This window comes from Agromyces sp. NPDC055661, assembly GCF_053618135.1.
Genome location: NZ_JBSHHC010000001.1, coordinates 1,177,882 through 1,235,552, shown reverse-complemented (window position 1 = coordinate 1,235,552; position 57,671 = coordinate 1,177,882). Strand labels below are relative to the sequence as shown.

General features: G+C 70.7%; 43 protein-coding genes and 3 tRNA genes (2 of these 46 only partly in view). 30 read left to right on the top strand and 16 right to left on the bottom strand.

Going from position 1 to position 57,671, the window contains the following annotated elements; all coding sequences use genetic code 11:
• Positions 1–1,753 carry the 5' portion of an alpha-galactosidase gene (locus tag ACWGO8_RS05620; protein ID WP_452042123.1) on the bottom strand. 383 nt of this gene lie to the left of the window's left edge, so 1,753 of the gene's 2,136 nt are visible here — the first part of the coding sequence; it begins with the start codon at positions 1,751–1,753; its stop codon lies off the left edge, out of view.
• Between the two features lie 133 nt (positions 1,754–1,886).
• Here ACWGO8_RS05620 and ACWGO8_RS05615 point away from each other — a divergent pair, with 133 nt between their 5' ends.
• Positions 1,887–3,041, top strand: a complete 1,155-nt coding sequence (locus tag ACWGO8_RS05615) for an ROK family protein (protein WP_452042122.1) — start codon at positions 1,887–1,889, stop codon at positions 3,039–3,041.
• A gap of 21 nt (positions 3,042–3,062) precedes the next feature.
• On the opposite strand, the gene ACWGO8_RS05610 is transcribed toward ACWGO8_RS05615, so the two are convergent.
• Positions 3,063–4,082, bottom strand: coding sequence for a LacI family DNA-binding transcriptional regulator (locus ACWGO8_RS05610; protein WP_452042121.1), 1,020 nt, complete (start codon positions 4,080–4,082; stop codon positions 3,063–3,065).
• Between the two features lie 266 nt (positions 4,083–4,348).
• Between ACWGO8_RS05610 and ACWGO8_RS05605 the strand changes: the two genes are divergently transcribed.
• The 3 genes from ACWGO8_RS05605 (at position 4,349) to ACWGO8_RS05595 (ending at position 5,458) form a co-directional block, all read left to right on the top strand.
• Positions 4,349–4,513 (top strand): hypothetical protein, encoded by a 165-nt coding sequence (locus ACWGO8_RS05605; protein WP_376955744.1) that lies wholly within the window; start codon positions 4,349–4,351, stop codon positions 4,511–4,513.
• Positions 4,514–4,520: 7 nt separating this feature from the next.
• Positions 4,521–5,234: a PH domain-containing protein gene (locus ACWGO8_RS05600; RefSeq protein WP_452042120.1), complete on the top strand. Its 714-nt coding sequence runs from the start codon at positions 4,521–4,523 to the stop codon at positions 5,232–5,234.
• A gap of 142 nt (positions 5,235–5,376) precedes the next feature.
• Positions 5,377–5,458, top strand: a tRNA-Tyr gene (locus tag ACWGO8_RS05595).
• A 101-nt stretch (positions 5,459–5,559) separates the two neighbouring features.
• On the opposite strand, the gene ACWGO8_RS05590 is transcribed toward ACWGO8_RS05595, so the two are convergent.
• Positions 5,560–7,023, bottom strand: coding sequence for a hypothetical protein (locus ACWGO8_RS05590; RefSeq protein WP_452042119.1), 1,464 nt, complete (start codon positions 7,021–7,023; stop codon positions 5,560–5,562).
• 192 nt (positions 7,024–7,215) lie between these two features.
• Between ACWGO8_RS05590 and ACWGO8_RS05585 the strand changes: the two genes are divergently transcribed.
• Both ACWGO8_RS05585 and ACWGO8_RS05580 read left to right on the top strand, forming a co-directional pair.
• Positions 7,216–8,046 carry an inositol monophosphatase family protein gene (locus ACWGO8_RS05585; protein WP_452042118.1) on the top strand — a complete coding sequence of 277 codons (831 nt, stop codon included), beginning with the start codon at positions 7,216–7,218 and terminating at the stop codon, positions 8,044–8,046.
• A gap of 309 nt (positions 8,047–8,355) precedes the next feature.
• Positions 8,356–10,659 (top strand): peptidoglycan DD-metalloendopeptidase family protein, encoded by a 2,304-nt coding sequence (locus ACWGO8_RS05580; RefSeq protein WP_452042117.1) that lies wholly within the window; start codon positions 8,356–8,358, stop codon positions 10,657–10,659.
• A gap of 6 nt (positions 10,660–10,665) precedes the next feature.
• Here ACWGO8_RS05580 and ACWGO8_RS05575 read toward each other — a convergent pair whose 3' ends face one another.
• A complete protein-coding gene (locus ACWGO8_RS05575) occupies positions 10,666–10,986 on the bottom strand; it encodes a hypothetical protein (RefSeq protein ID WP_452042116.1) in 321 nt (106 codons plus the stop codon).
• Positions 10,987–11,115: 129 nt separating this feature from the next.
• Here ACWGO8_RS05575 and ACWGO8_RS05570 point away from each other — a divergent pair, with 129 nt between their 5' ends.
• Complete coding sequence (locus ACWGO8_RS05570; protein WP_452042115.1) at positions 11,116–11,808, top strand: endonuclease domain-containing protein; 693 nt, start codon at positions 11,116–11,118, stop codon at positions 11,806–11,808.
• A gap of 145 nt (positions 11,809–11,953) precedes the next feature.
• On the opposite strand, the gene ACWGO8_RS05565 is transcribed toward ACWGO8_RS05570, so the two are convergent.
• Positions 11,954–13,654: a glycoside hydrolase family 13 protein gene (locus tag ACWGO8_RS05565; protein ID WP_452042114.1), complete on the bottom strand. Its 1,701-nt coding sequence runs from the start codon at positions 13,652–13,654 to the stop codon at positions 11,954–11,956.
• 280 nt (positions 13,655–13,934) lie between these two features.
• Between ACWGO8_RS05565 and ACWGO8_RS05560 the strand changes: the two genes are divergently transcribed.
• The 5 genes from ACWGO8_RS05560 (at position 13,935) to ACWGO8_RS05540 (ending at position 18,173) form a co-directional block, all read left to right on the top strand.
• The gene (locus tag ACWGO8_RS05560; protein ID WP_452042113.1) at positions 13,935–15,170 is read left to right on the top strand and encodes a sugar ABC transporter substrate-binding protein; all 1,236 of its coding nucleotides are present in this window, start codon (positions 13,935–13,937) and stop codon (positions 15,168–15,170) included.
• A 79-nt stretch (positions 15,171–15,249) separates the two neighbouring features.
• Entirely contained in the window at positions 15,250–16,869 is a 1,620-nt protein-coding gene (locus ACWGO8_RS05555; RefSeq protein WP_452042112.1) for an ABC transporter permease subunit, read from the top strand.
• On the top strand, positions 16,869–17,873 hold the full coding sequence (locus ACWGO8_RS05550) for a sugar ABC transporter permease (RefSeq protein ID WP_452042111.1): 1,005 nt from the start codon (positions 16,869–16,871) through the stop codon (positions 17,871–17,873). The genes ACWGO8_RS05555 and ACWGO8_RS05550 overlap by 1 nt, the downstream gene beginning before the upstream one ends.
• 121 nt (positions 17,874–17,994) lie before the next feature.
• Positions 17,995–18,066 (top strand) — tRNA-Thr (locus tag ACWGO8_RS05545).
• Positions 18,067–18,099: 33 nt separating this feature from the next.
• Positions 18,100–18,173: transfer RNA gene (locus ACWGO8_RS05540), tRNA-Met, on the top strand.
• A 93-nt stretch (positions 18,174–18,266) separates the two neighbouring features.
• Here ACWGO8_RS05540 and ACWGO8_RS05535 read toward each other — a convergent pair.
• The 7 genes from ACWGO8_RS05535 to ACWGO8_RS05505 form a co-directional block, all read right to left on the bottom strand.
• Positions 18,267–19,406 carry an epoxide hydrolase family protein gene (locus ACWGO8_RS05535; protein WP_452042110.1) on the bottom strand — a complete coding sequence of 380 codons (1,140 nt, stop codon included), beginning with the start codon at positions 19,404–19,406 and terminating at the stop codon, positions 18,267–18,269.
• 57 nt (positions 19,407–19,463) lie between these two features.
• Complete coding sequence (locus ACWGO8_RS05530) at positions 19,464–24,179, bottom strand: NAD-glutamate dehydrogenase (RefSeq protein ID WP_452042109.1); 4,716 nt, start codon at positions 24,177–24,179, stop codon at positions 19,464–19,466.
• Positions 24,176–25,081 carry a universal stress protein gene (locus ACWGO8_RS05525; protein ID WP_452042108.1) on the bottom strand — a complete coding sequence of 302 codons (906 nt, stop codon included), beginning with the start codon at positions 25,079–25,081 and terminating at the stop codon, positions 24,176–24,178. Before ACWGO8_RS05525 ends, ACWGO8_RS05530 begins: the two co-directional genes overlap by 4 nt.
• Positions 25,078–26,568, bottom strand: a complete 1,491-nt coding sequence (locus ACWGO8_RS05520; RefSeq protein ID WP_452042107.1) for an APC family permease — start codon at positions 26,566–26,568, stop codon at positions 25,078–25,080. The genes ACWGO8_RS05525 and ACWGO8_RS05520 overlap by 4 nt, the downstream gene beginning before the upstream one ends.
• A gap of 110 nt (positions 26,569–26,678) precedes the next feature.
• Entirely contained in the window at positions 26,679–27,872 is a 1,194-nt protein-coding gene (locus ACWGO8_RS05515; RefSeq protein ID WP_452042106.1) for a serine hydrolase domain-containing protein, read from the bottom strand.
• Between the two features lie 52 nt (positions 27,873–27,924).
• Positions 27,925–28,338: a nitroreductase/quinone reductase family protein gene (locus tag ACWGO8_RS05510; protein WP_452042105.1), complete on the bottom strand. Its 414-nt coding sequence runs from the start codon at positions 28,336–28,338 to the stop codon at positions 27,925–27,927.
• Between the two features lie 113 nt (positions 28,339–28,451).
• A complete protein-coding gene (locus tag ACWGO8_RS05505; RefSeq protein ID WP_452042104.1) occupies positions 28,452–30,248 on the bottom strand; it encodes an acyl-CoA dehydrogenase in 1,797 nt (598 codons plus the stop codon).
• Between the two features lie 196 nt (positions 30,249–30,444).
• On the opposite strand from ACWGO8_RS05505, the gene ACWGO8_RS05500 reads away from it, so the two are divergent.
• The 5 genes from ACWGO8_RS05500 to ACWGO8_RS05480 all read left to right on the top strand — a co-directional run bounded on the left by ACWGO8_RS05500 (position 30,445) and on the right by ACWGO8_RS05480 (position 34,217).
• Entirely contained in the window at positions 30,445–31,086 is a 642-nt protein-coding gene (locus ACWGO8_RS05500; protein WP_452042103.1) for a DUF1345 domain-containing protein, read from the top strand.
• A gap of 2 nt (positions 31,087–31,088) precedes the next feature.
• Positions 31,089–32,303, top strand: coding sequence for a glycosyltransferase 87 family protein (locus ACWGO8_RS05495; protein WP_452042102.1), 1,215 nt, complete (start codon positions 31,089–31,091; stop codon positions 32,301–32,303).
• A 105-nt stretch (positions 32,304–32,408) separates the two neighbouring features.
• Positions 32,409–33,305, top strand: a complete 897-nt coding sequence (locus ACWGO8_RS05490; RefSeq protein ID WP_452042101.1) for an ion transporter — start codon at positions 32,409–32,411, stop codon at positions 33,303–33,305.
• A 166-nt stretch (positions 33,306–33,471) separates the two neighbouring features.
• A complete protein-coding gene (locus ACWGO8_RS05485; protein ID WP_452042100.1) occupies positions 33,472–33,972 on the top strand; it encodes a DUF2975 domain-containing protein in 501 nt (166 codons plus the stop codon).
• Positions 33,972–34,217: a helix-turn-helix domain-containing protein gene (locus ACWGO8_RS05480; protein ID WP_452042099.1), complete on the top strand. Its 246-nt coding sequence runs from the start codon at positions 33,972–33,974 to the stop codon at positions 34,215–34,217. Before ACWGO8_RS05485 ends, ACWGO8_RS05480 begins: the two co-directional genes overlap by 1 nt.
• 231 nt (positions 34,218–34,448) lie before the next feature.
• On the opposite strand, the gene ACWGO8_RS05475 is transcribed toward ACWGO8_RS05480, so the two are convergent.
• Together ACWGO8_RS05475 and ACWGO8_RS05470 are read right to left on the bottom strand one after the other, a co-directional pair.
• Complete coding sequence (locus ACWGO8_RS05475) at positions 34,449–34,610, bottom strand: hypothetical protein (RefSeq protein ID WP_452042098.1); 162 nt, start codon at positions 34,608–34,610, stop codon at positions 34,449–34,451.
• Positions 34,607–35,758, bottom strand: coding sequence for a diacylglycerol/lipid kinase family protein (locus ACWGO8_RS05470; protein ID WP_452042097.1), 1,152 nt, complete (start codon positions 35,756–35,758; stop codon positions 34,607–34,609). The genes ACWGO8_RS05475 and ACWGO8_RS05470 overlap by 4 nt, the downstream gene beginning before the upstream one ends.
• A gap of 264 nt (positions 35,759–36,022) precedes the next feature.
• Here ACWGO8_RS05470 and ACWGO8_RS05465 point away from each other — a divergent pair, with 264 nt between their 5' ends.
• From ACWGO8_RS05465 to ACWGO8_RS05455, 3 genes are all read left to right on the top strand, one after another.
• Positions 36,023–39,325 (top strand): rhamnogalacturonan lyase family protein, encoded by a 3,303-nt coding sequence (locus tag ACWGO8_RS05465; protein WP_452042096.1) that lies wholly within the window; start codon positions 36,023–36,025, stop codon positions 39,323–39,325.
• 193 nt (positions 39,326–39,518) lie between these two features.
• Entirely contained in the window at positions 39,519–41,876 is a 2,358-nt protein-coding gene (locus tag ACWGO8_RS05460; protein WP_452042095.1) for a cellulase family glycosylhydrolase, read from the top strand.
• Between the two features lie 35 nt (positions 41,877–41,911).
• Positions 41,912–42,913: an aldo/keto reductase gene (locus ACWGO8_RS05455; protein ID WP_452042094.1), complete on the top strand. Its 1,002-nt coding sequence runs from the start codon at positions 41,912–41,914 to the stop codon at positions 42,911–42,913.
• Between the two features lie 106 nt (positions 42,914–43,019).
• Here ACWGO8_RS05455 and ACWGO8_RS05450 read toward each other — a convergent pair whose 3' ends face one another.
• A complete protein-coding gene (locus tag ACWGO8_RS05450) occupies positions 43,020–43,304 on the bottom strand; it encodes an iron-sulfur cluster assembly accessory protein (RefSeq protein WP_376955774.1) in 285 nt (94 codons plus the stop codon).
• 192 nt (positions 43,305–43,496) lie between these two features.
• On the opposite strand from ACWGO8_RS05450, the gene ACWGO8_RS05445 reads away from it, so the two are divergent.
• From ACWGO8_RS05445 to ACWGO8_RS05435, 3 genes are all read left to right on the top strand, one after another.
• Positions 43,497–45,383: a DEAD/DEAH box helicase gene (locus tag ACWGO8_RS05445; protein ID WP_452042093.1), complete on the top strand. Its 1,887-nt coding sequence runs from the start codon at positions 43,497–43,499 to the stop codon at positions 45,381–45,383.
• 279 nt (positions 45,384–45,662) lie between these two features.
• Complete coding sequence (locus ACWGO8_RS05440) at positions 45,663–46,229, top strand: hypothetical protein (RefSeq protein WP_452042092.1); 567 nt, start codon at positions 45,663–45,665, stop codon at positions 46,227–46,229.
• Between the two features lie 135 nt (positions 46,230–46,364).
• Positions 46,365–47,309, top strand: a complete 945-nt coding sequence (locus ACWGO8_RS05435; RefSeq protein ID WP_452042091.1) for a phosphodiesterase — start codon at positions 46,365–46,367, stop codon at positions 47,307–47,309.
• Positions 47,310–47,480: 171 nt separating this feature from the next.
• Here ACWGO8_RS05435 and ACWGO8_RS05430 read toward each other — a convergent pair whose 3' ends face one another.
• On the bottom strand, positions 47,481–49,247 hold the full coding sequence (locus ACWGO8_RS05430) for a stealth family protein (protein ID WP_452042090.1): 1,767 nt from the start codon (positions 49,245–49,247) through the stop codon (positions 47,481–47,483).
• Positions 49,248–49,471: 224 nt separating this feature from the next.
• Here ACWGO8_RS05430 and ACWGO8_RS05425 point away from each other — a divergent pair, with 224 nt between their 5' ends.
• From ACWGO8_RS05425 to ACWGO8_RS05395, 7 genes are all read left to right on the top strand, one after another.
• On the top strand, positions 49,472–50,926 hold the full coding sequence (locus ACWGO8_RS05425; protein ID WP_452042089.1) for an NtaA/DmoA family FMN-dependent monooxygenase: 1,455 nt from the start codon (positions 49,472–49,474) through the stop codon (positions 50,924–50,926).
• A 68-nt stretch (positions 50,927–50,994) separates the two neighbouring features.
• On the top strand, positions 50,995–52,632 hold the full coding sequence (locus ACWGO8_RS05420; protein WP_452042088.1) for a TIGR04028 family ABC transporter substrate-binding protein: 1,638 nt from the start codon (positions 50,995–50,997) through the stop codon (positions 52,630–52,632).
• A 138-nt stretch (positions 52,633–52,770) separates the two neighbouring features.
• On the top strand, positions 52,771–53,709 hold the full coding sequence (locus tag ACWGO8_RS05415) for an ABC transporter permease (RefSeq protein WP_452042087.1): 939 nt from the start codon (positions 52,771–52,773) through the stop codon (positions 53,707–53,709).
• A 122-nt stretch (positions 53,710–53,831) separates the two neighbouring features.
• The gene (locus ACWGO8_RS05410; RefSeq protein ID WP_452042086.1) at positions 53,832–54,677 is read left to right on the top strand and encodes an ABC transporter permease; all 846 of its coding nucleotides are present in this window, start codon (positions 53,832–53,834) and stop codon (positions 54,675–54,677) included.
• On the top strand, positions 54,674–56,308 hold the full coding sequence (locus ACWGO8_RS05405; RefSeq protein WP_452042085.1) for a dipeptide ABC transporter ATP-binding protein: 1,635 nt from the start codon (positions 54,674–54,676) through the stop codon (positions 56,306–56,308). Before ACWGO8_RS05410 ends, ACWGO8_RS05405 begins: the two co-directional genes overlap by 4 nt.
• Positions 56,305–57,327: a putative FMN-dependent luciferase-like monooxygenase gene (locus tag ACWGO8_RS05400; protein ID WP_452042084.1), complete on the top strand. Its 1,023-nt coding sequence runs from the start codon at positions 56,305–56,307 to the stop codon at positions 57,325–57,327. The genes ACWGO8_RS05405 and ACWGO8_RS05400 overlap by 4 nt, the downstream gene beginning before the upstream one ends.
• 66 nt (positions 57,328–57,393) lie before the next feature.
• On the top strand, positions 57,394–57,671 hold the 5' portion of the coding sequence (locus ACWGO8_RS05395; protein WP_452042083.1) for a CMD domain protein. Its footprint extends 319 nt past the window's final position; only the first 278 of its 597 coding nucleotides appear in the window; the start codon lies at positions 57,394–57,396; its stop codon lies beyond the right edge, outside the window.

Below are 57,671 nucleotides of genomic sequence, written 5' to 3'. Positions count from 1 at the left end.
CGACCGCGGCGAGCCCGTCGTCGTCGAGGGCCGTGAGGTCCCACTCGATGCCGAGGTGGCCGAGCATCGCGACGCCGGCGCTGAGGTCGAGCGAGACGCGGCGTCCCGTGGAGTGCACGGTCGGGCTCGTGAGGTGCGCGCCCATCATCTCGGGCGGCACGACGAGGCTCGTGTAGCGCTGGATCTGCAGGCGCTCGACGGGGTCGAGGGTGTCGCTCGTCCAGACGCGGTCGGTGTGCTCGAGGATGCCGAGGTCGACGCGGGCGCCGCCCGACGCGCACGACTCGATCTCGAGCGCCGGATGCCGCCGCTTCAGCTCCGCGAGCAGGCGATAGAGCGCCTCGACGTTGTCGTGCACGCGAGCGCGGCCCGAGTCGGCCGCGCCGGCCTCGAGGAGGTCGCGGTTGTGGTCCCACTTGAGGTACGCGATGTCATGTTCGGCGAGCAGTGCGTCGAGTCGCTCGAGGAGGTGCGCCCACGCGCCCTCGTTCGCGAGGTCGAGCACGTACTGCTGGCGCGCGGGCACCGGCAGCTCGTCGCGGCCGCGCAGGATCCAGTCGGGGTGCGCGCGGGCGAGCTCGCTGTCGAGGTTCACCATCTCGGGCTCGACCCAGAGGCCGAACTCCATGCCGAGCCCGCGGACGCGCTCGATGAGCGGACCGAGGCCCGACGGCCACACGGTGTCGTCGACCTCCCAGTCGCCGAGGCCGGCGGTGTCGTCGCGGCGTCCGCGGAACCAGCCGTCGTCGAGCACGAACCGCTCCACGCCCGCGGCCGCGGCGCGCTCGGCGAGCGTGGCGAGGGTCTCGAGGTCGTGGTCGAAGTACACGGCCTCCCACGTGTTCAGGGTCACCGGCCGGGGGCGCCGCGGATGCTGCGGGCGGGCGCGCAGCTCGTCGTGGAAGCGCCGCGCGACCTCGTTGAGTCCGTCGCCCCACGATCCGATGGCCCAGGGCGTCGTGTAGGTCTCGCCCTCGCCGAGCACGATCTCGCCCGCGCCGAGCAACTCGCCCGCCGAGAGGAACGACTCCGCCGTGGGCGTGCGCTCCGCCGCGAGGCGATGGTTGCCGCTCCAGGCGACGTGCACCGCGTACACGAGACCGCGCTCGAAGCCGAAGCCATTGCGCCCGGCGGCGAGCACGAGGCTCGCGTCGGCGCCTGGGCGTCCGCGCCGGCTCTCGCGCAGGTGGGTGCCGATGGTGAACGCGTGGCGCTGCGGGGACCGCTCGCGCAGGTGGCGTCCGGTCGTGTCGAGGAGCTCGCCGAGGTCGCCCGGCACGGGGAACGTCGGGGCGAGCGCGGCGACCGAGTACGGGTCGGCCGCGCGGTTCTCGAGTGCGATGCGCTGGCGGAGGAGGCCCGACGCGGTGACCTCGAGCGTGATCGTCGCCGCGAGGCCGGCCGCGGCATCCGCTGCGCCGATCACGGCCCGGGTGGATGCCGCGTCGACCTCGATCGACTCGGTGACGAGCTTCGTCGAGAACGAGCGACCCTCGCGGTGCCCGGCGAGTCCCGGCGTGCCGAGCCAGCCCGAGGACTCCTGCGGGATGAGGGTGAGCGGTGCGGGCTGGTCGAGCCCGCCCGAGACGCGCTGGGGGAGTGCCGCCGTGCCCATCGCCGCGAGCTCCGCCTCGCCGAGGTCGCCCTGGTCGGCGCCCCAGAACACCATCGCCGGCAGCGGGGCGTGGCGGGCGTCGAGGATGACGCTGGTCCCCCCGTTGCGGAGGTGGAGGAGCTCGGAGCGGCGCTGCATGAGTTATTTCTACGACAGAAATAACATGCTGTCAATCCACCCCCGTTCGAGGGTGAAAACCGGGTAGGGCTCGGTTCAGCGGGCGATGTTCATGTCAAGATGGAACGAATCCACCGTCCTGGGAGGTCGACCGATGACGTCGCACGAGACCGAGGTGAGCGACACCGCGCGCGACCTCGCGCGTGAGGTGCTCATCCACGGACCCATCTCGCGCGCCGAACTCGGTCGCCGGCTGGGGCTGTCGCCCGCGAGCCTGACCCGACTGAGCAAGCCGTTCCTCGATCGCGGACTCCTCGTCGAGGCATCCGAGACCCTGCAGGGATCGACCGGTCGACCTGCGCGGCCGCTCGACGTGCCCGTGGACGCGGGCCGGTTCGTCGGCATGAAGGTGACCGGGGAGACCGCCTTCGGGGCCGTCACCGACCTGCGTGCGGGCGCCGTGGCGACGGCCGAGCGCGTGCTCGACGACCACGACATCGAGGGGGTCGTCGCGACGCTCGCAGGCCTCGTGGACGAGCTGCGCGACGCGGGCGGCGCCGACCTCGCCGGCATCGGCGTGAGCGTCGGCGGCAACGTCGCGGGCGGACGCGTCATCACCCGGGCGCCCTTCCTCGGCTGGCGCGACGTGCCCCTCGCCGACCTCCTCGAGTCGCGCGTCGGCGTGCCCGTCACGGTCGAGAACGACGTGACCGCGCTCACGACCGCCGAGCAGTGGTTCGGCGACGTGCGCGGCCGCGACTCGTTCGCCGTCGTGACCATCGGGGCCGGCGTCGGCTACGGGCTCGTGATGCACGACCGCGTCGTGACCACGCCCGACTCCGGCCTCGGCCTCGGCGGGCACCTGCCGCTCGACCCGAACGGCCCGCTGTGTCCGGAGGGGCACCGCGGATGCTCCAGCGCCATGCTCTCCATCCCGAGCATCACCGCGCAGCTGGGCATCGCCCTCGGGCGCGAGGTCGACTACGACGAGGTGCTCGCGCTCGCCGCGGCGGGGCATCCGCTCGCCGTCTCGATCACGGATGCCGCGGGCCGCGCCCTCGGCCGCATGATGGCGCTCATCGCGAACCTCGCCATGGTCGACGCGATCGTGCTCGCCGGCGAGGGCATGGCGCTCTGGGACGTCGTGGGCGACGTGGCGATCGCCGCGCTCGCCGCCGACCGCGACCCCGAGGCGTCGCCCGTCGAGCTCTTCGTCGACGACGCCGGGTTCGCGTCGTGGGCTCGGGGCGCGGCGGCCGTGGCGATCCAGGCGGCGCTCGGCCGGCTACGGCTCCCGGCGGTCGAGTAGCGCCGGTTCCGGCTGAGGGGGTTACTGCTCCAGGGGACGGGCCGAGGAGGAGCGCACGCGGAGCTCGTAGGGGAGGGGCGTCGCGGCGGGAGGCGCGGCATCCGCGTCGGGCTCGAGCTGCTCCATGAGGATCTCGACCGCCTTCTCGCCCTGCAGCCGGGGGAACTGCGCGACCGTCGAGAGCCCGAAGAAGTCGGACAGGTCGTGGTCGTCGATGCCCACGATCGACACGTCGCGAGGCACCACGAGCCCGAGGTCGCGGGCCGCGAGGATCGACCCGATGGCCATCTCGTCGGATGCCGCGAAGATCGCGGTCGGGCGGTCGTGCGGCACGCCCAGCAGCTGCTTCGCCGCGTGGTAACCGCCCTTGATGGTGAAGTCCGCGGGCGCGAACAGGCGCGGGTCGATGTCGATGCCGGCATCGCGGAGCGCGCCCTCGTAGCCGATGCGCCGGTTCGTGGGCAGGTGGAAGTCCAGGTCGAACTCGATGTCGCCCCCGATGTGCGCGATGCGGCGGTGGCCGAGCCCGATCAGGTGCTCGGTCGCGAGGCGCGCCACCGCGACGTCGTCGATCGTCAGCGTGCGCACGCCGGGGATCGGGCCACCGACGCCCACGAGCGGCTTGCCGAGGTCATGAAGTCGCGCGACTTCGGGCTCCGCGAGCTCGAGCGAGACGGCGATGACCGCGTCGACGCGCTGCCGCAGCAGGAAGTGCTCGAACACGCTCGCGCGCTCACGGCCGTCGCCCGACAGGTTGTAGAGCGTGAGGTCGTAGCCGTGCCGCAGCAGCGCCTGCTGGGCGCCCTCGAGCACCGAGGAGAAGAACCACCGGTTGAGGAACGGGATCACGACGCCGATGTTGCGCGTGCGGCCCGAGGCGAGGCTCGACGCATTCGACGACACCACGTAGCCGAGCCGGGCGGCCGCCTCGAGCACCTTCTGCTTCGACGACGGCGAGACGTGGCCGCGGCCGCTGAGTGCACGCGAGACGGTCGCGGTGGAGACCCCCGCGAGCTTCGCGACCTCTTCGATCCCGGCCATGGCTCCTCATTCCCGGCCACGCCGATGCCGGCGCGACGACCGATCCCGGGCCTCGGCGCGTCATCCCAGGCCTGGCCGAGTCACGAGGCATCCTATCGTCTGGCCCTGCCCGAGACCCCGTCGTGACCCCCATCGACGGGACACCGTTTGCCGCCCCGCCTGCGTGGCGCGTTGCCGGCGGCGCGCTCGTGCGGTAGAAAAGGCCGGGTCGATGCATGCACCTGGGGGCGGACCAAGCCTCCTCTGAGGCCGGAAGGAGAGCTCGCGTGAAGTGGGTCAAGCGCATACTCATCGCAGCGGTCGTCATCTTCGCGGTCTTCTACGTGGTGACGCGCCCGCAGGACGCCGCCAACGCCGTCGAGGGCGCGGTCGGCGCCGTCTGGAACGCCGGCGCGGCCATCGGCCAGTTCTTCACCTCGCTCGCCACCTGAGGCCGGCGTGCTCTTCGACCCCAAGGTCCAGAAGTACCTCATCGCCGACGAGGGCGAGGTCATCGTCGACGAGGTGCGCAAGCACTGGGCGGTGGTGATCGGCCCGATCCTCGAGATCATCCTCGCGATTCCGGTGCTGCTGCTGCTCGGCGTGTTCCCGTCGACGCTGTACTGGGTGCCGATCTTCCTCTCGCTCGCGCTGGCGCTCCACGGGGGCTGGCGCATCCTCCAGGCGCAGATGGACCGCTTCGTCATCACGAACATGCGCGTGTTCCGCGTGCACGGCATCCTGTCGCAATCGCAGGCCACGATGCCGCTCGCCCGAATCCTCGACATCTCGGTGCACCGGCCGGTCATCGGCCGCATCCTCGGCTATGGGCACTTCGTGTTCGAGTCCGCCGCCCAGGAGCAGGGGCTGCGCGAGATCCGCTTCGTCGGCCGCCCGAACGAGCGCGGCCTCACCATCCAGCGCGTCATCGCCCGCTCGGGCCTGCGCGGACCCGTCCCGCGACCCGACACCCCCGCCGCCCCGCCGCCACCTCGGAACGTGCCGCCGCCGCCGGTCCCCGCCGTGACGGTCGCGCCGGTCACGTCCTCCAGCGCGCCGACGGGCCCGATCCCCACCGTGCCCGGCGACCCCGGTGCGATGCCGTACGATCCCGACCACCCCGATTCGCCGAACGACACCGCCGAGATCCCCTGGTGGAGGGCCGCGAACTGACGCCGAATCGGCCCCGATCAGGCCTTCGTAGGCCGGAGCGGCGGTCGCGGCATCAGCTGCCCGCCCCGATTTCTCACGACGGCACTCCGCGGGTATCCTTGACAGGCCCCCGGTTGTGTGCAGAACGCGGTCGGGTGCGACTGGCGAGTTACCCAAGCGGCCAAAGGGATCTGACTGTAAATCAGCTGTCTACGACTTCGGGGGTTCGAATCCCTCACTCGCCACCCCAGAAGCCCCGGTCCGCCGGGGCTTTCGTGGTCTTCACCGCGGTGCGGCCGGCGACCGTCGTCGGGCGGACGCCACGTCGTCGGGCGGATGCCGCGGTTCACCGGCCCTGACGGATCCAGAGCTCGTATGGCCCAATCCGGTCATCCAGAACGAACTGCCGTTCGAAGTGCGCGAGCCGATCCTCGGAGAGCCACGCCCTCTCGCTGGGCAGCATGACGGCGGCATCCGCCCCCTCGACGTACGACCACCAACGCGCATGCCAGGCTTCGGACTCGACGAGGTCGCGATGCGAGAGGGACGCGGCATTCGGCAATGTCATGCCCAGGCTCAGCGGGTCGATGTCCATCGGGCAGTCGTTGTCGAGGTTGGTGGCGACCCGATCGGCAGCTACGAGCGTCGAGGTCATGCCCGCCACGCACGAGCGATCCGCTGCCCATGCCTGGAGCACGCGCGCGGACGGCGTCGTCTCGGCCGGGACGAGTTCGCCCGCCGCCATGACGGCGAGCACGACCAGGGACAGGGCGAGCACGGCTCGACGAACCACAACGTGCCGAAGTCGCCCGACGGCCGCGCCCAGGGAGAGCGCCAGCGGCGCCATCAGCCAGGCGGCGTAGTGGTAGAAGAACATGGCGCTGACGGCCAGCACCAAGGCGTGGGCGAGCGCGATGATCACCCACCATGCCTCGTCGGGCCACGTGGAGGGAGGGCGCCGAGCCCGTAGCATCTCGACCGCCGGGAGTGCGGCGAAGGCGAGCAGAAGGGCCATCCCCAGACCGGATGCCGCAGTGGGGATGAGCTCGCGGAGGGCCTCGAACGACACGTACGGCGAGAACACGTCGGCCCGCTCCACGAGCGGGACATCGTTGCCGCCGCGCCCCAGTTGCGCGCTCACCGTCAGTGACCACATCGCGACGGGATCGGTGAAGAAGAACGGCAGCGCCGCGACGCCTGCAGAGATCGCTCCAGAGACCAAGTACCGAGCGACCGCCCGCCGACCGAGCATCGCGACGACCATCCAGGCGACGAGCGCCACGTCGATAATCGCCCAATACTTGGTGACGAGGGCGAGCCCGAGGGCGATGCCCGCCACGATCGGCGCTGACCGGTGTCGCGATGCGACAGCGAGGAGGGCCACCAGCAACGCGAGGTTGAGGTACGGCTCGAGGAGGTACGTCTGCTCGGTCGCGACCGCCGCGCCCCAGACCGCGTAGAGACCGCCGCCGACCAGGATCGCGGCCACCCCGAACCGGCGGAGCAGGAGCGCGATGATGGTGGTGTTCGCGACACCGACCCCAACCGTGAACAGCCGCGCACCGGCAAGTCCCACCGCTTCGGTGGTACCCCCGCCGAGAAGGGCGAAGGGCGTGAGCGCGAGCAAGGATCCCGGGGGATGCACGAAGTCGAAGTCGACGTAGGGCAACCGGCCGTGCAGCAGCGCCACGGAACCGGCGAACATGATCCCGTCGTCGTTCTCCCGCATCCAGAGCAGGGCGTCGGGAGCAACGAACACGGCGATCCGCACGGTGAGCGCGACGAGAGCGACGGCGACGACCGCGCCCACGATGGCGCCCCGCCTCGCTGGTACGACCGCGGGGGTGCCCTCGCCCATCCGCGCCTCCCCCGCTCAGCCGGTGCGCCGTGGTCAGGATGCCACGAGCGCCACGATAGCGCGGCACGCGCGCGACCCCTTCGCGGCGCGGCGCGCGAGGTCGACGCGACGCGATGCGCCTGCCCGGGGCGTAGCGTGAGGGGCATGACCCAGCTCGACGCCCACGGGGCATCCGACGGCCTGCTCGACCTCGCCCGCGACATCGCCGTACGGGCCGCGGAGTTCGCGCTCGACGCGCGCCGGGCCGGCGTGAGCGTCGCAGCCACGAAGTCGACCCCGACCGACGTGGTCACCGCCGCCGACCGCGACACCGAGGCGCTCATCCGGTCGTTCATCCTCGACGTGCGTCCCGACGACGGCATCGTCGGCGAGGAGGACGCCGCGCACATCGGCACGAGCGGCATCGACTGGGTCGTCGACCCGATCGACGGCACGGTCAACTTCCTCTACGGCATCCCGGCGTGGGCGGTCAGCATCGCCGTGGTGGAGGGCGCGGGCGGCGGCGACGTCGGCGGCACCACGCTCGCCGGCGTCGTGATCAACCCGGTGACCGGCGAGGTGTTCGAGGCATCCGCGGGCGGAGGCGCCCGGCTGTCGGGGCGCGAGCTCGCCGTGAACACCGACGTGCCGCTCGCGTCGGCGCTCATCGGCACCGGCTTCTCCTACGCCGCCGAGCGGCGGCACGAGCAGGCCGCCGTGCTGCTCGAGCTCATCACGAAGGTGCGCGACATCCGGCGCATCGGCTCGGCTGCGCTCGACCTGTGCGCCCTCGCCGCCGGCCGCCTGGACGGCTACTACGAGCGCGGTCTCAACGCGTGGGACCACTCCGCCGGTGCGCTCGTCGCGCGTGAGGCCGGCGCGCGGATCGGCGGCCCGCACGGCGGACGCGAGAACCGCGAGCTGCTCGTCGCGGCCGCGCCGGAACTCTACGAGGAGCTCACCGCGGCGCTGCGGACGGCCGGCGTCGACGCCTGAGACGCGCCGTGACGGCGTTTTCCACAGACGCCGATTCCGTGCGTGTTCGCGATCGCGTGCGCGCGAATCCGCGAGCCCTCGCGCGCCCTGCTGCGGATGCCGCAACGAACGTGCGTCGCGACCGACGGATATCTCCGCGCCGCGTGGCGAAGACATATGAGAACGGATAGTCTTTACCAACCCGTTATCTCGACACAGGTCGTGATCGCACACCTCCCCGTTCGTACCTCCCCGATACGCCGAAGGTCCCCCCACGTGCTCGAGCCCCACCTCGTGCCCGACGGTTCTGCGCCAGGCACTCAGTCTCCGTTGCGGTCTGAGCGACCCCTGACGCGCCGCGAGCTCCGCGAGCGTGAAGCAGCGGATGCCGCGCGCGCCGCGGCTGCGGCCGGGCCGGTCGAGCCGGGGCAGGCGCCCGCGCAGTCGGGGCAGGGGTTCGGGCAGCAGGCCGCGTCGTCGGGGTATCCGCAGGCCGCCGCGCCGGTGTATCCGTCGCAGCAGGCCGCGGCGCCGGTGTATCCGTCGCAGTCTTCGGCGCCGGTGTTCCCGCAGCAGCCGGCGGAGCTGGTGTTCCCGCAGCAGGTGGCTGCGCCGGTCGTGTCGCAGCCGCAGTCCGCGGCGCCGGTGTTCACGCAGCCTGCGCAGGTTTCGCCGCAGGCGACTTCGCAGCCGCAGGCGTGGCAGCCCGCCGCGTATCCGCCGGCGACGCACGCCCCGCAGCCTCAGGCAGCGCCGGTCCTGCCGCCCCCGGCGCAGCCCACGGCACCCGCAGCGCCGGCCGCGCAGCATCCGACCGCGGCGCAGCCCGCGCCGATGGTGCAGCCTGCAGCGCAGCCCGTGGCGCCCGCAGCGCCGGCCGCGGCGCAGCCCGTGCGACCCGGCTTCGACGACCTCTTCGGAGGCCTCGGCACCGCACCTCACGAGACCATCGAGGCGCCCGTCCGGCGCCGCGTCGCCGAGACGATTCCCAACCCCGAGGCCGAGCAGGCCGACCGTCCCACCGGTCGAGGCTCGGCCTCTTCCATGTCCCGACCCGCCGATGCGCCGAGTGCGCGCGGCCGTGGCGCAGAGCGTCGGCCCGCAGGCGCAGACGCGGGCGGGTTCGACGCACTGTTCGCGGGCCTGGGCGATGACGACGAGTCCGACGAGCCCGTCAGTGGTACTCGCGGCCGTTCGCCGCGCAAGGCCGAGAAGCCCAAGAAGCCGTCGCGGGCCGAGAAGGCCGCCGCGAAGCGAGAAGCATCGGCGAAGGGCGCTGGGCCTCGTCGCGGATCGTCCGTGCCCTCGGCGCCTCGCCCCGTGGGCGACGTCGACCTCGCGTCGCTCGTCGCGGGCGGCGGCGCGTCCGTCGCGGGTGCGCTCGGCGTCGCCGCGGCCGGGGCTGCCTCGGTCGGTGCATCGGCCGCCTCGGGTTCCGCCTCGGCCGCCTCGGGTTCCACTCCGGCCGCCGCATCCGGGGTCACCCCCGGTCTCTTCGGCTCGGCGGCGACGCCCGCCCCGCACCTCGCAGCCACGACGCCGGTCCGGTCCGACGCGGCATCCGTCATCGCGCCGCCCGCCGGCGCCCCCGCCGGATTCGCGTCGGCCATCTCCGCCGCGGCGGGTGCCCGACCGGGTCCCGACCCGGCCGTGCCAGCGCGAGCACCCCTGAACCTCGACCGGCCGGCAGGCCGTGCTGACGCCGCGCCCGTCGACGCCGACATCACCGGCGTGTCCGACCTGCTCGACTTCGGCTCGTCGTCCGATGCGGCCCCGGCCGCCGCTCCGACTGCGACGCGACGTTCGGCGCAGCGTTCCGAGCCCACGCGCGAGACGCCTCGTTCCGCAGGGCCGGCGCGACGCTGGGCACCGCAGGCGGCGTCGCGCCCGGCCGCCCGGCCCGCGGCATCCGCCCCCCGCCGTCGCCGTGGAACCCGACAGCTGGCCAGCCTCGTCGCGATGAGCTTCGCGGCGCTCCTCGCGGTGGCCACGACGATCCCGTCGCTCTCGCTGCTCACGCCTGAGGACGTGCAGGCGCTCGCGCTGTCGGACACGTCGGGCTTCGGTCGCGACGGCCAGCGCGTGACGATCAACGGCGACGTCGTCGCGGCGCAGGGCGTGCAGCGCGAGGGTTACGAGCACATGTCGATGTCGGAGGTCGCGGAGGCGGCGGGCATCCGCGCCGAGGCGGACTTCGTCAACAACCCGGCGGGCACGATCCAGTGGCCCTTCGCGGTCGGCGTGCACATCGGCGACCACTTCGGCTACCGCGACTGCGCCGGCTGCTCGAGCGACCACGGCGGCCAGGACTTCAACCCCGGCCTCGGCGCCGAGATCCAGGCGATCGCCGACGGCACCGTGGCCGTCTCGACCGACTCGGGCGGCTCGCTCGGCGTCGTCATGATGATCGACCACCAGATCGACGGCGAGCTCGTCACGAGCGTGTACGCGCACATGATCGAGGGTTCGCGGCGCTTCGAGGTCGGCGACACCGTGCACGTCGCGGACGTCATCGGCCAGACGGGCAACACGGGCATGTCGACAGGTCCGCACCTGCACTTCGAGATCCGCCTCGGGGGCGTCAACGGCACAAAGGTCGACCCGCTCGACTGGCTCTACGCCAACACGAACTAGTCGCCTCTACGCGATCCAGCCGGCAGCTGCATACCCCTGCAACTGCGCGCTCACCTGCGGTCGGCGACGTTCGCGGTTCTGTTCCCTGGCGAAATGCATGAGAATCGCCATCATGCGCGCCGTCAGCGGCATATCCGCCCGATTCTCATGCAGTTCGGCACGGCTTTCCACAGAATGATCTGACCCGCGTTCGCGGACTCGCCCGATTGCCAAACTCGACACGTGGAATCGGTGATCCGGCATCTGCAGCTGAACCAAGGCGTGCTGCCGTACTCGGCGCTGGATGCCGCGGGGTGCGAGCGGCGCGACGTCGGACGTGAGCTCCATGCGGGGAGGATCGTTCGAGTGCGGAGCGGGTGGTTCGCACTCCCCGACGCGCATCGCGAGGTCGTCAGGGCCGTCCGAGTCGGCGGGACTGCGACGGCTGCGACCGTCGCGAAGATGCGAGGACTGTGGGTGGCCGACGACTCGCAACTGCACGTCCGCGTCCGCTACTCGACCGGCAGGCTGTCGGCGCCGCATGATCGTCGACAACCGCTCGACAGGGTACGTCACCGGGTCTGCGTCCACTACGGTCGACCCGGCCCGTTCGATCGTGCAGCTGACCCGTTGACCAGGTCGCTCGCCGAGATGTTCGCCTGCGGTGACGTCGGAGGTGCGATCGCGACGGTCGACTCCGCCCTCGAGACGGGCGCGTTGCATCTCGCTCATCTCGACCTCATCCGGTCGTGGATGCCGCCCTCGAAGCGCGCCCTGCTCGACCTGTCCGAGCCCGATGCACAATCGGGAATCGAGACCAAGGTTCGGCTGTTCCTGCGATCGCGGCGGATCCCGTTTCGCGTCCAGGTCGCCATTTCAGGGGTCGGACGCGTCGATCTCCTCGTTGGCGAGCGGCTCGTCATCGAGCTCGACGGGCGGGCGTTCCACACCGGATCCGCGTTCGACGAGGATCGCGCGCGCGACTTCGAGCTCGTCACCCGCGGATACGTGGTGCTTCGGCTCAGTTACCGGCAGGTCGTGCACGACTGGGATCGGACGCGGTCCGGGATCCTGGCGCTCGTCGCGCGCGGCGAGCACCGTTGGCGTGGCGCAGGACCGTTCGCGCCGATTCCGGCGTCCTTACGCCCGCTGCCCACGCGAAATGCATGAGAATCCGCCGGATGGGTTGCCTGAGGGACCTGTCCGACCGATTCTCATGCGTTTCGCGTGGGCAGCCCAGTAGCGCGAGCAGTGCGGACCGCGCCGCAAAGCGGAACCGCCAGGCAGTGGCGGCGGTGCCGCGCGCGCCGCCCGGCTACGCGCGCAGCCAGGCCGTGGTGTCGTAGGGGAGCGTGCGCCCGTCGAGCGGTCCGCTCGCGAGCAGCACCTCGCCGCCAGGCAGCTCCACGGGCACGGTGCCCGTGTTCGCGACGACCACGACGGGCCCGTTCCGGAGCGCGACGACCGACTCGGGGAACCCGGGCAGCCACTCGAGCGTGCCGGCGCCCAGGGCGTGCTCGCGCCGCAGGCGCAGCGTGTCGCGGTAGAGCGAGAGCGTCGATCCGGGGATGCCGCGCTGCGCGTCGCGCGCGAGCGACGCCCACTGCGCGGGCTGCGGCAGCCACGAGGCATCCGTCGGCCCGAAGCCGTAGGACGGCGCGGTGCCCTCCCACGGGATGGGCACGCGGCATCCGTCGCGGCCGTATCGCTCGCCGGCGGTGCGGAACCAGGTCGGGTCCTGGCGGGCGTCGTCGGGGAGGTGGATGACCTCGGGCAGGCCGAGCTCCTCGCCCTGGTAGAGGTACGACGAGCCGGGCAGCGCGAGCATGAGCGCGGTCGCGGCGCGCGCGCGGCGCAGGCCGGACTCGTACTCGGGGAGTCCCTTCGAGCGCGGGCCGAGGCCGTGGCCCTGCGGGTTTGCCTCGGTCACCGAGAGGCGCGTGGCGTGGCGCACCACGTCGTGGTTCGAGAGCACCCAGGTCGAGGGCGCGCCGACGGCGCCGAACGCGTCGAGCGACGCGTCGATCACGCGGCGGAGCGCCGCGGCATCCCACGGTGTCTCGAGGTAGGCGAAGTTGAACGCCTGGTGCATCTCGTCGGAGCGCACCCACTTGGCGACCCGGGGGAGCGGGTCGACCCAGGCCTCGGCGGCGAGGATGCGCTCGCCGGGGTACTCGTCGAGCAGCGCGCGCCAGTCGCGGTAAATCTCGTGCACGCCGTCCTGGCCCCAGTACGGCGCGCCGTCGCCCTCGTCGCTGATCTCGGGCTCGAGGGGCACGCCCGCCTCGTCGGGCGGAACCGAGCCAGGGACGCCACCGGCGCCGCCCATGCTGCCGCCCTCGGCGGGAGGCGTGTAGTCGGGGAGGCCGTCGGCCTTCACCATGCCGTGCGCCACGTCGACGCGGAACCCGTCGACGCCGCGATCGAGCCAGAACCGCAGGATGCGCCGGAACTCCTCGCGCACCTCCTCGTTCGTCCAGTCGAAGTCGGGCTGCGAGCTGTCGAACAGGTGCAGGTACCACTGGCCGGGGGTGCCGTCGGGCTCGACGACGCGGGTCCACGCGGGGCCGCCGAAGACGGACTCCCAGTTGTTCGGCGGCTCGTCGCCGGCCGGACCGCGGCCGTCGCGGAACAGGTACCGGGCGCGCTCGGCGCTGCCGGCCGGCGCCGCGAGGGCGGCCCGGAACCATGCGTGCTCATCTGACGAGTGGTTCGGCACGAGGTCGATGATCACGCGGATGCCGCGGGCGTGCGCCTCGGCGAGCATCGCGTCGAAGTCGGCGAGCGTGCCGAAGCGCGGGTCGACGTCGCAGTAGTCGGCGACGTCGTAGCCGGCGTCGCGCTGCGGCGACGTGTAGAAGGGGGAGAGCCAGATGGCGTCGATGCCGAGGTCCTGCAGGTCGCCCAGTCGGCTCGTGATGCCGGCGAGGTCGCCCATGCCGTCGCCGTTCGCGTCGGCGAAGGACCGGGGGTAGATCTGGTAGATCGCGGCGGTGCGCCACCACTCGGAAGTCATGACGAGAACTGTACGACATCTCGTTACAGCATGGAAACGCTTGCAACATCGAAGCGTCATGCGGAGATTACGAACCGGTATCAATGCTGGGCGTCCGGTTTGGTAATGAACGTCACGCAAGGTATACCTGTAATCGCTTGCACATCTGCGAGTACTCCACACGGAAGAACGGCCTTTCGGCACGGTGCGCGATTCCGCTCGGAAACGGGCGGAACGGGGATCCCAACCCCACACCAGGCGAAGGCGCCGATTCCTCACGCACACTGAGAAGGGCACACCAATGAGGGTGAACAAGAAGGGCCTCCTCGCTGCAGGCGCCGTCGCGGTCGTCGTGACGCTGGGCCTCGCGGGCTGCGCCGGCGGCGACGCCGGATCGGACGCCGAGGCGTCGTCGAGCGGCACGCTCACGGTCTGGGTCGACGCCGAGCGCGTGGACGCGCTGAAGGGCGCGGCCGAGGCGTACACCGAGAAGACCGGCGTCGAGGTCGAGCTCGTCGGCAAGGACAACGCCGACATCAAGGACGACTTCATCCAGCAGGTTCCGACCGGCAAGGGCCCCGACATCACCATGGGTGCGCACGACTGGCTGGGCGAGCTCTCGACCAACGGCGTCGTGGCTCCGATCGAGCTCGGCGACTCCGCCGCCGACTACCTCCCGGTCGCGATCGACGCGTCGACCTACGAGGGCACGACCTACATGCTCCCCTACGCGGTCGAGAACATCGCGGTGCTCCGCAACGCCGACCTCATCCCCGAGGCCGCGACGAGCTTCGACGACATGATCGCCAAGGGCCAGGCCGCCGGCCTCGCGCACCCGTTCGTGGTCGAGCAGGGCGCCGAGGGCAACCCCTACCACCTCTACCCGTTCCAGACCGCGTTCGGCGCTCCCGTCTTCGGCACGAACGACCAGGGCTACGACTCGACCGACCTCCAGCTCGGCAACGAGGGCGGCCAGCAGTTCGCCGCCTGGCTCTCGTCGCAGGGCAAGAACGGCACCGGCAACTTCAACACCGACATCGACGGTGACATCGCGAAGCAGGCCTTCCTCGACGGCACCGCGGCCTTCTGGCTCACCGGCCCGTGGAACGTGGGCGCCGCGATCGACGGCGGCATCAACGTCGCGATCGACACCGTGCCCAGCCCGACCGGTGAGGCCGCCGCGCCGTTCGCCGGCGTGAAGGGCTTCTTCATCTCCTCCGAGTCGAAGAACAAGGTCGCCGCGAACGACTTCCTCGTGAACTACCTCGGCACCGAGGACGTGCAGCTCGAGCTCTTCAAGGCGGGCAACGTCCTCCCGGCGCTCTCGGCCGCGGCCGAGACCGCGTCGAGCGACCCGATCATCGAGGGCTTCGCCGCCGTCGGCGCCGAGGCCGTCCCGATGCCGGCGATCCCGGCCATGGGCTCGGTGTGGCAGTACTGGGGCATCGCCGAGGCCGACATCATCAACGGTGCCGACCCGACCGCGACCTGGCAGAAGCTGACCAGCGACGTGCAGGCCGCGATCGACGCCAAGTAACGACGAGTCGTCTCCGGGTCGGATGCCGCAGCGGCACCCGGCCCGGAGCACTCACGTTCGACGAGGAAGCGAGCACCAGATGAGCACGACGATCGACGACGACGTCACCACGGAGACACCGCCGAAGCCCACCAAGCGCCAGCGTCAGGCGGCGAACATCGCCGACGCGGCATCCGGCGGCATCAAGATGCTGCTGCTCAAGCTCGTGCTCCTCGGCATCCTCGATGCGATCGCGGTGTACGCCGTGCTCGTGCTCGCGGGCTTCGGCCAGTGGCTCATCGCGATCGTGGTCGCCGCGGTCGCCGCGCTCGTCAACTGGATCTACTTCTCCCGACGCAAGCTCCCGGCGAAGTACCTCACGCCGGGCATCATCTTCCTGGTCCTCTTCCAGGTCTTCGTGCTCGTCTACACGGGCTACATCGCCTTCACCAACTACGGCACGGGCCACAACGGCTCGAAGGAGCAGGCGGTCTCGTCGCTCATGGCCTCGTCGCTGCAGCGCGTCGAGGACTCGCCGACCTACCCCGTGACCGTCGTCGACCAGCTCGGCACGCTCGGCCTGCTCGTGACCGACCCCGACGGCGACGCCTACGTCGGCACGAACGACCAGCCGCTCGAGCCCGTCGACGCCGAGTTCGACGGCGACAAGGCCGTCGCGGTCGACGGCTGGACGTCGCTCCAGTTCGCCGACGTGCTCGCCCGCACCGACGAGATCACCGAGCTCGCGGTGCCGTTCTCCGACGACCCGAACGACGGCGCGCTTCGCACCCCCGACGGGTCCAATGCCTACCAGTACGTCTCGACGCTGGAGTACGACGAGGCCGCCGGCACGATGACGGATGTCACGACGGGCACGGTCTACTCCGACATCGGCACGGGCGCCTTCACCTCCGCCGACGGCGACGAGCTGCTGCCCGGCTGGCAGATCACCGTCGGCTTCGACAACTTCGTGCGCGCGGTCTCGGATCCCCGCCTCGCGCAGCCGCTGGTCTACGTCACGCTCTGGACGTTCGCCTTCGCCCTCATCTCGGTCGCGTCGACGTTCTTCCTCGGCCTCTTCCTCGCGATCGTGTTCAACGACATGCGGATGCGCGGACGCAAGTACTACCGAGTGCTGATGATCCTGCCGTACGCGATCCCGTCGTTCCTGTCGGCCCTGATCTGGGCGGGCATGATGAACGAGAGCTTCGGGTTCATCAACCAGGTACTGCTCGGCGGGGCATCCGTGCCCTGGCTCACCGACCCGTGGATGGCCAAGCTCTCGGTGCTCATCGTGAACCTGTGGCTGGGCTTCCCCTACATGTTCCTCGTCTGCATGGGCGCGCTGCAGTCGATCCCCGACGAGCTGCAGGAGGCGGCGACGGTCGACGGCGCGCGGCCGTGGGCGGTGTTCCGGCTCATCAAGCTCCCGCTGCTGCTCGTGACCGTGGCGCCGCTGCTCATCGCGTCGTTCGCGTTCAACTTCAACAACTTCAACACCATCTACATGTTGACCGACGGCGGCCCGCGCGACTCGAACGCGCCGATCCCGGTCGGGTTCACCGACATCCTCATCACGATGGTCTACAAGGTGGCCTTCACCGGCCAGTCGCGTGACTACGGCCTCGCGAGCGCCTACTCGATCATCATCTTCATCATCGTCGCGGTGATCTCGATCATCGCCTTCCGTCGCACCAAGAGCCTCGAGGAGCTGAACTGATGGCCAAGGAGACCCAGCGCGGCGCATGGGCGGACAACCTCGCCGTCGAAGGCGAGATCCTGGCCGCGGGAATCGACGCCGACGCTCGCGAGCGCGCGATCAAGGATGCGCAGAAGTCGGGCGGCGGCTACGTCGCCCCGAAGCGCCCGTTCAACTTCGGCAGGTGGTTCACGGCGACCGGATGGCGCCACGTCGTCGGCGTCGTCATGCTGCTGTTCGCGCTCTTCCCGATCGTGTTCGTCATCTCGTCGTCGCTGAACCCGCACGGCACGCTCACCGGATCGAACGCGCTGTTCTCGCAGCTCGGCCTCGACAGCTACGTGCGGATCCTCTCCGACCCGCAGGTGCCGTTCCCGACGTGGTTCGCGAACACGCTGATCATCGCCGGCATCACCGCCGTCGGCACCGTGTTCCTCGGCGCGCTCGCCGCGTACTCGTTCTCGCGCATGCGCTTCACGGGCCGCCGGTTCGGACTCATCTCGATCGTGGTCGTGCAGATGTTCCCGCAGATGCTCGCCGTGGTGGCGATCTTCCTCCTCATGAGCGCGGTCAGCGACTGGTTCCCGGCGATCGGCCTGAACACGCACGTCGGCCTCATCATGGTGTACCTCGGCGGCGCGCTCGGCGTGAACACGTTCCTCATGTACGGCTTCTTCAACACCATCCCGGCGTCGATCGACGAGGCCGCGAAGATCGACGGCGCGGGCCACGCTCGCATCTTCTTCACGATCATCCTGCGCCTCGTGGCGCCGATCCTCGCGGTCGTGGCGCTGCTGTCGTTCATCTTCTCGGTGAACGAGTTCGCCGTGGCATCCGTGATGCTCATCGACACCGAGAAGCAGACGCTCGCGGTGGGCCTCACGAAGCTCGTGTCGAACCCGCGCTACGCCGACTGGAGCGCGTTCTCGGCCGGTGCGGTGCTCGCCGCGCTGCCCGTCGTCGTGCTGTTCCTCTGGTTGCAGAAGTACATCGTCGGCGGCCTCACGGCGGGCGCCGTGAAGTAGCCGAGCGGATGCCGCGGGCGGCCCTTCGCGCGATCGAAGACGGGCCCCGCGGCATCCGGCCGCCGATTCGGAGCAGGCCCCGCGAGGTGATATCCTCGTACGGTTGCCGAGTTCGGCACACGCCCCGATAGCTCAGTGGTAGAGCACTTCCATGGTAAGGAAGGGGTCGTCAGTTCAATCCTGACTCGGGGCTCTGGTTCTCCCGGCATCGCCGGCGAAACCTCCCGGCGGGGTAGCTCAGGTGGTTAGAGCACACGGCTCATAATCGTGGTGTCGCGGGTTCGAGTCCCGCCCTCGCTACAACAGCAGATTCTCGCGGATCTCTGGCCGCTGGGCCCCGACCGTCGTTCGTTCGAGTCGATCCGGTGGCGGTTGAGGCACCTTCGCCGGGCGTCAACTGCCCTTCGCAGGCGAGGCGTTTCGGTTGAAGTGGTTTCGAATGTCCCCCGCGAGGATGTCGGGTTCCTCTACTGCAGCAAAGTGCCCGCCGTGCCGTGCCACCGTCCACTGCTGGATGTTGTAGAGCCGCGCGTACCACTCGCGAGGTGGCTCGCCTTCGGGTACGAACTCGTGGGCGAACACAGATACCGCCGTTGGCACGGTCACGTAGTCAGTGCTCGTCAGCGGCGTGCTGTGCCACCGCGAATCGTAGTAGTCCCGCATCGACGAGGTGATCGAGTTCGTGGACCAGTAGAGCGTGAGCACGGTCAGCAGGAAATCGGTCCCGAAGTGCCGGTCGACGTCGCCGTCGCTGTCGCTCCAGCTGCGCCACTTCTCGATCAACCAGGCCGCCAAACCCGTGGGTGAGTCCGAGAGGCCGTACCCGAGCGTCTGCGGGCGGGTGGATTGGATGCTGCTGTACCCGCGCTCGGTGGCATCCCAGTGCTCGACGTGCTGGAGGTACGCCCGCTCGGCGTCGGTGAGCGGCGGAGCGTCCGGCCCGAGCGCCGGCCTCATCTCAGGTGTCGTGAGCAGGATCCCCGTCAGGCGTTCGGGGGCCGACAGGGCCAGATGCGTCGTGACGGCCGCGCCGAAGTCGCCCCCGATCGCGCCGAAGCGTTCGTAGCCCAGACGGTTCATCAGCTCCATCCACAGGCCCGCGGTGTGCACCGCATCGATGCCGACCTCCGCCGGACGGGACGAGAAGCCGTAACCCGGCATCGACGGAACGATCAGATCGAACTCATCGGACAATCGGTCCACGAGCGGAAGCATCTCCACGAAGCAGCTCGGCCACCCATGCGTCAGCAGCAGCGGAGGTCTTCCGCTTCGTCGGTGGACGAAATGCACACGAGCGCCCGCGATGTCGGCGGTGAATTGCGGGTACGCATTGAGGCGATGCTCCTGCCGGCGCCAATCGAATCCGTCCGCCCAGTCGTCGGTGAGCCGCCGCAAGTACGCCAGATCGGTGCCTTGGCTCCACGGTGCCCCCGGCGCGTCATCCGGCCAACGGGTGCTGCGCAGTCGGGCGCGCAGATCGCTCAGGACGTCGTCCTCGATGGCGATCGTGAACGGTTCGGGATCGACACTCATGCAGGAACCCTTCTCGAGCTCATGATGGTCGGTCGGGTGTCACGGACAACTGCACCGCTAACGGACCAGCGACCGCAACTGCCGGAGGGCGACCGACAGCACGGCGATGTCGGGGTCCGTCACGGCGCTCGCCGCGGCGAGGGCATCGACCGCGCGCTTCGCGGGGATGCCACCCCCCTCGAGCCACCGTGCGAACCGCTGCTCGAGCTCGACGTCACCCGCATGCGACTGCACCGAGGCGGTGAGCTCGACGAGCACGGCGTACAGGTCGTCGCGCAGCGAAGCGCGCGCCATCGACTGCCAGCGGCCCTCCTGCGGGAGCCCCGAGACGCTGGTCAGCAGGTCGTCGAACCGGATCTCGCCCGAGAGCTGGAAGTAGGTGCGGGCGACCTCGTCCAGGTCCCACCCGCGAGCCTGCGCGAGCTCGACGACATCGAGCAGGCGGAGGGCCTCGAGCAGGCGGGCTCCGCGGTGCGCCAGATCCTCGGGAACTCCCGCGGCGTGCAGCGCGGCCTTGCGGTTCGCGAATTGGTCCGCCTCCTCACCACGGAAGAACTCGGCGAGCCGGTCCGAGAGGATCGCGACCGGACCCTCGAACCTCCTGATCTCAGCCCCGATGTCCACCCGGTCGGACCGGCGCTGCACGAACCACCGGGCGGCCCGATCGAGCAGTCGCCGGAAGTCGAGGTACAGCACGCTCTGCGTGCTCGTGTCGACCAGGGTGTCGCTGGCCTCGACCGCGATCACGAATCCGCGCAGATCGAAGATCTCGCGCGCGGCGACGTACGCCCGGGCGATCTGCTCGGTGGTGGCTCCCGTCTCGGCGGCGGCGCGGTCGGCGAACGTGATCCCGCCACGGTTGACCATCGAGTTCGCGACCGCGTTGACGATGATCTCCCGGCGCAGCGGATGCTCGTCGAGGTACGCCGAGAAGCGCTCCCGCAGCTCGGTCGGGAAGTACTCGGCGAGGGTCCCGCCGAACCATGGATCGTCGGCGAGGTCGGTCGCGGCGAGGTCGGACTTGAGCGCGAGCTTCGCATACGCGACCATGACCGCGAACTCCGGGCGGCTCAGCCCGTCGCCCCGCTGGATGCGCTCGGCGACGTCGGTGCGGTCGGGCAGGAACTCGATCTCGCGATCCAACTCCCCACGCGCCTCCAGGGCCTCCATCAGCCGTTCGTGCACGGGCAGCATGACGGCCGCGTTCGCACGGGAGTTTCCGAGCAGCACGTTCTGCTCGTAGTTGTCGCGCAGCACCTGCGCTGCCACCTCGTCGGTCATCGACGCCAGCAGGGCGTTGCGGTCGTCGATCGTCAGGTCACCCGCGCGGATGGCCTCGCCGAGGAGGATCTTGATGTTCACCTCGCGGTCCGAGATGCCCACGCCGGCGGAGTTGTCGATGGCATCGGTGTTGATCTGCCTGCCGGCGCGCGCCGCTTCGATGCGTCCGCGCTGACTCACCCCGAGGTTGCCGCCCTCGCCGACCACGCGGGCGCGCAACTGGACGCCGTCGACCCTGATCGCGTCGTTCGCCCGGTCGCCGATCTCGGCATTCGTCTCGGTCGAGGCCTTGACGTACGTGCCGATGCCGCCGTTCCACAGCAGGTCGACCGGGGCCAGGAGCACGGCCCGCTTCAGCTCGCTCGGCGTGAGCGCCGCCACCCCGTCGTCGAGTCCGAGCGCCGCGCGCATCTGCGGCGACACCGGGATCGACTTCGCGCTGAGCGGGAACACTCCACCCCCCGTGGAGATGAGCGAGGCGTCGTAGTCCGCCCACGACGACCCCGGCAGGTGGAACAGGCGCGTGCGCTCTCCGAAGGAGGCTGCGGAGTCCGGTTCCGGGTCGACGAACACATGACGGTGGTCGAAGGCGGCGACGAGTCGGATGTGCTCCGAGAGCAGCATCCCGTTCCCGAACACGTCGCCCGACATGTCGCCGATGCCGACAACGGTGAAGTCCTCGGCCTGCGTGTCGAGGCCGAGTTCGCGGAAGTGCCGCTTCACCGACTCCCACGCTCCGCGTGCGGTGATCCCCATCGCCTTGTGGTCGTAGCCGGCCGACCCGCCCGAGGCGAACGCGTCGTCGAGCCAGAAGCCGTACTCCTGCGACACGCCGTTCGCGATGTCGGAGAACGTCGCGGTCCCCTTGTCGGCGGCCACCACGAGGTACGGGTCGTCGCCGTCGTGGCGCACGACTCGCTGCGGCGGGACGATCCCCGCGGCAGTGCGGTTGTCGGTGATGTCGAGGAGCCCGCGGATGAACAGGCGGTACGCGGACGTGCCGGCTTCGAACCAGGCGCTCCGGTCGACCGCGGGGTCGGGCAGCCGCTTGCCGACGAACCCGCCCTTCGAGCCCGTCGGCACGATCACGGCGTTCTTCACCATCTGCGCCTTGACGAGCCCGAGCACTTCGGTGCGAAAGTCCTCGCGTCGGTCGCTCCACCGTAGGCCCCCGCGGGCGACCCTCCCGAAGCGCAGATGCACACCCTCGACCTCGGGCGAGTAGACCCAGATCTCGGCCATGGGCTGCGGCTTGGGCAGGTTCGGGACGCGCTTGCTCTCGAGCTTCATCGACACCCACGACTTGGGGAGGCCTTCGACGTCGCGCTGGTAGAAGTTCGTGCGCACCGTCGCGTCGATCGTGCCGACGAAGGCGCGGAGGATGCGGTCGTGGTCGAGGCTGGGGACATCGTCCAGCGCGCGCAGCAGCTCGTCGCGGACCTGCTCGTAGCCGGTGCCGCCGTCGGCCGTGTCGGGGTCGAACCTGGCCCGGAACACGCGGACGAGGCCCGCCGCGAGCGTTGGGTTCGCGGTGAGCGCCTGGTCGGTGTACTCCATCGAGAAGGCGGAGCCGATCTGTCGCAGGTAGGCGCCGATCGCACGCAGGATGACGACGTCACGCCAGTCCACGCCCGCCCGGAGGACGAGCGAGTTGAGGCTGTCACCCTCGGCGGCGCCCGACCAGATCGCGAGGAACGCCTGCTCGAACGCCGCTGCACGGGCGTCGTCGTCCCACATCTCGGCGTCATGCAGGCTCAGGGCGAAGTCGGAGATGTGCCTCGTCGAGCCGTCCATGAGGGTCACATCCTGGGGGCGGTCGTCGAGCACCTGGACGCCGAGCGCGGTGAGCATGGGCAGCACCTCGGTGAGCGGCCGCGAGGCGGTGCTCACGACCCTGAGGAACCGCAGGCGGGGATCGTCGCCCGCGGCGTACAGGTGCACCGCGATTCCGCCGGAGTCGTCCAGCCGCTCGATGCGCCCGACATCCGCGACTGCCTCGTCAGGCGTCGTGGAGTCCTTGTACGACTCCGGGAAGGCGGCGCCGTATCGGGTGAACAGCCCGGCAGCCACCTCTTCGTCGTGCACGCGGTGCAGGGCGTCGACGAACTCGGAGTCCCATGTGCGGATGGCGGCTTCGAGGCCGGCGTTGAGCTCCGCGACATCGACCGACGGGATGTCGACGCCTCGCGGCATCCGCAGTGTGCAGTGCAGCTGGGCCAGTGGCGAATCCCCGACCTTCGCGGTGTGCTCGATGAACTCGGCGCCGTAGGCCTCGGTGAGCATGGACTCCACGCGCAGTCGGACGGGCGTGTTGTACCGATCGCGCGGCAAGTACACGAGCGCCGAAACGAAGCGGCCGAACTCGTCACTGCGGACGAACACCTGTGAACCCCGCCGCTCCTGGAGCTTGCTGACCTGCGTCGTGACGTCGAGCAGGTGTTCCGGCGAGTCCTGGAACAGCTCGTCACGCGGGTAGTCCTCGAGGATCTGCAGCAGGTTCTTCGCGGAGTGGGAACCGCGCGCGTGTCCGGACGCCTCCAGCACGGCGCTCACCTTGGCCGAGATGACAGGGAGCATCAGCACGGACGACGCGTAGGCCGTCGAGGTGAACAACCCGATGAGGCGACGCTCGCCGGTGACGTTTCCCACCTCGTCGAATGTGCGCACTCCCACATAGTCGAGGTACACCGCCCGATGCACCGTCGAGCGGGAGTTCGCCTTCGTGATGGTGAGGAGCCGAGGGGCTCGCGCGGTCGCCCGGGCTTCCGGGCGGAGATGCGCGACCCGGGTGGGCGCATCGCGGAGGATGCCGAGACCGCTGTCCGGAATGGGACGCAGCACGTCCTCGCCGTCGACCACGTCGAGCGCGTACTCGCGATAGCCGAGGAAGGTGAAGTGGTCGTCGGCGAGCCAGGTGAGGAACTCGACGGTGCTGGCGACGGCTTCCGCGGCCACCCCGATCGGAGGGGAGGTGCGCAGTTCGGCGACGATGCCGAGACAGGTGCGCCGCATGGCGCTCCAGCCGTCCACCGCTGCGCGGACGTCGGCGAGTACGGACCCGAGGCGCGCCTGCAGCGCCCCGCGCTGCTCGTCCGTGGGGATGCGGTCCGTCTCGATGTGCATCCACGACTCGCGCAAGCCGTCGTCGGTGCCGATCGCCAGGAGGCGCCCGTCGGCGTCCCGGCCGGCCGAGAGGATCGGATGCAGCAGCAGGTGGACGGTGAGGCCCGCGTCGGCGATGGCCGCGGTGACCGAGTCGACGAGGAAGGGTGAGTCGTCGGTGCAGATCTGCACGATCGTGCGGCGCGACGTCCACCCGTTCTCCATGAGTGTCGGCGTGTACACGGCCACGCGAGCCTCGCCGGGACGACGGTCGTCGGCGAGTGCCGTCAGCGCGGTGAGCGCCCCTGTGACGTCGCGTGGCTCCCGACCCTCGAAGCCGTCCGATGGGAGCGCGCGACGAAGCTCCTCGGCCAGCACCGGCGCGGTCATGCTCGGCCTTCTGTCGCGGTGCCGGGGACCGCGACCACAGGGACGGGCGCATACCGGATGATCTTGGTCGCGCTCGATCCGAGGAACACGCGAGCCACCGGATGCGTCGCTGACGAGCCGACGGCCAGGATGTCGCCATCCTCCCAGTCGAGCTTCCTGATCGCCCGCCCCCAGTCGGGACCTTGTGCGATCGCGAACTCGAGCGAGGTCTCGTCGAACCCCTGCGAGTCGAGGTAGGTCTTCGCCTCGCGCTGGGCATTCGCGGCCTGGGCCTTCCAGAGGTCGATCACCTGGGTCTCGGTGTGACTCGAGCGGGCCGTGACCGGTCGGCGCGGTGGTGCGACGACGAAGGTGGCCACGCGAAGGTGCGCCGAAGCCCGGTGGCAGATCTCGGCGACGCGCGCCAGCAGGGACCAGCTCGCGTCATCGTCGCGGAATCCCACGGTCACCCGTGTCACGGGGTGATCGGTGCGATAGCCGCGAGGAGCGATCGCCACGGGGACGGGTGACGAATGCACCAGACGGTCGGTCTTGGAGCTGAGTCGGATGCGGCCCGGCTCGGCATCGCCGCTGGAACCGACGACGAGCATCCAGGCGTCGGATCGGGCTGCCTCGTCCAGGAGGGCGTGAGGCACCGAACGGTCGCTCACCCAGGCGGCGGATCCTTCGATGGTCGGGTGTTCGGCCAGATCGTGGCGCGCCTCGGCGGCGCTGAGCTCGCCCTCACCTGCGGCCCACGCCTCGAACTCGCGGTCGGTCCCACCCGCCGCCGGTGTTCCCCATCCCTGTGGAACCACGGAGACCGCGCGCACGTCGCCCGGAACTGAGCGGGCGAGCTGGCACGCGAGCTCGATCGCGCTGCGATCGTTGTTGTGCGGGCCGTACCCGACGACGTAGGTCACCGCTCCTCCAGCTCGGGATGGATCGGCTCCGAGATCTCCTCTTCGGAGGTGTAGTCGTTCAGCACGGCGTGGCGCCGGCCGTACGCGAGGTAGAAGACGAACACCACGGCGAGCCACGTGAGGCAGATGACCCAGGTGATCGGGCGGAGACTCACGAGCACGTAGATGCACACGGCCACCGTGAGGATGGGCACCACCGGGTACAGCGGCACCTTGAAGGGGCGCTCGAGCTCAGGATGCCGGCGCCGCAGCACGATGAGCGAGATCGCGACGGCGCTGAACGCGACCAGGGTGCCGAACGAGACGCTGTCCCAGAGGTAGTCGGAGGGCACGAATCCTGCCACGAGCGCCACCAGGATCGACACGACGACCGTGTTGTAGACCGGCGTGCCGTGCTTGGGGCTGACAGCGAGGAACTTCCTGGAGACCATGCCGTCGCGAGAGATCGAGAACAGGATGCGCGTCTGGCCGTACAGGGTCACCAGCGTGACCGAGAACACCGAGATCACCGCGCCGGCCGAGAGGATCGTCGCCCAGATCGGCGTGCCCGTGACCAGCTCCATGATCTTCGCGAGTCCGGCTTCGCCGGCCTCCGGGGTCGCGAACCACTCCACCGGCATCGCGGCGAGCCCCGCGATGCACACCAGGACGTACACCGTGGTGACGATCAACAGGGCGCCGATGATGGCGCGGGGGATCGCCTTCTGCGGATTGCGCACTTCCTCTCCGGCGGTCGCGACCGCATCTAGTCCGATGAAGGAGAAGAAGATCACTCCGGCCGCTCCACTGATGCCGGCGGCCTGGCCGAAGAAGTTGTCGAAGTGGTCGGCGTTGAAGGCGGAGAGTCCGATCACGATGAACAGCGCCAGCACGCCGAGCTTGATGCACACCATGATCGCGTTGATCGTCGCGGACTCCGAAGCACCGCGGATGAGCAGCAGCATGCACAGGGCCACCAGCACGATGGCCGGCAGGTTGACCATGCCGCCGGTGGCCCCGCCGTCGTCGCCGGGGATGAACGAGATCGAGAGCTCCGTCGGCAGCTGGAACCCGAACAAGAGGCGCAGCAGCTCGTTGAAGTAGCCGCTCCAGCCCACTGCGACCGCCGAGACGGCCAGACCGTATTCGAGCAGCACGCACCCGCCGACGAGGACCGCGACACCTTCGCCGAGTGCGTGGTACGAGAAGGAGTATGTCGATCCGCTCACCGGAATCGAGGAGGAGAGCTCTGCGTAGCACAGAGCCGACAAGCCGGCCGCGAGGCCCGCGAGCAGGAACGAGATGATCACCGCCGGCCCGGCCACTGGGATCGCTTCACTCAGCACGAAGAAGATGCCGGTTCCGACGGTGGCACCGACGCCGAACATCATCAGCTGGAACGTGCCGAGCTTTCGCGGGAGCTCCGTACCGGGATGGAAATGATGCTGGAAGATGATCGGCTTGCGTCGCAGCAGCTGGGCACCGAGCCCGAGACGTTGATCGGACATGGACGCTCCCCCTTGAACGCTCTTGTCCGAGTTTCTCGCTCGGGAGGCTCGATGTCGAGCCCGGTGTCCCGTCCGACCTCCGGACGCCTCGATCCCGTCCGGGACGCCTCCTACTGCTCGAGCGAGTGCTCCGGCGTGACGAGGGCGGTGAACTGACGGAAGATGTCGGTCGCCGTCGGCGCGGACTGGTCGCCGCCCTGGCTCGGGGTCGTGTAGACGACCATCGTCCAGCCCTCCTCCGGGATGGTGCCGCCGGCGCCGTAGTACCCGGACAGGCCCGGGTTGAGGAAGACCCAGCCATCGAGCTGGAGGAAGCCCATCGCCCAGTACTGCTGATCCGTCCATGGCCCGAGGCCCGCGGTCGTCGGTGCGAACTGCTGGTCATGAAGCTCGGGGCTCAGCAGCGAGCCGTCGCCGAGCGCGTCGAGGAATACGCGCACGTCCTCCTGGTCGGCGCCGACTCCGCCCGCCGTGTACGTCCACGTCGGGCTCCAGTTGGTGACGTCCTCCCAGACGCCGCGCTCGTCGCTGTACCCGTGGAGCACGGGTGACGGCCAGTTCGCGTCGAAGGCAGCGGTCGAGTCGTCCATGCCGAGTGCGTCGAAGATGTCCTCCTGGAGCAGTTCGCCGGCGGGACGCCCGGTCACCTTCTCGATCACCTGCTGGAGGATCAGCGTGTTCGTGTCCGAGAACAGCCAGTCGGTGCCGGGGGTGAACACCGGTCCGCCGGCGACGCCGATGTCCACGAGGTCCTGGATCTCCCAGTGCTGGAACGGGTTGGCCCACAGCCGATCGAGGAACGACTGGATCTCCGTGTAGTGCGGGTAGCCGCTCGTATGGTGCAGCAGCATGTCGATCGTGACCTGGTCGGCCGCCGGCAGGTCCGGGAACCAGGTGGAGAGCGGGTCGTCGAGCGACAATTCCCCGGCCTCGACCTGCTGCAGCACGACGGTCGTGAACATCGGCGTCGAGAGGTTGCCGAGGAGGTGGTGCATGTCGGCCGTCGCCGGCACGCCGGTCATCGACTCGCCGAGCGCGCCGACGAGGACAGGCTCGCCGTCGTGCCAGACGCCCGCGATGACGGCGTTCAGCTGGGCGTCGGTGAACTGCGAGTGCAGGATGCCGCTGAGCTCGTCAGCGATCGTCGTGTCGGCGAGGCAGAGGTCCTCGCGCGAGCTCGTTCCGCCGGGGCATCCGGACGCTTCTGGGACCGGCGTCGAACTCGGCGTCGGCGTCGGTGTCGGACCGGCCGTGCAGCCGACGAGGAGCAGCGCACCCAGGACGAGAACCCCCGCAAGCCTCATGTGGGAACTGTAGCGCTCGTTCGCCTGCGCGGTCTGGCGCCGTCGACGCGGTTCAGGCCTCGCGAGGAGTGAGCTGGAAGACCGGGATTCGGCGATCGGTCTTCTGGAGGTAGCCCCCGAACTGCGGCTCCTCGGCGGCGATCGCGCCGTACGCCTCCTGCCACGCGTCGCCCACGATCTCGGTCGCGGTCACCGGGACCGTCACGACCTCGCCGTCCACGAGCGCCTCGATCTCGAACGACGGGTTCGCCCGAAGGTTGTAGTACCACGCGGGATGCTCCGGAGCGCCACCCTTCGACGCGACGACTCGCCACCCGAGCTCGTCGCGGAAACCGACGACGGGATTCAGGTGTGTGCGACCCGACTTCGCTCCGATCGAGTGCAGGACGATCAGCTTCGGACCCCAGTAGTTCTCGGTGCCATTGCTCCTGCGGAACGTCTCCACGACGTCGTCATTCCAACCCATACAGCCGTCAACACCGACGCAATCCAGAATCTTCCGCCTCTGCGCCCGACGCCGACGACAGCGGGGGTCGCACCGAAAGGTGCGACCCCCGAGGGTGTCGGTCGTGCGACGCGTCAGACGCGTGCCGGGCGCCGCACCACGTCGGCGAGCGTGTCGGCGTCGAGCGCGAACAGGTCGCGCGATCCGGCCGTGGCGGCGCCGACGAGCCCGGATGCCGCGGGCAGCAGCTGCTCGGCGTAGAACCGGGCGAGCGGCAACTGGGCCGCCGCCACGGTGTCGCCGTTGAGCCCGCGGGCGGCGAGCGCGGACTTCGCGAGCAGCCAGCCGCCGACCACGAGCCCCCAGATGCGGAGGTAGGGGCTGGACCCCGCGAGCACGGAGTTCGGGTCGGAGACGCCGGTCCGCAGCATCCACCCGGTCGTCTGCTCGAGCACGTCGAGACCCGTGTTCAACTGAGCGCGGATGGACGCGAAGTCGTCGCCGGCGGCCGACAATTCGCCGTCGAGTTCGCGCATCGTGGCGATGAACTCGAGGAACGAGGCACCGTTGCGCATGCCGAGCTTGCGGCCGACGAGGTCGGCGGCCTGGATGCCGTTCGTGCCTTCGTAGATCGCGGTGATGCGCACGTCGCGGTAGTGCTGGGCGGCTCCGGTCTCCTCGATGAAGCCCATGCCGCCGTGGATCTGCAGCGCGAGCGACGTGAGCTCGTTGCCGAGGTCGGTGCCGAAGGCCTTGCAGATCGGGGTGAGCAGGCCGACGATCTCGTCGGCGCGGGCGCGGGTCGCGGCATCCGGGTGGTTCGTCGAGAGGTCGACGTAGACCGCGTTCAGCAGCATCATTCGGCGGAGCGCGTTGATGTAGGACTTCTGCGTCATGAGCATGCGGCGCACGTCGGGGAAGTCGATGATGGGCGAGTCCTGCGTGGCGCCGATCGCGCGGCCCTGGATGCGCTCCTTCGCGTAGTCGAGCGACTGCTGGTACGCGCGCTCGGCGACGGCGAGGCCCTGCATGCCCACGGACAGGCGGGCGCTGTTCATCATGACGAACATGATGCGCATGCCGAAGTTCTCCTCGCCGATGAGGTAGCCGGTCGCGTCCTCGTACGACAGCACGCAGGTGGGCGAGCCGTGGATGCCCATCTTGTGCTCGAGGCCGACGGTGTGCACGCTGTTGCGCTCGCCCAGCGAGCCGTCCCCGTTCACGAGGCGCTTCGGGACGATGAAGCACGAGATGCCCTTCGTGCCGGCGGGCGCGTCGGGCGTGCGGGCGAGCACGAGGTGCACGATCTGGTCGCTGAGGTCGTGGTCGCCGAACGAGATGAAGATCTTCTGACCGGTGATGCCGTAGGTGCCGTCGGCGCGCTTCACGGCCTTCGTGGTGAGCGCGCCCACGTCGGAGCCGGCGTGGGGCTCGGTGAGGTTCATCGTGCCGGCCCACTCGCCGCTGACCATCTTGGGCAGCCAGGCCTGCTTCTGCTCGTCGCTGCCGTAGTGCAGGAGCGCCTCGATCGCGCCCTGCGTGAGCAGCGGCCCGAGCGCGAACGCGATGTTCGCGGTCGTGGTCAGCTCCTGGATGGCGAGGCCGACGGTCCGCGGGAACCCGCCGCCGCCGAACTCCTCGGGCAGGGGAACCGAACCCCAGCCCGCGTCGACGTAGGCGGCGTAGGCCTCCTTGAAGCCGGTGGCCGTGGTCACGGTGCCGTCGGCATTCAGCTGAGCGCCCTCGATGTCGCCGGCACGGAGCGTGGGGGCGATGACCTCGGCGGAGAAGTCGCCGTACTGATCGAGGATCTCGGAGACCGTTTCGAAGTCGGCGTGCTCGAAGCCCGGGAGCTGCTCGACCTGGTCGTAGCCCACGACGTGCTTGAGCGCATAGGCGAGGTCGGCAACGGGCGGACGGAAATCATTCATGTTCGGACTGTAGACCGGGGCATCCGGTGGGGTGGCGTACTCTGTCGCGATCGACGATGCGTGTCCGCCGAGACGGCGGCGCGGTTGTGGCATCCGGCAATCGGGTGGTCCGGCTGGTGAATCATCGCGTCATCGGGAACTCATCGGTTCGGCCCGGTTCGAGGCACACACCACCCGGTCGTGGAAGCATGGCCCCGTGAGCCGCAACCCGTCGCCGCCGTCGACGCTCGTCCGCGCGGTCGTCGCGGTCGTCGCCGGCGTCGTGGCCGCCGCAGTGACCATCCCCTTCCTCGGCTTCGCGGCCGCGCTGCTCGTCGGGTGGGCGGTGCTCGCGCTGACCAGCGTGATCTGGGTGCTCCTGACGGTGTGGCCCATGGATGCGGCGCAGACCCGCGCCCATGCCACGGGGGAGGACCCGGGGCGCCAGCTCGCGCGGCTCATCGCCCTCATCGGCTCGCTCGTCAGCCTCGGCGCGGTCGGCATCGTGCTCATCCAGACGCGGGAGCGGTCGCAGGCCGAGGCGCTGCTGCTCGCGGGGATCGCCCTCGTGAGCGTCGTCTCCTCATGGGCACTCGTGCAGGTGGACTACATGCTGCGCTACGCCGCCCGGTGGTACGCCGAGCCGGTCGGTGGGATCAACTTCAACCAGGATGAGGATCCCGAGTACACCGACTTCGCGTACTTCGCGGTGGGACTCGGCATGACCTACCAGGTCGCCGACACGAACGTGCGCACCAATGAGATCCGCCGGATCGTCATCGCGCAGACCCTGCTCGCCTACGTGTTCGGGTCGGTCATCCTGGCGAGCATCATCAACCTCGTCGCGGGCATCGCGTGAGCGTGAAGGCCTCAGCGCGTGACGTGACCCCGCGCGCGCGCACCTGGCTGACGGCCGGCGTCTGGGTGGCCGCGGCGATCGCCGCCGTCGCGTTCGGCGTGCAGCGCTTCGCCGCCGCGGCGGGCGACCAGCAGCCCGACCTCGGCGGCTTCTTCCTTCCCGCCGCGCAGGCGATCCTGGCCGGCGAGAGTCCCTACTCCGTCTCCGGCTACTTCTACTCGCCGCTGGTCGCACTGCTGCTCGCCCCGTTCGCCTCGACGGATGCCGCGATCCCCGCGTGGACCGCGATGCGGATCGTCGCCGGCATCGCCGCCTGCGTGATCGGGGCCTTCGCATGCGCGCCGCGGGGCGACCTCCTGCGCGCCGGCGCGGTGGGGCTGCTCGCGATGGTCACCCTGCTGTGGAGCGTCCCGACGAGCCTGGACCTGTGGGCCGGCCAGGTCGAGCTGCTCGTGCTGCTCACCCTCGTCACTGCGGCGCTCGCCGAGACGCGCGGGTGGAGGTTCACGTCGGGGCTGATGCTCGGCTTGGGTGCGGTGATCAAGACGTGGCCGGTGCTGATCGCAGCCTGGCTGCTGCGCTCGGGCTGGGCGTCACGAGCCCGGCAGTGGATGGGTGTGGCGGTCGCCGCGCTCATCGCGGTCGCGCTCGCACTGCTCACCGGGGGACCCGGCGCGGTCGTCGACATGATCCGTGCGCCGTTCGCGGGCGCGGAACAGCCGCTGCTGGCCGCGAACTCGGTGTGGGGGCTGCCGCGGATGCTGTTCAGCGACACGCCGATGGCAGAACCGCTCACCGAGTCATCCGCCCTGCGCATCGCGACGACCGTGATCCTGGTCGCCTGGGTCGCCGCGCTCGGGGTGATCGCGCTCGTCCGGCCGGGGCCGCCCGTGATCTCGCTGTTCAACGTGACGTTCCTGGTGATCCTGCTTCTGCCCGTCTCGCACTACTTCTACGTGATCCTCGCGCTGCCCGCGCTCTGGTGGTGGACGGCCCACGTGAGCGAACGGCCACGGTCGGCGATCGCCTGGATCGCCGTGTCGGTGCTCGCGCTGTGGTGGATCGTCGTCTTCCGCATCGCTCCGGCGGGCGACGGATTCGTGACCACGACCTGGCCGTCGCTCCTGCGGATCTTCGCCGCCTCGCTGGTCGCCGCGACCGTCAGCGTGGTGTGCGCGGCGATCCTGCGCCGAGGGGAACGGATGCCGCCCGCCTGACTCGTCTCGCGGCCGGAACGAATCACGAGGCTGGAACGCGCAAGGGCGCCGATGCGTCCAGTGTGGCGGCAGGGCCGCACGCAGTGCGCGTGCCACAATCTGCGCATGGCGAGGGCGCGCAGCGAACTCAAGGGCACGGGCTACGAGATCTTCGTCGGCGTGCTGTCGCTGCTGTCGATCGTCAATCTCGTCCTGATGTACGTGATCCACGACGCGGCACTGGACACAGTGCTCTTGGTCATGAACGTCGTGTTCAGCGCCATCTTCCTCGCCGACTTCGGGTACCGACTGGCGACCGCCCCGCACCGTGGCGCCTACTTCTTCCGGCACTTCGGGTGGGCGGACCTCCTGGCGAGCCTGCCGTTCCCCCAGTTCAAGGTCCTGAGGCTCTTCCGCGTCGTCCGGGTCATCCGTCTGATGCGCGAAGTCGGACCACGGAAGATCTGGCGCACCCTGGTCAGGGACCGGGCGGGGAGTGCCCTGTACGCACTGCTGCTCATGGGTGTGCTGGTGATGCAGTTCGGAAGCCTCACCATCCTCTACCTGGAGGAGTCGGCGCCGGGGGCGAACATCACCACGGCATCGGACGCCCTCTGGTACACGATCGTCACGATCTCGACCGTCGGCTACGGCGATCGCTACCCGGTCACCAACCCCGGCCGGATCACCGGGGCCGTCATCATCGTGGTGGGCGTCGGCATCTTCGGCACCTTCACCGGATATCTCGCCAACCTCTTTCTGTCGCCGAGGAAGGAGGACGAGGACGAGGCATCCGCTTCCTCGGATGCTGCTGCCGAACTCTCGCCCGCGGTCGAGCCGGCCGAGGACGCGCCCGTCGAGGCCCACGCATCCGGATCACGGCAGCTCGAAACGGACGCCACGCTCGAGGATGTCCGCGCGCTGCTCACCCGTTCGGAGGAGCACCTCGACTCGATCCGAGTGCTGCTGAATCGATCGGAGGGCGGAACGGGCCGCGGGGGCGAAGGGCAGCCGCCGCCCTGACCAGGCGGTTGCATGCACGAGCGCCTGGTTCTCCCAATCGGCCGCGTCGGAGGAGATGGCCGGCGCCACCACGCTCGTCCTGCGGCATCCGCTGATCGCCCATCGGTGGAGAACGGAACGATCGAAAACTATTGACAAACGATAGGAATGGCGCGAGCATCGATGCATGCTGAAGCTCGATCGCGTCATCGTCCCGCTCAAGGTGCTGCTCGTCCTCCTGTTCCTCGGCTTGATCGTCGCCGAGGTGCTGAGCGTGCCTGGCCAGTTCATGGAGTCGGCGCGCGAGGTGCGGCCCGAGTTCGCGCACATCCCGTGGCTGGTGCTGGGGTTCTCGCTCCTCGTCCTGGTCGCGGTGCAGGTGATCATCGTGTGCATCTGGCGGCTGCTCGACCTGGTGCGGGGCGAACGCATCTTCAGCGAGCAGGCGTTCGCCTGGGTCGACGCCATCGTCTGGACGATCGCCGCCGTGTGGCTGCTGATGCTCGTCGTGTTCGGCTACGTCGCCGGCTTCAACTTCTTCACGCCCGAGCTCCGCGACCCGGGCATCCCGGTCGTGCTGTTCGGCATCGGCCTCGCCACGAGCGTCGTGCTCCTGCTCATGATCGTGATGCGCGCGCTCCTCGGGCAGGCCGCGACGATCCGCGCCGACCTCGCGGACGTGATCTGATGCCGATCATCGTGCGCATCGACGTCCAGCTCGCGAAGCGCAAGCTGAGCGTCGGCGACTTCGCCGAGCAGGTGGGACTCACGCCCGCCAACGTCGCCGTCCTGAAGAACGGGCGCGCCAAGGCGGTGCGGTTCAGCACGCTCGAAGCGATGTGCCGCGTGCTCGACTGCCAGCCGGGCGACCTGCTCGAGTGGGTTCCGGGCGACGACGACGCCGACCTCGGTCGGGCGGATGCCACGGGCTAGCGGTATCGGCGACCCAGGTGCCGCGGACGCGAAGTGGCGGGTCGGGCCGCCCCGGATCTCCCCAGATCCTCAGGTGGGGGCGCCCGGCCCGCCAAGGTGGCGAGACGAAAATCTCCCCTGTCATCGTTTCGCCGCACTGATTCTCACTGATGAGCGAGTGATTCGAGAAATCCTCACCACGGGTCTTGACTCGCGGCGCCGCAGTGTGCAGTCGTCGACGGCCCGGATGTGTCAGGCGTCGACGGGCTGACGCGGGGCCGCGGCCGTCGCCGGCAGCAGGCGTCGGACCGTGTCGGCGGCCAGCGCGACGAGGAGCACGAGGAGCGCGGCATCCGCTGCGATGTAGGCGTAGTGCGCCCAGTCGGTGCCGGGTGCCTGCGCGCCCGCGATCACGAGGTCGCTGCGGAGATCCTGGCGCCCTCCGAAGTCGTATCCTCGGCCAGATCGTCGTCGCCGGTGATCTCGCCGGGCAGCTCCGCGTCCTCGGCCTCGCCGGGCAGCGCCTCGGCGGGCGGCGGCCCCTCGGGCTGCGTCTCGCGACGCTGCTGGGGGTCCGCACGCTCCACGCTCGGGTGGTGCTCGCCCGGCGGCACGCGGACGGTGAGTCCGCCGGCGTCGATCCACGTGCGCAGGGCGCTCGCCCGGCCGAAGCCGTCGCCGTCGAGCTCGATCTCCTCGGGGCGGCTCAGCACGACCTCGAGACGTCGGCCCTTCACGTAGCGGAGCGCGTCGACGTCGCGGCCGACGAACTTGCGGCCCCACCGCGTGCGGCGGAGCACGCCGTTCTCCCAGATCACCTTGCCCATGATCTGCGTCCAGCCCCAGGCGCTCTCGGGGCGGAGGAACACCGCCTCGAATCGCCCGTCGTCGATCGCCGCGGTCGGGAGCAGGAGGATGTTGGCCGGCAGTGATCCGCAGTTGCCGATGATGAGCGTGTGCGCCGACAGGTCCCGGATCCGGTGCCTGTCGAGCCGGTACCGCATGCGCATGCGGTTCTCGTCGCGCAGCGCGGTGCGGATGGCGGCCACGTAGGCGAGCCAGCCCACCTTCGCCTTCAGCTCCTCGTCGGTGTTGGAGAGCATCTTCGCATCGAGCCCGAAGCCCGCCATGACGAGGTACGCCGCGCGGTCGGTCGAGCCGTCCTCCCTGCGCAGCTCCGCCCAGGCGAGGTCGATGCGTCGATCGGCGCCGGCGAAGGCGACGTTGATGGAGTTCGCGAGGTCGTCGAGCGTCAGGTCGAGGTTGCGGGCGAGCAGGTTGCCCGTCCCCGAGGGCAGGAGGGCGAGCGACGTCGAGGTGCCCCCGAGCACCTCGGCGACCGCGCGGATCGTGCCATCACCACCGGCCGCGATGACCATGTCGGCACCGGCATCCAGCGCCGCCTTCGCCTGGCCGCCGCCCGGGTCCTCGACGGACGTCTCGAACCAGACCGTCTCGTCCCAGTCGGCCGCGGCGGGCTCGGCGGCGATCGCGCGACGGAGCTCGTCGCCGTCGACCTTCACGGGGTTGTACACCACGGCAGCACGGGAGCGAGAGGGCATGGGCTGAGCCTACGGGCGCACTTCCGGCGTCACGAGGCCTTGACGACGGATGCCGCGGCATGCCAAAACCGAGTGCCTGAATCGTTTCGATTCGCTCTTGACACCCTTCATGGACGAGGCATAGTTTCGTGATTGGAAAGCGTATTCCTGCCATGTCCCTCGACGGCGAGCGATGGCCACCACGACCTGCTCGACGGGCGATCCGCCATGCCCGGAATGACGCTGGGCACGGAAACCCAGTCACTTTCGACGAAGAAGGCAGGCATGGTCACCACCTCATCACCCGGATCCACCAGACGAAATCCATGGCGCAAGGCCCTCCCACTCACGGTCTCGGTGGCTGTCGGGCTCTCGCTGTTCGGCGCGAGCGTTCCCGCCCTCGCCGCTCCCAAGTCCGACCTGCGCCCCGTGGAGTACCTCACTCGAGGCCTCGTCGCGGCGCAGTCCGCGGACGGCATCTTCCTGAGCTGGCGCTTCCTCGGCGACGAGCCCGACGGCCTCTCGTGGAACGTCTACCGCAAGGACGGTGACGCGGCCTTCCAGAAGATCGCCACCATCGCCCCTCGCGACGTGCAGCCCGAGAGCGACTACGACACGAACCCCGGTGTCGTGAAGGAGGACAGCACCCCGTCGAACTACACGGACGCCGACGGCGTGCTCACCTCCGTCTACGAGGTCGCCCCGGTCGTCGACGGCGTCGAGGGCGAGCGCCAGGGCATGAGCGTGCCGATGCTCTCGTCCCTCGTTGGGAGCGCCGGCCAGGCCAACCGCGGTGCCGTGCACTACATCCCGCTGAAGCCGGCGCCGGCCCCCGTACCGCTCGCGCACTTCACCTACCGCGGCACGGCCAACGAGTTCGGCGGCCCGAACCGCAACCTCAACGCGGCCAGCATGGTCATCCCGGGCACGGGCGGCCAGAACTGGTACGTCGTCGACATGGACCTGCTCAAGGGCTTCCGGTCGGCATACGAGCAGCAGGCGTCGGTCACGCAGGGGCAGCTCGAGGGCTGGGTCGCCGCGCTCAACCAGAAGAACACGACCCCCAACGCCCTCGGTGTCGCCACCTACGCATCGGCGCGGCCGCTGGTGAACGGGCTCGTCGACGGCAAGATCACGAAGGCGCTCTACGACGAGCTCGAGGCCGAGTTCATCAAGTACGTCGAGAACCTCGACTCGGGCACGAAGCTCCCGTACGCGAAGACCAGCTCGGGCGCGATCTCCACGGCGCAGAGCGGCACGTACTCGACGCACGACATGACGGTCGGCGACTTCGACGGCGACGGCGAGTACGAGATCGTCGTGAAGTGGCGCAGCACCCAGGTCGACCCGATGTACTCGGAGCCGATCTTCGGCGGCGGCAGCACCACGACCGCGCCCGAGTACGTGGACGTGTACAAGCAGGACGGCACCCTGCTGTTCCGCGTCGACATGGGCTACAACGTGCGCGCGGCCAACGACCACGAGACCACGCTGTTCGCCGAGGACTTCGACGGTGACGGGAAGTCGGAGCTGATGCTCAAGACCGCCCTCGGCACCCGGATCGGCAACTGGGACGAGGCGTCGCAGTCGGTCGTCTACCCCGACACGCTGCAGACCGTCGTCGGCGGCGATGACGGGCTCGCCACCACCACGGAGAAGTTCAAGGAGTACTTCGCCACCGGCAACGACCAGGCGCTCGACACCTACTGGTCGCTCCTGAACAGCTTCAGCATCGCCTACCGCAGCCCAACCTCGGGCGGCGGCAACGACGGGCCCAACGACCCGGCCCTGAAGCGCTGGATCAAGACGTACCACGTCGGCCCGATCGGCCCCGCCAAGGACGACCAGGAGTTCTTCTCGGCGTTCGAGTGGGACCCGGGAGCCGCCAAGGGCGTGCTGGTCGACAGCGAGAAGTACCCCTTCCCGTACCGGGCCAGCGTCGACGGTGAGAACTGGGCCATGACGCCCGCGTCGCAGCGCGGCAACTACTCGTACCTGGCCTTCCCCGGCCCCGGTGCGGGCACGTCGACGAGCGACTACAAGGCGCAGATCCTCGCCCAGTCGGAGGTCTACTGGCTGGAGCACCCCTGGAAGGCCGCCTCGTGGGGCGACGCCCAGGGCAACCGCCCGAACCGCTACGTCGGCGTGGTGGCCGCGCTCGACGGCGTCAACAAGTACGCCGTCTCCCAACGCGGGTACTACCACCGCACGACCCTCGCCGCCTTCAACATCGTGGACGGCCAGGTCAACCTGCAGGCGAGCTTCGACTCGGCGGATTCGCAGTACTGGTCGCTCGGCGGCAGCGCCTACGACTACCAGAACCGCGGGAACCACTTCACCGCGTCCGCCGACCTCGATGGCGACGGATGGGAAGAGGTGGTGCTCAAGGCGATGGTCCTCGGCCTGAACGCCGACAAGACCAAGATCCTGCCGAAGGTCCTCAACGGTGACGTCATGCCCACGATCGAGGGGCAGGACGGCGTGCCGCCGGTCGCCGGCGAGTTCCAGTTCGCCACCGACGAGGTGCGGAACAACCCGAAGAACGTGTGGGCTCCGCTCCGCCACGGCGACCGCAGCGCCCTGCTGCCGGTCGACAAGGAGAACAACATCCGCGAGTGGTCGGGCATGGAGGAGCACCTCCTGGACGACCTCCGCACCGGTGTGCACAGCGGCTGGATCCCCGGCCCGGCGGGCTACGACCCCATGAAGGGCAAGCGCCTGAACGAGCAGGGGGAGGTCATCTACGAGAACTCGCTCATCTACGGCACCTACTCGGGCAGTGACGACGAGGGCAGCGTGGCGGGCAACTACTCCAACCGCTGGCCCGGCGCACAGGCCGGATCGGCAGGCGCGACGCGCGAGGTCAGGAGCATGGTCACGGGCGAGATCCTCGCGACCACCAACAGCGCTCGCGGCATCGCGCAGGGCCTCAACGCCATCTGGTTCGGCGGCGGCCTCACGCACATGGCCGTCAACGGTGCCACGATCAGCACGGTGAACGACCAGACCTTCGCGGCCTCGTCGTACCTCGCGACGGGCATGACCTCGACCGGCAACAAGAGCACGCCGACGCTGAAGGCCGACATGTTCGGCGACTGGCGCGAGGAGCTCATCCTCCGGGCGAGCGGAAACCGCCTCGGCATCGTCACCACGCTGGCGCCGACCGAGTACGGCATCCGCACGCTGATGCACGACCCGATGTACCGCGACGGCGTGGCGAACAAGAACACCGGGTACGACCAGGTCGGGTTCGCCAGCTTCTACCTCGGCGACGAGGCGGAGCTGCCGGCGAAGCGGACCGACATCGTCGTCGTCAAGGCCGACACCACGTCGCCTGAGGTCTCGGTGAAGCCGGACTCGAAGGGCGCCGATGGGGTCTACACGAAGGTGTCGTTCCGGGTCTACGACGACGGCAAGATCGCCAGGGTCACGCTGAACGGCGTGGAGCAGGACCTGGCCGATCGGAAGAACGCCAACCTCAACAACATCCGGCCGGGCGCCTCCGGCGCGCAGCTCGGCAGCAACGAGCTGAAGGTGTACGACGTGGCGGGCAACGTCACGACCGTGACCTTCACGCTGGTCCGCTAGCCGGGCGCAGGCTCAACGGAGAGGCCAGGGAGGGCCGGTCCAATCGGACCGGCCCTCTCGGGTGTCCGCGGCGCCGCGGCATCCGCCGGCTCGGAGGCCTGGTGCACCCCCGAATGCGCGAATTGACAAGCAGTGGGCGATCGCGGATGCTGTGCTGGCCCCCAGCACCGCCCGTTGACACGATGGAGTGCCGATGACCCGCGTTCGACGCCCCCTCGTCGCGCTCTGCACCATGCTCGTCCTCGTCGTCGTCCAGGCCTTCCTCGACCCGACGGGGCTGCTCGCGCTCGTCGGCTGGTCGGGCGCGCTGCCGCGCCTCGAGGCCGGGCTCTGGCCGTTCGCCACGATCGCGGTGTTCGTGCCGGTGCTGCTCGCCGTCACCTGGTGGGTGGCCGCGTGTGCGGGCGATCGGTACTGGACGCTCGTCCCTGGCATCGTGCTCGCGGTGATGCTGGCGCAGGCCGCCGCCTGCCTGGCGATGACGTGGGATGCCGCGACCGCAGCCTGGGCGGCGGGGTACGTCACGGCGAAGGCCGTGCCGGTCGCGCTCGTCGTCGCCGCCGTGGCGCGCTGGTTCGGCGGACCCGTCGAGCGACGCGTCGAGGCGCGGGGCTCGGTCTGGGTGCCGGCGGTCCTGTTCGCGGCCATCGCGCCGTTCGTCGCCGGCGTGTGGTGGACCGGGGCCGTGTACGCACCGGGCGTGCCGGCCGCGCGCCCCGACCGCGGCGCCGTCTCGGTGATCCTCGGGATGCTGCTGCTCGCCGGCGCCGCCTGGCTCTGCCTGCGCTGGATGCGCCCGCGCGTCCGTGGAGTCCTCGGCGGATGGCTCGCCGCGATCGTCGCGGGCGGACTGGTGGGCCTCGTGCAGGCCGTCGTCGCGTTCGCGGTCGAGGGGGGCGTGCGCGGCGACCTCTGGCCGCTGATGTCGGCCTACGTCACCGTCGCCGACGGACTCTCGTTCGGTGCGTGCCTCGGGTGGACGGTCGGCGTCGCGGCCGTCGTCGCCGACCGGCTCGCTGAGGGTCGCGCCGCGCGCGTGCCGAAGATCGCCGCTGCCGCGGCCGCCGTGGTTGCGCTCGTCGCTGCGATCGCCATGCCGTCGCTCAGCGCCGCGGTCGCATCCGAGGGAGACGCAGCGGCCGCAGCCCCTGCCGACGCCGGCGCCGTGCCCGACGCCTTCCTCCGCGCCGAGGGCCGCCGCATCACCGACGGCGAGGGCAACCAGGTGCTGCTGCGCGGCGTCAACGTCAACCAGCTGGTGGACTTCTACCAGCCGCAGCCCGACGTGCCGGCGACGCGGCCGTTCACGGGGGACGACGTCGCGGGCATCGCCGCGCAGGGGTTCGACGTGATCCGCCTCAACGTGTCGTGGTCGGCGCTCGAGCCCGAGCGCGGCGAGCTCGACGAGGCCTACCTCGACCGGATCCACGAAGCCGTCGAGTGGGCGGATGACCACGGCGTGTACGTCGTGCTCGACATGCACCAGGACGGCTGGTGGAACGGCGCGACCCCCGAGGGTGCCGAGTGCCGCGCGGGCACGAGCCCGATGTGGGGCTACGACGGTGCGCCCGAGTGGGCGACGATCACGGATGCCGCGCCGCGATGCCAGTTCGAGGGACGCGACATCTCGCCGGCCGGCAACCGCGCCTTCCAGAACTTCTACTTCGACACCGACGGCGTGCAGGCAGCACTCGTCGAGACGTGGGGACGGCTCGCTGCGGAGTTCCGCGACGACCCGACGGTGGCGGGCTTCGACCTGCTCAACGAGCCCGGCTTCGGCGAGACCGCCCCCGTCACCACGTCGTACCAGCTCGGGCGGTTCTACGACCGGGCGATCGAGGCGATCCGTGCGGCCGGGGCGCCGCAGATCGTGTTCGTGGAGCCGAGCATCCTCTGGTCGGGGCTCGGCTTCGACAGCGGTCCGCCGCCCGGCTTCACCGACGACGACAACATCGTGTTCTCGCCGCACCTCTACGCCGAGTCGATCACGATGGACCGCTCGCTCGGGCTGCCGCCGATCGTGGGCATGGAGCGCCAGTTCGAGCTCGCGCAGCGCGTGGCGGACTCGTACGGCGCCCCGCTGTGGTCGGGGGAGTACGGCTACTGGGGCGATGACGCCGACCGCGTCGCACGGCTCGAGCGCTACGCGGCGACCGAGGACGCCTACGGCCTCGGCAGCGCCTACTGGGTGTGGAAGCAGGCCTGCGGCGACCCGCAGAACGGCATCGGGCCGATCGGCGACGGGCTCATGCGCCAGGACTGCGAGACGGGCGAGGATGCCGCGCCGCGCGCCGACCTCCTCGAGATCCTGAGCCGCGCCTACCCGCAGTCCGCGCCGGGCGAGCTCACCGCGCTCACCGCCGACGGCGCGGAGTTCGCGCTCGCGGGCACGGCCGACGGCGAGGGCTGCGGGCTCCGGGTGTGGGTGCCCGGCTCGGTGAAGCCCGACCTGCGGGCCGAGGGCATCACGGAGGTCGAGCTGACCGAGGTGCCCGGCGGTTGGACGGTCACCGGGTGCGTGGACGGCGAGTACGCGCTCACGGCCGGATGACGGGCGGTTCCGCCGCGCGCGTAGGCTGACGTCTCGTGGACGACCGACCTCCGACCGAGCCGGCGAGCGAGCCGGGGATCGAGTTCGGTCCCGACCACGACCTCACCCTCGCGCCGCTCGGTCTCGGCCTGGCCGCGATCGGCCGCCCCGCCTACATCACGACGGGGCGCAACGCCGACCTCGACGACGACCGCAGCGTCGACGCGATGCGCGGGCGCGCGCACGACCTGCTCGACGCGGCGTGGGCGCGCGGCATCCGCTTCTTCGATGCGGCGCGATCGTACGGGCGTGCCGAGAAGTTCCTGGGGTCGTGGCTCGCGGCACATCCGGAGCGTCGCGCGGAGCTGACGATCGAGTCGAAGTGGGGCTACGCCTACGTCGGCGGCTGGCGCATGGACGCCGAGGTGCACGAGCGGAAGGAGCACTCGCTCGGGATGCTCGAGCGGCAGTGGCCCGAGACGCTCGCGGCGCTCGGCGGGCCGCCCGACGTGTACCTCGTGCACTCGCTCACGCCCGACAGCCCGGCGCTCGCCGATGACCCGCTGCTCGACCGCCTGCGCGAGCTCGCGGCATCCGGCGTGCGCATCGGCGTCTCGACGAGCGGACCCGGACAGGGCGCCGCACTCGACGCGGCGCGGGCGCTTCCCGACTCGCCGTTCTCGGCCGTGCAGGCCACCTGGAACCTGCTCGAGCCCTCGGCCGCGCCGGCGCTCGCGCGGGCGCACGGCGCCGGCTGGCTGGTCGTCGTGAAGGAGGCCGTCGCGAACGGCCGGCTCACGTCAGCGGGTGTCGAGCCTCGCGCCGCCGCCCTCGCTGACGCCGACGGGCAGGCGCTCGACGCCTTCGCGATCGGCATCGCCCGCGCGCAGCCGTGGAGCGACGTCGTGCTCTCGGGCGCGGTCACCGAGCAGCAGCTCGCCTCGAACCTCGCCTCGCGAGCGCCGGTCGGGGCGACGACGGATGCCGCGGAGCTCGCGGCACTCGCCGAAGATCCGGCCGCCTACTGGGCCGCCCGCAGCGCCCGCGCCTGGACGTGACGGCGGACGCGACGACGGGCGCGAACGCGACGACGGCGCTCCGCCGAAGCGGAGCGCCGTCGCCGTGGCACGGTCCGATCTGCGGCAGGGCGCCGGACCGGTCGGGTCACACCTGCGGCAGGATGTCGAAGGCCACGCGGCCGTCCTCATCCACCCGGGCGTCGAGCGTCTTGTCGCCGAGCGCCGCGGTGGCGCTCTCGTCGAGGTAGACGCGGGCGCCGCCCTGCTCGACGATGGCGTCGCGCGGCTTCGGCAGCGGCACGATCGACACGCCGAAGTCCGTGGCATCCGGGTTCTCGGCCTCGATCCGCAGTCCGGCCCGCTCGGTCTCATCGTTGCGGCGCACGATCTCCTCGACGACGGTGGTGGCGGTGTCGGTCAGGGTGAGCATCGTTCCTCCTTCGATCACGAACCGTCCACCATTCCGGATGCCGCGGCCACCCGCGACCCCTTGCGATCCATGAGCGGATGCCGCACACTGGGCGCCCCTCGACCGTCCACCGCGCCCGTCCGGGTGCTCCCTCGGCGCGCGACCGAACGTCGGACCCGTGACGCCTCCCAGCCGCGCGGACTACCCTGAAGCGTGACTTCAGGCGACGCCCCGGTCGAGGTCGAGGCTCCGGAGGAGCCCGCCACGACGTTCTCCGACCTCGGACTCGAGGGCCCGGTGCTCAAGGCGCTCGACGACGTCGGCTACGAGACGCCCTCTGCGATCCAGGCCGCGACGATCCCGACGCTGCTCGACGGGCGCGACGTCGTGGGCCTCGCGCAGACCGGCACGGGCAAGACGGCCGCGTTCGCGTTGCCGATCCTCGCGCGCCTCGACCTGTCGCAGAAGACGCCCCAGGCGCTCGTGCTCGCGCCGACCCGCGAGCTCGCCCTGCAGGTCTGCGAGGCGTTCGAGCGGTACGCCGCGCACCTGCGCGACGTGCACATCCTGCCCGTCTACGGCGGGCAGGGCTACGGCGTGCAGCTCTCCGCGTTGCGCCGCGGCGTGCACATCGTCGTCGGCACTCCGGGCCGCATCATGGACCACCTCGACAAGGGCACGCTCGACCTGTCGGAGCTGAAGTACCTCGTGCTCGACGAGGCCGACGAGATGCTGAAGATGGGCTTCGCGGAGGACGTCGAGACGATCCTCGCCGACACGCCCGACGACAAGCAGGTCGCGCTGTTCTCCGCCACGATGCCGGCCGCCATCCGCCGCATGTCGAAGCAGTACCTGCACGACCCCGCCGAGATCACCGTCAAGACCAAGACGCAGACGTCGGCGAACATCACCCAGCGCTACCTCGTCGTCTCGTACGCGCAGAAGGTCGACGCGCTCACCCGCCTCCTCGAGACCGAGAACTTCGAGGGCATGATCGTGTTCGTCCGCACGAAGAACGTCACCGAGGAGCTGGCCGAGCGGCTGCGCGCCCGAGGCTTCTCGGCCGCCGCGATCAACGGCGACATCAACCAGGTGCAGCGCGAGCGCACGGTCAACCAGCTGAAGTCGGGCAAGCTCGACATCCTGGTGGCCACGGATGTCGCGGCGCGCGGCCTCGACGTCGAGCGCATCAGCCACGTGGTGAACTTCGACATCCCCACCGACAGCGAGCCGTACGTGCACCGCATCGGCCGCACCGGACGCGCCGGACGCACCGGCGACGCGATCAGCTTCGTGACCCCGCGCGAGCGTGGCCTGCTCGCCCGCATCGAGAAGGCCACGCGCCAGCCGCTCGTGCAGATGCAGCTGCCGAGCGTCGACGAGGTCAACGTCACGCGGCTCGCCCGGTTCGACGACCGGATCACGGAGGCGCTCGAGGCATCCGAGCGCATCGAGGGGTTCCGCGACATCATCGCCCACTACGTGCGGCACCACGACGTGCCGGAGGTCGACGTGGCCGCCGCGCTCGCCGTGGTCGCACAGGGCGAGACGCCGCTGCTCATGGAGCCCGAGCCCGAGCGTCCGGCCCGCGCCGAGCGGGCCCCCCGCCGGGAACGAGACGACCGCGACGGTCGGGCCGGGCGATGGGATCGGGACGACCGCGACGGGCGGGAGGACGACGGCAGTCGCGGTCCGCGCGGGCGCCGTGGCGACACGGGAATGGCGACGTACCGCATCGCCGTGGGTCGCCGCCACAAGGTCGAGCCCCGCCAGATCGTCGGCGCGCTCGCGAACGAGGGCGGCCTCAGTCGCGAGGACTTCGGCGCGATCCAGATCCGTCCCGAGTTCTCGCTCGTCGAGCTCCCGGCCGACCTGCCGCGTGAGACCCTCGAACGGCTCGACGGCACCCGGATCTCCGGCCGGCTGATCGAGCTCCGCCTCGACACCGGTGGGCCGCGCCGACGTCGCGACGGAGACGGCGGACCCGCGCGCGGCACCCGCCGCCGTGACGCGGACGGAGGACCGTCGGACCGCCGTCGTCGCGACGGCGACGACGCGCCGTCGGACAAGCCGTTCCGGAAGCCCCGGCACCGCTCCTGACGCGTCCACCGGTGGCCCAGCTCGCTCCCGTCGTGCTCGCCCTGCCCTGTTGCCGGATTCGGTGTTTCCGGCGCGGGGCGGCGCGTCGTGCCGTCGGAGTGGGCGTGTCCCGGCGGAACACCGAATCCGGCAACACCCAGGCGCGGGCGTGAGGGTGGGGGACGACGGTCCGGCCAGCCGTCCGTACCGGGTGGAGTCGCCTGTGGCGTCCGCCTATCCTCGTATGGGCGACGCCCCCCGAATGGGGAGGCGCGCCGTGCGCATGAGGGGAGGTGACGCATGACCGACGGTGAGCAGCAGCAACCCGAGGAGCCGATGCGCCGACCCCGCGGTCGGCACGCGCGGCGGCCTGCGCCGGTGGCCGGCGACGGCTGGCGCGCGAAGGTCGCGGCGGTCGCTGCGCCCCTCGTGGCATCCGCTGAACCCCGCATCGCCGCGGCGGCGGAGTGGCTGTTCGAGCGGCGCCTGCACGTGCTCGTCATCTCCGCGACGGCGGCGACCGTCATCATGATCGGCGGCGCGGTGGCGCTCATCTCCATCGCGCGCGGCGGCGTCTCGCCCGACGACGAGGTGGCGAGCGTGGTCGAGGGCGTCCGCCCCACCTCGACGCAGACGGGGGAGCCGGGCACCTACGCGCCGATCCTGCCGAGCCCCGGGCCCGAGCAGCACCTCGTCCCGGCGACGCCGGGGCCGACCGTCGGACCTGAGCCGGGCGTCGGGGACGAGCCCGCCGCGGATGAACCGCCCGTCGAGGACCCGGTCGAGCCGACCGCGGAGCCCGAGCCTGACGAGCCGCGCGGCAAGGCGACCGCGCCCGGTCAGACGAAGAAGCCCGTCAAGCCCTGACGCCGGTCGCGCGCCCGCGCCTCCGGTTTCGGCTTCATCACACTCCCCGTTCATGGGGCGTTCAGATTCCCGTGTTCGGGTAGGTTGAGCGCGACGTCCAGCGCTGCGCGTCACCACCGAACGATGGGAACCCCAGTGACCATTCGCACGGCCGAGTACCCCCGGCCGGACCATTTCCTCCTCCACATCAGCGACACGCACCTGCTCGCCGGCGGAGGCCGCCTCTACGACCGGGTCGCGAGCGAGCAGCACCTGCAGACCCTCTTCGCGGAGTTCGAGGCATCCGGCGGCCGGCCCGAGGCGATCGTGTTCACGGGCGACCTCGCCGACCTCGGCGAGCCAGACGCGTACGCCCGGCTGCGCCGCGTCGTCGAGCCCGTCGCCGAGCGGCTCGGGGCCCGAGTGATCTGGGTGATGGGCAACCACGACGACCGCACGGCGTTCCGTCGCGGCCTGCTCGACGACGACCTCGGCGGTTCACGACCTGTCGATCGGGTCGACGACGTGAACGGGCTGCGGGTCATCACGCTCGACTCGACGGTGCCCGGACACCACCACGGCGACGTGACGCCCGCCCAGCTCGACTGGCTCGCCGAGGAGCTCTCGATCCCGGCGCCGCACGGCACGATCCTCGCGATGCACCACCCGCCCGTGCCGAGCGTGCTCGACCTCGCGGTCTCGGTGGAGCTGCGCGACCAGGCCGGCCTCGCCGAGGTCGTCGAGGGCAGCGACATCCGCTCGATCATCGCCGGGCACTTGCACTACTCGTCGACCGCGACGTTCGCGGGCGTGCCCGTGTCCGTCGCGTCGGCGAGCTGCTACACGCAGGACCTCAACGTGCCCGTCGGCGGCACGCGCGGACGCGACGGCGCGCGGGCGTTCAACCTCGTGCACGTGTACCCGTCGACGGTGCTGCACTCGGTCGTGCCGCTCGGGTCGTTCCCCGCGCTCGACTGGATCGACGCCGCCGAGAGCGCGCGGCGCCTGGCCGCCGACGGCATCGTGATCCCGGATGCCGCGACGCCCGCGGCCCCGAAGGAGCCGCCGTTCACGATGCCGATCCCGGTGATGGCGGGCTGATCCCTCCGACCGAATCTCGCGGTCGTCCTGCTGCCCGGCCGGTCTCGTCACGTCGAACGTGGCGGATATACGATCCGACGCGCCGCCGAGCGGTGCCCATGCGCGGCGCGCCCGATCGTATGTCCGCAGGCTTCGACGAGACGGGGTCGGGGCGGCGGCGGCCGGTGGGTGCTACGCCGTGAGCTCCGGGAGCGGCCTGGCCGGGGCGGAGACGTCGGGCGTGGCATCCGCCGCCTTCTCCCACGGCGCCGGGAACGGGAAGTAGCGGTCGAGGAAGTCGATGACCGCCGCCGTGCGCTCCTCGACCGAGATCTCGGGGAAGCTCCCGTCGTTGAGGCAGAACATGTCCATGTCGCGGCGCTTGAGGAGTCGTCGCATCGCGGGCAGCGCGCGCTTCAGCGTCGTCTCGACGTACTTCACGCGCGCGTCCGTCTGCACCACCGCGCGACCCGTGAGCAGCGCGAAGTAGTGGTACAGCGAGTTCGTGACCGAGATGTCGGTCGCCGCGCGGAACCGGCTCGAGGCTGTGCGCCGGAAGTCCTCGGGGAAGGTCGCCTCGAGGTCGGCCATGACGCTGCGGCGCAGCGGCGCCGCGCAGTGCTCGAGGTGCCGGGTCGTGACCTTGCCGAACCGCTCGCGCAGCAGCGCCCGGTTCACGCGCGCGGCGTTCTCGAACCCGCTGCGCGTCGGGTTCGTCTCGCCGAGCCCGATGCGCGTAGTGGCCTCGACGAACTTCGTGATGCCGCCGGGCGAGAAGAACAGGTCGGGCGACACCGGGCGCCCGAAGAACATGTCGTCGTTCGAGTACAGGAAGTGCTCGGCGAGCCCCTCGATGCGGTGCAGCTGGCTCTCGACCGCGTGCGAGTTGTGCGTCGGCAGCACCGACGTGTCGCCGAACATCTCCTCGCTGCGCACGATGGTGACCTTCGGATGCCGCGCCAGCCAGCTCGGGGCGGGGGAGTCGGTCGCGATGAAGATGCGTCGCACCCACGGGGCGAACAGGTGCACCGACCGCAGCGCGTACTTGAGCTCGTCGATCTGGCGGTAGCGCGCCTCGGAGTCGTCGCCCTCGCCGACGACGTAGCTCTGCATGCGCTTCGCGCGCTCGCGGATGAACTCGTCGCTCGAGCCGTCGACCCAGGAGAAGACCATGTCGATGTCGAAGTCCACGTCGCTCGCGAGGGGCGCGAACATGTGCTCGAGCGTCGGCCAGTCGCGCCCGTGCAGGTGCACGGTGTCGTCCACCGCCTCCGAGCGGGGCATGGTGCGGCGCATGATCGCGTTCTCGACGGGCGCCTCGATGGTGTCCTCGCCGAAGCGCCAGAGCTCGAGCTGCACGGCGGTCTCGCGGCCGTAGCGCAGGCGGCCGACGGGCTCCACGCGCGGCCGGTACAGGCGCAGGATGCTCGCCTTGCGGTGCGCCGAGAGCTTTCCATCGGCGAGCAGCACGGGGTCGGCGTCGGCGATGCGCTCGGGGGCGATCGTCGCGGCGTAGAACGGCTCGTTCGCGAATGCCTCGGCGAACGCACGCGCGACGGCCTTGCGGTCGGCCCGGTCGACCGCGATCACGAGCCGCTCGTCGTTGCCGCGCACGAGCAGGTAGCCGATGCCTGCGGCGTCGAGCGCGTCACCGACCGCGCGCAGGTCCTCGACCATCGACTGCCTGGGCGTCATGTGCCCGTTGCGCAGCGCGTACTGGCCCTTGCGCAGCACCAGGTCGTCGCGGTCGAACCGCGCGATGCGCGGCGAGGAGGCCACGAGCACGAGCTCCGAGGCATCCGCCAGCCGGACCTGCGGCGAGGTCGGCTCGCGTCGCGCGAACGAGCTGCCCGGGTGGTCGAGGTGGTCGGCGGATCGATCGCGGTCGGGACTCGTCACGGACGGGTGGCCTCCAGGGGTCGGCTGATCGCACGGAATCGTGCGGGGGAGAACTTCCATCCTATCGAGCAGGCCGCCGGCGGCGACGGCTTGACAAGGCGGTCGTCGAGTGGAGCGAGGCGGAGCCGGACGTGTATCGCGTCGTTCCGTGACGGCGTCCGCGACCTGTGCGGTGACGCCCGGTGACGCAGGGTGTCGGCGTGTGGCACCCGGTTCCGTCGTGTGACGGGTGCCCTCGCGGCATCCGTCGACCCTCCCTAGCGTCGGCCATCGGAGGTCCTCACATGACTCGACTCATCATCGGCGCGATGGTCCGCGCGATCGGCGCGTACCCCTCGGGCTGGCGCTACCCCGGTGCGCACCGCGACCCGCGCGGCGACGCCGCGGTGCTGCGACGCGCGGCCGAAGTCGCTGAGGCGGCGCGGCTCGACTACCTGTTCTTCGGCGACTGGCTCGCGACCGGGCACGACCTGGAGTTCCGCGACCCCTACCTCGTCGCGCGGATCGACCCGATCTCGGCGGTCACGTACCTGGCCGGCGTCACGAGCCGCATCGGGCTCATCGCCACCGCCAACACGACCTACGCCGACCCCTACACGCTCGCGCGCGCCACGGCGTCGATCGACCTGCTCTCGGGCGGGCGCGCCGGCCTCAACCTCGTCACGGGCGCGGAGCCTCGCGCCGCCGGCAATCACGGGCGCGACCACCACCAGGCGAACGACACGCGGTACGACCGCGCCGTCGAGTTCGAGTTCGTGCTGCGCCGCCTGTGGGACTCGTTCGAGGACGATGCGATCGTGGCGGATGCCGCGTCGGGCGTCTACCTCGATCCGTCGCGCCTGCACGCCACCGACTTCCACGGTGCGCACCTCAGCGTGACCGGGCCGCTCAACGTCGCCCGTCCGGTGCAGGGACACCTCCCGATCGTGCACGCGGGCACCTCGCCGCGCTCCCGCCTGTTCGCCGCGCAGAACGCCGACCTCGCGCTCGTCGCGGTCTCGGGGCTCGAGCACGGCATCGCCATCCGCGAGGAACTGCGTGCGCTCGCCTTCGAGTCGGGGCGCGACGACCGCACGCTCAAGGTCATCGCACCCGTGCTGCCGATCGTCGGCGAGACACGCGAGCACGCGCAGGCCATCGCGGACGAGCTCAGCGAGCTGCTGCAGATCGCCGAGGACTGGCCCGACGGGCCGCCCGAGGCGTTCCCCGCGAACCGCTCGCTCGCGCAGCTCTCGGTCCTCCTCGGCGTCGACGTGTCGGGCCTCTCGCCCGACCGCGCGGTGACCCCGGCGCTCGTCGCGCAGTTCAGCGCCGCCGGACAGGAGCTGGTCGAGATCGTCGCCGAGCGCACGGGGCGCAGCCCCTCGGGGGAGCGGCCGCCGACCCTGCGGCACCTCGTCGTCGCGGCATCCGTCAACGCGTCGATGGTCGTCGGCACGGCCGCCGAGATCGCCGAGGAGTTCCAGACGTGGGCCGAGGCCGGCGCCGTCGACGGGTTCAACGTGCTGTCGGCCGTGCAGCCCGCGCAGTTCGAGGCGTTCGCGCTCGGGGTCGTGCCCGAGCTGCAGCGACGCGGCGTGTTCCCGACCGAGTACGAGGGCTCGACCCTGCGTGAGCACCTCGGACTGACCCGTCCCGACAACGTGCATGTTGCCCACGGTGACGTGCGGTTGCAGCCCGTGACCGGCCGTGACGGCGCGGGTCATCGGGCGGTTGAGCGCACCGCGCGGCATCCGTAGCTTCGACGACCAACCCCCACCCGGGGCCATCCCCGCACCGTTCCCGACCGAAGGAAAAGATCACCGAGATGTCCACGCCACGCATCACCCGCCTCGCCCTCGCGAGCACGGCCGCGCTCGCCGCGGCGGCCCTGCTCGCCTCGTGCGCCGGCCAGGCCCAGTCGACGGATGCCGCAGCCGGCGACCCCGTCGAGGGCGGCACGCTCACCTACCTCGAGCACCAGGCCTACACCACGCTCTACCCGCCGCAGGCCGGCTTCTACCCGAACGGCGGACTCGTCAACAACCTCACCGCCCGCCTCACGTGGCAGGACCCCGACTCGCTCGAGATCGAGCCCTGGGTCGCCACCGAGTGGACGGTCAACGCGGATGCCACGGAGTACACGTTCGACCTGCGCGACGACGTGACCTTCTCCGACGGCACCCCGCTCGACGCCGCCGCCGTCGCGAAGAACTTCGACACCTACGGCCTGGGGAACAAGGACCTCGGCCTCACCATCTCGGAGGCGATCAACAACTACGCCTCGAGCGAGGTCGTCGACGCCGACACCGTCACGTTCCGGTTCTCGGCGCCGGCACCCGGCTTCCTGCAGGCCACCTCGACGATCAACTCGGGGCTCGTCTCGCCGGCCACCCTCGACCGCAAGCTCGAGGACTGGGGTGCGGGCAACGCCGCGGCGATCGTCGGCAGCGGCGCGTTCGTCGCGACGGAGGAGGAGATCGGCACGACGCTCCACCTCGAGGCGCGCGAGGAATACGACTGGGCTCCACCGTCGTTCGAGCACCAGGGTCGTGCCTACCTGGACGCGATCGACGTCGTCGTGACGCCCGAGGACAGCGTCCGCATCGGGTCGCTGCTCGCGGGCCAGGCCGACGTCATCCGCTACGTGCAGGCGTTCGACGAGGCGCAGGTCGAGGGGGCCGGCTTCGAGGTGATCGCCGCGCCGACCCGCGGCGTGAACAACTCGCTCGGCCTGCGGTTCACGAACCCGCTGCTCAGCGACCTCCGCGTGCGCCAGGCGCTCGTTCACGGGGTCGACGCGCAGGAGGTCGTCGACACGATCTTCACCGAGAACTACCCGGTCGCCACCTCGGAGCTCGCCGCCACCGCGAAGGGCTACGTCGATGAGTCCGAGGGGCTCGAGTACGACCCCGAGCTGTCGGCCGAGCTCCTCGACGAGGCCGGCTGGACCGAGGGCGCCGACGGCATCCGCGCGAAGGACGGGCAGCGCCTGTCGCTCACCGTCTACGAGGCGAAGCCGCAGCCGCTCTCGAAGCAGACGCTCGAGCTCGTGGCGCAGCAGCTCAAGGAGATCGGCGTCGAGCTCAACGTGAAGGCCGCCGACTCGGGCAGCTACGCCGAGGACATCCTCGACCCGCTGAAGACCCCGCTCTACCACTCGATGGTCGGACGCGCCGACAACGACGTGATCAAGAGCCAGTACCACACGAAGAACCGCAACACGCTGCTCTCGGACGACGCCGAGCTCGACCGCCTGCTCGAGGCCGTGGCCTCGGAGCCCGACCCCGCCAAGCGCGACGAGGCCTCGGCCGCCGTGCAGGACTACCTCACCGAGCAGGCGTACGTGATCCCGCTCTTCGAGGAGCCGCAGGTCTACGGCGCGGCGTCGTACGTGCACGGGTTCCGCACGGAGTCGGTCGCGCGGCCGCTGTTCTACGACACCTGGGTGGAGAAGCAGCAGTAGCTGGTACCTCTCGGTGATCGAGTAGCGCCCGGCGGAGCCGGACGCGTATCGAGATCGGGTGACTGGATCTCGATACGCGTCGCCTGCGGCGGCGCTACTCGATCACCGACCCGCCCCGCACAAGGAAGGAGCACCCCCATGACGTACCTCGCCCGCCGCACCGGCCAGGCGCTCATCGTGCTCGCCGTCGCGTTCACGGCGACGTTCGTGCTGCTGCAGGCGCTGCCCGGCGACGCGATCCTCATCAAGTTCGAGAGCCCCGAGCTGGGCCTGAGCCCCGAGCAGATCGCGGACATCCGGGCCTCGTACGGCGCCGACAACACGGTGATCGAGCAGTTCCTGCACACCCTGTCGGGATTCGTCGTCGGCGACTTCGGCTACTCCGTGCAGTACGGCACCGCGGTGCACGACCTCATCGGCGCGGCCCTGCCGGGCACGCTCGCGCTCGCCGGGTTCGGGTTCCTCGTCGCGGTCGTGATCGCCGTGGGGCTGGCGGTGCTCTCGACGCTCGCGCCGTTCGCGTGGCTGCGTTCGTTTCTGCGCAGCCTGCCCGGCCTGTTCGTGTCGGTGCCGGTGTTCTGGCTCGGCATCGTGCTCATCCAGGTGTTCTCGTTCCAGCTCCGGCTCGTGCCCGTGATCGGCGCCGACCCGGTGCAGGGGCTCATCCTCCCCGTGCTCACGCTGGCGATCCCGATCTCCGCCCCGCTCGCGCAGGTGCTCGTGCGTTCGATCGACGACGTGCAGCTCTCGCCGTTCGTCGCCGTCGTGCGCGCCAAGGGCGCGAGCCCACGCTGGGTGCTGTGGCGGGATGTCGCGCGCAACGCGGTGCTGCCGACGATCACGATCGCCGGCGTGCTCATCGGCGAGCTCATCGGCGGCGCCGTGGTGACCGAGACCGTGTTCGGACGCGCCGGCATCGGCCGCCTCACCGAGGAGGCCGTGCGCAACCAGGACGTCGCCGTGCTCCAGGCGGTGGTCGTACTCGCCGCGCTCGTGTTCGTGGCGGTGAACCTTGTGGTCGACCTCGTCTACCCGGCCCTCGATCCTCGGCTGAAGCGGAAGGCGGTGGCGGCATGAGCGCGCCGGTGGACACTCCCCTGGTCGAGGAGCCGGCTGTCCCCGGTGGTCGAGGAGCGCCCGCCGAAGGCGGACGCATATCGAGACCGGACTCCCAGCCTCGGGTCACCGGGTCTCGAGACGTGTCGCCGCTCCCCGACGCCGCTCCTCGACCAGCGGTGTGGCGCCAGCGACTCAGCGGCATCCGCCCTGACCTCGTGCTCGCGTGGGCCGTCATCGTGCTCGCGATCGCGTGGGCGGTAGTGCCCTGGCTGTTCACGGGCGCCGACCCGCTCGCCGGCGTGCCGGCCGAGAAGCTGCAGGCGCCGAGCGCGGCGCATCCGTTCGGCACCGACGCGATCGGCCGCGATCTGTACGCGCGAGTCGTGTACGGTGCGGTGCACTCGCTCTCGGGCGCGTTCGTCGCGGTGACAGTGGGCCTCGTCGGGGGCACGCTGCTCGGCGTGCTCGCCGGATCGCTCGGCGGCGCGGTCGACGCCGTGATCGGTCGCGTCGTCGACGTGCTCCTGGCGATCCCGGCGCTGCTGCTCTCGCTGAGCATCATCATCCTGCTCGGCTTCGGCACGGTGAACGCCGCGATCGCGGTCGGCATCGGCTCGATCGCCGCATTCGCGCGGCTCTCCCGATCGGAGGTCGTGCGCGTTCGCCAGGCCGACTTCGTCGAGGCCGCGTTCGGCTCGGGCGCGCGGCTGCCCGCGGTGCTGTTCCGGCACGTGCTGCCGAACTCGCTCACGGCGGTGATCGCGCTCGCGGCGCTGCAGTTCGGCACGGCGATCCTCGCCATCTCGACGCTCGGCTTCCTCGGCTACGGCGCCCCGCCGCCGACGCCGGAGTGGGGCCTGCTCATCGCCGAGGGACGCAACTACGTCGCGACCTCGTGGTGGCTCACGGTGCTGCCCGGCCTCGTCGTGGTCGTCGTCGTGCTCGCCGCCAACCGCATCAGCCACGCCCTGGGGAGGAACCGATGACCGCGCTCCTGGAGCTCGAGCACCTCGACGTCGCGTACCGCACGTCGGCCGGCCCGAGCCGCGTCGTGCATGACGTGTCGTTCGACGTCGCCCGCGGCGAGGTCGTCGCGCTCGTCGGCGAGTCGGGGTCGGGCAAGACCACGACCGCGAGCGCGGTGCTCGGGCTGCTCCCCGCAGGCGGGGCCGTCGAGGGCGGCGGCATCCGGCTCTCGGGGACCGACATCTCGGGCTGGAGCGACCGCCGCCTGCAGGCGGTGCGCGGCGTGCGCATCGGGTACATCCCGCAGGACCCGGTCTCGTCGTTGAATCCCGTGCGCCCGATCGGCGTGCAGCTCGGCGAGGCGTTCCGCATCCACCGTCGGGGCGACGGGCGCGACGTGCGCCGCCGCGTGCTCGAGCTGCTCGACCGGGTCGGCATCGACGATCCGGCGCTGCGGGCCCGGCAGTACCCGCACGAGCTCTCGGGCGGCATGCGCCAGCGCGTGCTCATCGCTTCGGCCGTCGCGCTGGAGCCCGAGCTCGTGATCGCCGACGAGCCCACGAGCGCGCTCGACGTGACGGTGCAGCGCCGCATCCTCGACCTCATCGACGAGCTGCGCCGCGAGCACGGCACCGCGGTGCTGCTCGTGACCCATGACCTCGGCGTCGCCGCCGAACGTGCCGAGCGCGTGGTCGTCATGCAGCACGGCCGCATCGTGGAGCAGGGCGCGACCGGCGCGCTCCTCGACGACCCGCGCGAGGCGTACACGCGCCGCCTGCTCGCCGATGCGCCCGGCCTCGAGGAGCCCGAGTTCCGTCGTCCGCGACCGCCCGTCTACCTGCGCGACGCGAGCGTGGCGGCGGCCGAGAACCCGTTCGTGCTCGAGGCATCCGGGCTCGTGAAGGCCTACGCGACGAAGCGCGGGGCCGAGCCGTTCCGCGCCGTCGACGACGTGTCGTTCAACGTGGTGCGCGGCACGACGCACGCGATCGTGGGCGAGTCGGGGTCGGGCAAGACGACCACGGCGCGCATCGTCACACGATTCGTGTCGCCGGATGCCGGGACGGTGCGTCTGGGCGACACCGACGTCACGGCGCTGACCGGGGCCGCTCGGCGCGAGTTCCGCCGCCGTGTGCAGCTCGTCTACCAGAACCCGTTCGCGTCGCTGGACCCACGGCACACCGTGGCCGACCTCGTGGCCGAGCCGCTGCGCAACTTCGGGATCGGCGACCGGCGCTCGCGGGCCGAGACCGCGCGACGGCTCATCGATCGGGTCGCGCTGCCGTCGCACCTGGCCGGGCACCGCCCGCGCGAGCTCTCGGGCGGCCAACGGCAGCGGGTCGCGATCGCCCGGGCGCTCGCGCTCGAACCCGAGCTGGTCGTGCTCGACGAGGCGGTCTCGGCGCTCGACGTCACGGTGCAGGCCCGCATCCTCGAGCTGCTGGAGCAGCTGCAGGGCGAGCTCGGGCTCAGCTACCTCTTCATCTCCCACGACCTCGCGGTCGTCGCCCGCATCAGCCACTCGGTGTCGGTGATGCGTCGCGGCCGCGTGGTGGAGTCGGGGCCGACCGAGCAGGTGTTCCGGTCGCCCAAGCACGAGTACACCCGGGAGCTGCTCGACGCGGTTCCCCGACGGAAGGTCACGGCATGACGCGCATCGGATTCTTCACCCGGCTCCTCGACGACGCCCCGGCGGCCGAGCGCTACCGCATCGCGACCGAGCAGATCGTGCACGCCGAGCGGCACGGCTTCGACTCGGCGTGGGTGGCGCAGCACCACTTCCATGCGGCCGAGGGCGGGCTGCCGTCGCCATTCGTGTTCCTGGCGCACGCGGCGGCGCAGACCAGCCGCATCCGGCTCGGCACGGGCGTCGTGACGTTGCCGCTCGAGGATCCGGTGCGCGTCGCCGAGGACGCGGTCGTGCTCGACCTGCTCTCAGGCGGACGCGTCGAGCTCGGGCTCGGCTCTGGATCCACGCCCGCGTCGTTCCTCGCGTTCGGCGAGCGCTCGGAGGACCGCGGGCGGGTGTTCGGCGAGAAGGTCGACGCGCTCGTCGCCGCCCTCGCCGGCGGCGAGCTCGGGGACCCCGCCAACCACCTGCAGCCGCCGGGCCGCGACCTGCTCGGCCGGGTCTGGCAGGCGACCTTCTCGTCGTTCGGCGGCACCCGCGCGGGGCGCGCCGGCCACGGGCTCCTGCTCTCCCGTACCCAGCCGAGGCCGGGGGATGCCCCGCGCCGCACGCTCTCGGAGTTGCAGCTGCCCATCATCGACGCCTACCGGGAGGCGCTGCCGACCGGCGTGCCGCCGCGCATCCTCGCGTCCCGCACCCTGTTCGTGGCGGACTCCCGCGAGGAGGCCCGCCACTGGGCCGAGCTCGGACTCTGCCGCGCGGCCGTCGGCTTCGCGCGTACCGGGCAGCCGCCGATCGGCGACACGCTCGACGAGCTCATCGCCACCTACGACACGCACGTCGGCACCCCCGTCGAGGTGATCGAGTCGCTCGCCCGCGACTCCGCCGCCGCCGAGGCGACCGAGGTGGCGTTCCAGGTGCACTCCGTCGATCCGCCGCACGAGCTCGTGCTGCGGTCGATCGAGCTCATCGCGACGGAGGTCGCCCCTGCGCTCGGCTGGGGGAGCCGGGCGCTCTCCACCGCCGCCGCCGTGGGTTGAGGAGCGCCCGGCGGAGCCGGACGCGTCTCGAAACCCACCCCCACGAACCGATAGAAAGGAACCCCGATGACCGACATCATCGACCGGCTCGCCGGCGTTCGACCCGGCGGGAGTGTCGACGCCCTGCGCCGCCACCGTCCCGTCACGCGCGACAACGCCCAGGCGAGCTACGATGCCCTGTTCACCGACATCGACGAGGCGCACGCGAGCTTCGCCGAGCGCGCGGCCGTCGCGCAGTTCGTCGCGATCCTGCACGACGACGAGGTGGCCGCCGCCCACTACGGCGCGCTCACCCGCTCCGCCGGCGGGGACGCGCTCGCGGACGCCGTCGCGGACGCCGCGGC

What these genes read in the sequence shown, in the direction of transcription:
- ACWGO8_RS05615 (WP_452042122.1), top strand. Translation starts at nt 1,887, where the DNA reads ATGACGTCGCACGAGACCGAGGTGAGCGACACCGCGCGCGACCTCGCG.
- ACWGO8_RS05610 (WP_452042121.1), bottom strand. Translation starts at nt 4,082, where the DNA reads ATGGCCGGGATCGAAGAGGTCGCGAAGCTCGCGGGGGTCTCCACCGCG.
- ACWGO8_RS05585 (WP_452042118.1), top strand. Translation starts at nt 7,216, where the DNA reads ATGACCCAGCTCGACGCCCACGGGGCATCCGACGGCCTGCTCGACCTC.
- ACWGO8_RS05575 (WP_452042116.1), bottom strand. Translation starts at nt 10,986, where the DNA reads ATGGAGCTCACGTCCGACGTCGCGCCGCTCGCACCCCGCGGCATCCAG.
- ACWGO8_RS05565 (WP_452042114.1), bottom strand. Translation starts at nt 13,654, where the DNA reads ATGACTTCCGAGTGGTGGCGCACCGCCGCGATCTACCAGATCTACCCC.
- ACWGO8_RS05560 (WP_452042113.1), top strand. Translation starts at nt 13,935, where the DNA reads ATGAGGGTGAACAAGAAGGGCCTCCTCGCTGCAGGCGCCGTCGCGGTC.
- ACWGO8_RS05555 (WP_452042112.1), top strand. Translation starts at nt 15,250, where the DNA reads ATGAGCACGACGATCGACGACGACGTCACCACGGAGACACCGCCGAAG.
- ACWGO8_RS05550 (WP_452042111.1), top strand. Translation starts at nt 16,869, where the DNA reads ATGGCCAAGGAGACCCAGCGCGGCGCATGGGCGGACAACCTCGCCGTC.
- ACWGO8_RS05535 (WP_452042110.1), bottom strand. Translation starts at nt 19,406, where the DNA reads ATGAGTGTCGATCCCGAACCGTTCACGATCGCCATCGAGGACGACGTC.
- ACWGO8_RS05530 (WP_452042109.1), bottom strand. Translation starts at nt 24,179, where the DNA reads ATGACCGCGCCGGTGCTGGCCGAGGAGCTTCGTCGCGCGCTCCCATCG.
- ACWGO8_RS05520 (WP_452042107.1), bottom strand. Translation starts at nt 26,568, where the DNA reads ATGTCCGATCAACGTCTCGGGCTCGGTGCCCAGCTGCTGCGACGCAAG.
- ACWGO8_RS05515 (WP_452042106.1), bottom strand. Translation starts at nt 27,872, where the DNA reads ATGAGGCTTGCGGGGGTTCTCGTCCTGGGTGCGCTGCTCCTCGTCGGC.
- ACWGO8_RS05510 (WP_452042105.1), bottom strand. Translation starts at nt 28,338, where the DNA reads ATGGGTTGGAATGACGACGTCGTGGAGACGTTCCGCAGGAGCAATGGC.
- ACWGO8_RS05505 (WP_452042104.1), bottom strand. Translation starts at nt 30,248, where the DNA reads ATGAATGATTTCCGTCCGCCCGTTGCCGACCTCGCCTATGCGCTCAAG.
- ACWGO8_RS05490 (WP_452042101.1), top strand. Translation starts at nt 32,409, where the DNA reads ATGGCGAGGGCGCGCAGCGAACTCAAGGGCACGGGCTACGAGATCTTC.
- ACWGO8_RS05485 (WP_452042100.1), top strand. Translation starts at nt 33,472, where the DNA reads ATGCTGAAGCTCGATCGCGTCATCGTCCCGCTCAAGGTGCTGCTCGTC.
- ACWGO8_RS05480 (WP_452042099.1), top strand. Translation starts at nt 33,972, where the DNA reads ATGCCGATCATCGTGCGCATCGACGTCCAGCTCGCGAAGCGCAAGCTG.
- ACWGO8_RS05470 (WP_452042097.1), bottom strand. Translation starts at nt 35,758, where the DNA reads ATGCCCTCTCGCTCCCGTGCTGCCGTGGTGTACAACCCCGTGAAGGTC.
- ACWGO8_RS05465 (WP_452042096.1), top strand. Translation starts at nt 36,023, where the DNA reads ATGGTCACCACCTCATCACCCGGATCCACCAGACGAAATCCATGGCGC.
- ACWGO8_RS05460 (WP_452042095.1), top strand. Translation starts at nt 39,519, where the DNA reads ATGACCCGCGTTCGACGCCCCCTCGTCGCGCTCTGCACCATGCTCGTC.
- ACWGO8_RS05450 (WP_376955774.1), bottom strand. Translation starts at nt 43,304, where the DNA reads ATGCTCACCCTGACCGACACCGCCACCACCGTCGTCGAGGAGATCGTG.
- ACWGO8_RS05440 (WP_452042092.1), top strand. Translation starts at nt 45,663, where the DNA reads ATGACCGACGGTGAGCAGCAGCAACCCGAGGAGCCGATGCGCCGACCC.
- ACWGO8_RS05430 (WP_452042090.1), bottom strand. Translation starts at nt 49,247, where the DNA reads ATGGAAGTTCTCCCCCGCACGATTCCGTGCGATCAGCCGACCCCTGGA.
- ACWGO8_RS05425 (WP_452042089.1), top strand. Translation starts at nt 49,472, where the DNA reads ATGACTCGACTCATCATCGGCGCGATGGTCCGCGCGATCGGCGCGTAC.
- ACWGO8_RS05420 (WP_452042088.1), top strand. Translation starts at nt 50,995, where the DNA reads ATGTCCACGCCACGCATCACCCGCCTCGCCCTCGCGAGCACGGCCGCG.
- ACWGO8_RS05415 (WP_452042087.1), top strand. Translation starts at nt 52,771, where the DNA reads ATGACGTACCTCGCCCGCCGCACCGGCCAGGCGCTCATCGTGCTCGCC.
- ACWGO8_RS05405 (WP_452042085.1), top strand. Translation starts at nt 54,674, where the DNA reads ATGACCGCGCTCCTGGAGCTCGAGCACCTCGACGTCGCGTACCGCACG.
- ACWGO8_RS05400 (WP_452042084.1), top strand. Translation starts at nt 56,305, where the DNA reads ATGACGCGCATCGGATTCTTCACCCGGCTCCTCGACGACGCCCCGGCG.